We start from the raw sequence: 56,805 nt of genomic DNA on the forward strand, positions 1-56,805 counted from the left end.
CATCAAGCCATACGCTACATCCATTGGCCTGATGCCCTCGGTGGTGGGACAACGGGCAGGTGATCAGACCGTTCGAGGAGACCGACACCGACGCCGTCGTGGCGCTGTGGACCGAGGCCGGGGTGACCCGTCCCTGGAACGACCCGGTGGCCGACATCCGGCGCAAGACGACGACGCAGCCCGAGCTGTTCTCCGTCGCCGTCCACGACGACCGCGTCGTCGGCACCGTGATGGCGGGCTACGACGGTCACCGCGGCTGGATCCACTACCTCGCCGTGGCCGCCGACCTGCGGGGGACCGGGCTGGGCCGGGCGCTCGTCGAACGGGCCGAGGCGGCTCTCGCGGCCTTGGGGTGCCCCAAGGTCCAGCTGCAGGTCCGCCCGGACAACCCCGGCGTGATCTCCCTGTACGAGCACCTCGGCTACACGCGCTACGAGGCGGTGGACCTCGGCAAGCGCCTGGTCGAGGACGGCTGACTACGCGCCGACGACCAGGTCGTCCGCACGGGACCCGCCGCCCATGCCGGTCAGCTGCTGGTCGAGCAGGTCCAGCCCGGCGTCGACGCGGATGACCTGGCCGGTCGTGACGGCGAAGCCCTCGTCGGTCACCGCGGCGATCACGCGGGCGACGTCCTCCGGCCGCAGCGGCCGCCCGGTCACCGACCGCTCGCCCACGTGCCGCAGGATCCCGTCGGTGAACACCCGCGAGGTGGCGTCGGTGGTCACGGGGCCGAGCGCCACGGTGTTGACCGACACGCCCACCAGCCCGGCGTCCGCGGCGACGTGCCTGCTGTAGGTGTTGAGCGCCGCCTTGGCCACCGAGTGCGCCGCGATGCTGCCGACGTGGTCCGCCGCGGTGCTGGAGATGTGCACGACCCGGCCCGCCCGCTGCGCCTTCATCACCTCGACCACCCGCTGCGTCAGGAAGTACGCGCCGGACAGCTCGCCGACGACCTTCGCGATGAACGTCCCCCACGGCAGCGCGGGCAGCGCCTCGAAGGGCGGGTCCACCGTGTTGGCGTTGCACACCAGCACGTCGATCCGCCCGTGCTCGGCGACCACCGCGTCGACGAGCGCGGCGACGGCGGTCTCGTCGCAGACGTCCGCCCTCCCCGTCTCGGCACTGCCGCCCGCGGCCTGGATGTCGGCGACGACGGACGCCGCGGCGGCCGCGTCGCGCACGTAGTTGACGACCACGTGGTGCCCGCGCAGACCCAGCTCCCGCGCGGTGGCGGCACCGATCCCGCGACCGGCCCCGCTGACGAGTGCGATTCCCATGCTGTTCCTCCCGTGCTGTCGACCTGGCGAGGAACAACGCTAACCAGCAGGCTTACCTGAGGTAAGCACCTACCTCGAGGTAAGCTCTGGGCATGGCGGAAGGTTTCCAGATCCCCGGCGGTGCCCAGGGGCCGTTGAGTGACGTGTTCCACAGCGACTGCCCCGGCCGTCCGATCGTGCCGGGGCTGCCGAGCGACTTCTTCAGCACCGACTGCCCGGCACGGGTGGTCGTCGACCACGTCGCCAGCCGGTGGACGCCGCTGATCCTCTCCGCGCTGCAGCCCGCACCACTGCGGTTCTTCGAGGTGCGGGACAAGATCGGCGGCATCAGCGAGAAGGTGCTGTCGCAGAAGCTGCGGACCCTGGTCCGCGACGGGCTCGTCGAGCGCACCGTGGAGCCAGCCACCCCGCCGCAGGTCAGCTACGGCCTGACCGAGCTGGGCCACGGCATCTCGGTCCCGCTGGGTCACCTCTTCGGCTGGATCGCGGACAACGGCGGTGCCGTCCTCGCCGCGCAGGAACGGCACGACCGCGAGTCCGCGACCTGACCGCTCAGAGGTCGCCCGCGCGCTGGTAGAGGTCGCGCACCGCGTCGGTGAACGCCGCGCCGCTGAGGTTCTCGGTCACGCCGTCGCCGTTGACGGTCCCCATGCTCGTCACGGAGAAGACGGTGCCCCGACCGGTGGCCGGGTCGAGGTCGCGCAGCCACGGGCCGCCGCTCGAACCGCCAGCCATGTCGCAGTCCGACCGCCACGACGAGTACACCGAGTTGGTCCTCAGGGTGGCGGGCAGGACGCAGGACACCAGGGCCTCGCCGCGGGCCAGGCGCGACACCGGGTAGCCGAGGAGGGTCGTGCCCACCGGCGACGGCGGTGCCTCGAACGAGATGTCCTGCGTCCCCGCCACTTCGGCGACGTGACCGCCGTCGACCGGGTCCACGGCGATCACCGCGTCGTCGTCCAGTGCGCTGGTGGGGCCGTGGTAGGTGTCGGGCCAGGCGAACGCGCGGACCGGGAACACGCCGTGCGGCCGTTCCCCGTCGTGGTAGCCGGGGACGAACACGACGTTGGTGACCTTGATCGGGTTGTCCCGCCGGTCGAGGCCCCCGTTGACGCAGTGGCCCGCGGTGAGGGCGACGTCCTTGCTGGAGCTGGGCACGACGGTCGCCGTGCAGGACGCGTCGCCGCCGGGCACCAGGGTGAGGAACAACCGCCCCACGCCAGGGGGGACCGGGGCGTCCCAGACCTTCCCGATGGTCTCGGCGGGAGCGAGGTGGCCCTCGGAGCCCAGGGCCGCCATCCGCTCGGGCGTCCAGTAGGACAAGGCGGCGGCCCGGTCGGCCGCGCTCACCCCGGTCACCACGTCGGCACCGGCCGCGTCGACCGGTGCGCTGCTCACCGCCAGTGCGACGGTGAGCAGCGAGAGGGTGGCGGCGGAGCGGGTGATGATCGAGGTCATACCCCGGTGGACGCGCCGGTCGCCACCGGGGTTGTCGCGGGTCAGGGCGTGTTGTCGCCAGGCACCACCACACCGGTCTCGTAGGCGTACACGACGGCCTGCACGCGGTCGCGCAGCCCGAGCTTGCCCAGCACCCGCGACACGTGGGTCTTCACGGTCGCCTCGCCGACGTGCAGCCCGGCCGCGATCTCGGCGTTGCTCGCCCCGCCCGCCACCAGGCGCAGGATCTGCGCCTCCCGTTCGGTCAGGTGGTCGAGCAGGTCGGGCCGCTGCGACGCGGCGGGCCGGGAGGTGAACTGGTCGAACAGGCGCCGGGTCAGCTCCGGCGCGAGCAGCGCGTCGCCGCGCGCGACCACCCGGACGGCGCCGATCAGGTCCTCCGGGGAGGCGTTCTTCAGCAGGAACCCGCTCGCCCCCGCCTGGAGGGCCTGGAACAGGTAGTCGTCGCGGTTGAACGTGGTCAGGACGAGGACCGCGCAGTCGCCCGCGGCCACGACCCGCCGGGTCGCCTCCAGCCCGTCGAGCCCCGGCATCTGCACGTCCATCAGCACCAGGTCGGGGCGCAGCGACCGGGCCAGGTCGACGGCCCGGTCCCCGTCGGCGGCCTCGCCGACGACCTCGAAGTCGGCCTGGCTCTGCAGGATCATCCGGATGCCGCCCCGGATGAGCTCGTGGTCGTCGGCCAGCAGGATCCTGGTCATGGCAGCGGGAACCTCGCTCGGACCGCGTAGCCGCGGCCGTCCGGGCCCGTGGTGAGCGTGCCGTCGTGCAGTGCCACCCGTTCGCGCATCCCCTTGTGGCCCAAGCCCTCGCGTGTCCCGTCCCGGTCGGTGGGGCCGCGCCCGTCGTCGGTGACGACCAGCTCGACCGCCCTGGTGCCGTACTCCACCACCACGTCCGCCCTCGTCGCGTTCGCGTGCTTCACCGTGTTGGTCAACGCCTCCTGCGCGATCCGGTACAGCGAGATCGACAACGACCGGGGCAGCTCGCGCGGCTCGCCGACCACCGCGCAGGTGGTCGCGAGGTCCCCGCGCGGCTGGGCCACCAGCGCGGCGAGCCGCTCCACCCCCGGCGCGGGCGCGGTCACCTCGGGCTGTCCGCTGTCGCGCAGCACGCCCAGCAGGCGGTGCATCTCCTCGATCGCGTCCCGCCCCGCCGCCTCGATCGACGACAGCACCCGCCCCACGCCGTCCGGGTCGCGGGTGAGCGTCAGCCGGGCGGCACCCGCCTGCACACCCATCACGCTCACGTGGTGGGCGACCACGTCGTGCAGCTCGCGGGCGATGCGGAACCGCTCGGCGACCACCGCGTTGCGCGCGTTCTCGTCCCGCTCCACCCGCAGCTCCCGGTTGCGCTCGGCCAGCTCGGCCCGTTGGCGGGTCCGCACCCACGCGGCGTCGCCGAAGACCCAGGCGGCCGACAGGAACAGGGCGTTGGTCGCGACGGTGTAGACCGCGAACGCGGCCAGCGGCGGGAGGACACCCGCGGGGCGGTTCGCGTCCAGCCCGTTGAGCGCCGCCCACGTGTCCGTGGTCAGGACGTACCCGAGGCAGACGGCCAGCGCCGCCACGACCACCGCGCGCACCACTGTCGCCCGGCGCCGGTCGCGTCCCCAGGCACCCGCCGTGTAGACGGCGGCGAACAGGCAGACCGACGTCATCGTGGCGTCACCCACGTACCGGAGCTGCAGGCCGATGAACGCGACCGCGCAGACGACGAGTGAACTGAGGGGGAAGCGGCGGCGCAGGCACAGCGGCAGCGCGACCGCCAGCGCCCACCCGACCTCCTCGACCTGGCCGGGGCGCAGCGATCCGGGGTCGATGCCCGCGTCGCGGGAGAGCGCGGTGCTCAGGACCACGCCGACGGCCAACAGGACACCGGTGGCGACGTCCCAGCGCGCCTCCCGTTCGGTCGGCGAGGGCCGCACCCAGCCCGGTCCGGTGGTCACGACCGGGCACGGTAGCCCAAGCGCACCCAGACGGCGGCGTAGGCGAGGCCGCACACGACGAAGACGGCGAGGGAGAACGGCTGCGACCAGCCCAGGAGGGTGGCCGCCGCGGTGAAGTCCACTTTGGTGAGGTCGTGCTCGGGGAGCGGGGTGAGAGCGGCCTGGGTGAACTGGAGGAGCGGGTCCACGGCGAAGACGGCGGTGAGCGGGGTGAGCCAGCTCTTGCCGGTGCGCTTGCGGAGGAAGTACAGGGACCAGGTGATGACCTGGGTGACTAGGACACCGCCGCAGGTGACGGCGAGCTTCGCGGCGGTGCTCATGCCGGTGGGGGAGAAGTGGTTGCAGCCGAAACCGGCTGGGGCGCAGTGGAGTTCGTAGGAGGCGTGGTGGTCGCCGGCGAGCCAGGCGGCGGCGGTGTGGCCCAGTTCGTGGATGTTGAGGGCTAGGAAGAGGGTGAGGAGGGTGAGGGCGATGGTTCTTGTTGTGTGGAAGGGGGTTTTGGGTGGGTGGGTTGTGGGGGGCATGGCTGCTCCTTGGGGTGGGAGCAGTCACGGTATTGGGGGGAGGGGTGGGGGCGCGTCCGTCGTAGTGGGGATTGGGTGGGTAGTTCTTGAGGGGGAGGGGGTGTGGCGCGGTATGGGATGGCGGTGTTGTCTCGCCCGGTTTCGGTGCCACGGACTACGGGGGTGTCGCTACAGCGGACCTGGGTGCGGTCGGCTTGACTTGGGGCCCCTTTTTTGGGCTTCGTCGGGCGAAAAAGGGCAGGTGGTAGAGCCTGCCCGCCGACCGATTTTAAGCCCAAAATCCCCAAGTCAAGCCGACCGCACGAGCGGACGAGCACCGCTCGCTTCCAGCGTCGTTGGGTAGGGCGGCTTGTTGCTTCCAGCGTTGCCGGGGAGGTTGCTCGCTTTCAGCATCGTTGGGGCGTTGGTTTTCGCTTCCGGCTTGTGGTTGTTGTTAGGGGAGGGTCCAGGTTTGGTTGGGGTTGCCTGTGCAGTCCCAGATTTGGAGTCGGGTGCCGTTGGTGGAGGCTTTGCCGACGGCGTCGAGGCAGCGGCCGGAGCCGGTGTTGATGAGGTGGTTGGAGGTGGTGGTCCACTTCTGGGCGTTGGTGTTGTTGCAGTCGTAGAGCTGGATCGGGGTGCCGTTGGTGGTGCCGGCGTTGGTGACGTCGAGGCATTTACCCAGGGCGCGGAGGGTGTTGTCGGGGCCGATTGTCCAGTGTTGGGCGGTGCCGGCGTTGCAGTCGTAGAGCTGGATGGGGGTGCCGTTGGTGGTGTTGGAGGCGGTGACGTCGAGGCATTTGCCGTCGATGCCGGTGATCTGGCCGGTCCTGGTGGTGGGGGTGCCGGGGAGGTGGACTTCGCCGCGGTTGAGGGTCCTGGGGTCGTAGTAGGTGCGTTTGACGGCGTCGTCGTTGTTCCAGGCGGGGTCGGTGAGCCAGTTGATCCAGACGCTGAAGTAGGTCCACTTCGGTTGTGCGGCCAGGGTTTGCGGGGTGGGGACGGTGCCGACCTCGGCGAGGGCGATGGGTTTGCCCGCGGACACGGTGACCATGGCGTTGTAGTACTCGGTGGTCGGTTGCTGGTTGGACCAGGCGTCGAGGGTGGCGACGTCGACGTAGGAGGAGCCCGGCCAGTAGTCGGACAGGTGGGAGGCGCCGCCCGCGATGTCCTTGACGTTCCACACCCAGACGAGGTTGTCGAGGCCCTTGACGTCGGTGAGGTAGTCGTGGGTGAGCTGGTAGAGCTTGCGGCTGCCGTTGGCGCCGGGACGGCCGCCCCACCAGGACCAGCCCTCGTTCATCTCGTGGATCGGGCGCCAGAGGACGGGGATGCCGTTGTTCTTCAAGTCCTGCAAGAAGGGCACGGCCTCGTCGAGGCGTTGTTTCCAGCGCCGGTTGAGGCCGGAGCCGTCGGTGACGAGGTCGTTCCACTGGGAGTCGGACAGGGTGCTGCGGATGGCGCCGTCGCCCCAGTCCCAGTGGCACGTGGTGGCTACGGTGGGCGGGCAGGAGTGCCACATGAGGGCGGGGAGGGAGCCCGTGGCCCAGACGGACTTGGCCTGGGCGACGACGGTGGCGCGGGCGTTGATGTCGTTCTGCTCGAAGGCGAAGTCGCCGCCCCACAGGCCGGGGTACTCGCCGGTGATGTCGTGGACCTTGTTCTGCCACGTCCACGGGGCCGAGCTGGGGCCGTCCTGCTGGCCGGACAGCGTGTTCCTGCTGCTGATGCCGTTGAGGTAGCCGACGACGTCGGCGACGGTGGCGGAGGTGTGGACGTCGGTCGGGGTCGAGGCGGTGGAGGTGGTGGGCGTGGTGGCGAGGAGCAGGGCGAGGACGGCCGCCCAGCGCTTGCGCGCGTGTCGCATGGTATCCCTTCGGCAGGTCAGGAGGGCAGGCTGAAGCGCTGGAAGAACTGCCACATCAGGGTGTTGGCCGAGATCTCGCGGGTGGTGGTGCCGTTGCCGGAGGACTCGGTCGGCGCACCGGGCCAGGTGTGGCCGCCGTCGGAGACGGAGTACAGGACGACCTCGGCGCCGGTGCCGCACCCGGTGTGGACGGACCTGGTGACGTGCGCGGAGACCTGGCTCGTGGTGGGGGTGGTGCCGCAGCCGTCGATGGCCGCCCACCGCTGCTGGGCGGCGGGCACGGAGTACCGCCACACGTCGCTGCCGCCGCCCGCGTACGGGTTGGTGTTGTCCTGCCGGCCGTGGAACGCGACCACGGGCACGGCCCGACCCGGTTGGCACGACTGGGCGTCGGGCCGGGTGGTGTCCTGCGGGTCGGGGCGACCGGCGCGCAGACCCGCGACCGGGGCGATGGCGGCGATCCGGCCCGGTCGGGCGCACGCGTAGGCGGAGATCATCCGGCCGCCGCCGGAGTAGCCGGTGCCGTAGACGCGGGTGGTGTCCGCGCACAGCGGCGTGGCGAGCGCGCTGACGACCTGGTCGAGGAACGCCACGTCGTCACGGGCGCCCGCGGGCGGCGTGCCGACGCCGGGGACGTTCCACACGTACCCGCTGTCGCTGGCGAGGGCACCGCTCGGCGCCACCACGAGGTACTTGTCCCGGTCGGCCGCCGCCTTCATGTCGCTGTAGGAGAGCTGGCCGGGCCCGGTGCTGCCGCTGCCGTGCAGGTTCAGCACGACGGGCAGCGCGGTCGTGCCCGCGACGCCGGCGGGCACGTAGGTGGTGACCTGGTAGGTGGTGCCCGCGAGCGTGACCGGCAGGGTCCGCTCGCCCGCGCCGAACGCCCGCGTGCACGACGTGCTCGCACCGGGCAGCGTCCAGTTCTGGTTGGTCTGCCCGTTGCACGCCCAGAGCTGGAGCTTGGTGCCGTCCGCGCTGGACTGCCCGGTGGCGTCCAGGCACCGGCCGGTCTCGGGGTTCACCAGGGTCGCCCCGTTCCGCGTCCACTGCTGGTGGGTGTTGCCCGCACCGCAGGTCCAGAGCTGGACCTTCGTGCCGTTGGCGTTGATGCCGCCGTTCACGTCCAGGCACTTGCCCAGCGCGCGGATCGTGCCGTCGGTGCCGACGGTCCACCGCTGGGCGCTGCCGCCGTCGCAGGTGTAGAGCTGCACCTGCGTGCCGTCCGCGGTGTTCGCGGCGGCGACGTCGACGCACTTGCCGCCCAGGCCGGTGATCGGCCCGGTCGTGCCGCCTCCACCACCGCCCCCACCGCCCGCGGGAACGGTGAACTCGCCGCGGTTGAGCACGCGCGGTGCGAAGTACGACGCCTGGACGCTCGCGTTGGTGTTGTACGCGGGGTCGGTCAGCCACTCCGCCCACACCATCCACCACGCCCAGCGCGGCTGCGCGTTCATGACGGCCGGGGTCGGGGTCTTGCCGACCTCGGCCAGCGCGATCGGCTTGCCCCCGGCGACGGTCAGCATGGCCTGGTAGTCCGACGCGCTGGGTTCGAGCTTGTTCCAGACGTCCAGGCTCGCGACGTCCACGTAGGACGAACCGGGCCAGTACTGGGAGATCGAGCCCATGTCGACGTCCTTGACGTTCCACACCCACACCAGGTTGTCGAGGCCCTGGGCGTCGGCGAGGTGGTCGTGGGTGATCTGGTAGAGCTTGCGGCTGCCGTCGGCGCCGGGGCGGCCGCCCCACCACGACCAGCCCTCGTTCATCTCGTGCACCGGCCGGAACAGCACCGGCACCCCGGCGTCCTTGAGCTGCCGCAGGTAGGGGACGGCCTCGTTGAGCCGGTTCTTGTACGCGGTGTTGAGCGCGGTGCCGTCGGTGACGAGCTGGCCCCACTGGGTGTTGTCCAGGTGGGACTTGATGTTGTTGTCCCAGTTGCACGTCGGGCCGCCGGTGGGCGGGCAGAAGTGCCACGTCAGCGCGACCACCGAACCGGCGCGCCACTGCCTGATGGCCTCGTCGACCATCGACTGCCGGTGGCCGACGTCGTCGGGCAGGAACAGGAAGTCACCGCCCCACAGGCCGGGCGTCTGGCCGGTGATCGACTGGGCGACGCGGGTGTACTTGGTGGGGTCGGAGTTCGGCTCGCGGTTGTGCTGGCCGGACAGCGTGTACTGGCCGGAGATGCCGGTCAGGTAGTCGATCAGGGCCGCGCGGGTCGAGGCGGGGAACGCCTGCGCGGACGTCGGGACGAGCAGGGACACGACCAGCAGGACGGCGCCGACGACGGCGGGCGCGCGACGGCGCGGCTGGGTCATCGGTCGGCCCCTGGGCGTGCGGGGGTACGGCACATGGAACGGCTCCTCGGCTTCGCAGGGTGAGAGCGGGGCGGCCACTTCGCGGCGTGCTTAACCGCGTAAGTACCTGGACCATAGGAGTAGGTTTCCGGACTGTCAACGACAGGTGACCCGGCGTTGATCACCGCGAGCGGGCCTGACGAGGAGGATCGGTGAACCGAGGAAGTTCCCCTCCGCCTCCGGCGCGCAGACCCACGATCGCCGACGTGGCGCGGGCGGCGGGCGTGTCCAAGGGCGCGGCGTCCTACGCCCTCAACGGTCGCTCCGGTGTCTCCGAGGCGACCCGCTCACGGGTGGTGGCCGCCGCCGACGCGCTGGGGTTCCGCGCGAGCAGCGCGGCCCGCGCACTGGCGGGCGCGCGGTCCGGGGTGGCCGGGCTGACCCTGCGCCGACCGGCCAGGACCCTCGCGGTGGAGCCGTTCTACATGGAGCTGATCACCGGTCTGGAGGCGGGCCTCGCCGCCCACTCCTACTCGTTGCTGCTCCAGGTGGTGCACGACCACGGCCACGAGATCGAGGTGCACCGCAGGTGGCGTCACGACCACAGCGTCGACGGGGTGCTGATCTGCGACGTGGGCGTGGACGACGGGCGGGTGGCGGCGCTGGAGGAGTCGGGGTTCCCGGCCGTGGTCATCGGTCCGCCGTCGGCCAGCGGTGGCCTGGCCGGCATCTGGTCGGACGACGGCGTGTCGCTCGCGGAGGCCGTGCGGTACCTGGTGGCGCTCGGGCACCGGCGGATCGCCCGTGTCGGTGGCCTGCCCCACCTCGCGCACACCGAGATCCGCACGCGGACGTTCACCGCCCTGGCCGCGGAGCTCGGGCTCGACAGCGCGGTCACGGTCCCGTCCGACTACAGCGGCGAGGACGGCGCCAGGGTGACCCGCGAGCTGCTCGGGGTGCGGGAGAGGCCCACGGCGTTGGTCTACGACAACGACATCATGGCGGTGGCCGGACTGGCGGCGGCCCAGGGGATGGGCCTGTCCGTGCCGCACGACCTGTCCATCGTCGCGTGGGACGACTCCCCGGTCTGCCGGCTGGTCCGACCCCCGCTGACCGCGTTGGTGCGGGACATCTCCGCCTACGGCACGCGCGCCGCGCGGCTGCTGCTGGCCGCCATCGACGGCAGGCCGGTCGGCAGCGTGCACGACGAGCCCGCGCACCTGAGCCCGCGGGGCAGCACGGCACCGCCGCCCTGAGGTCAGCCGGGCGGCCCGGTGCTGCCGCGGACGACCAGTGCCGCGGTGCGGTCCTCGACCGTCCGCGCGGGTGCGCCGTCGAGCACGTCGAGCAGGAGCCGGGTGGCGTGCGCGCCGTAGCCGACGAGGTCGCGGCGGAGCACGGTGAGGGCGGGGGAGACGGCCCGGCACAGCGGGGAGTCCTCGTAGGCCACGATGGACAGTCCACTCGGGACGGTGATGTCCATCTCCTGCGCCACGGCCAGACCGGCCACCGCCATGACGTCGTTGTCGTAGGCGATCGCGGTCGGGCGGTCCGGCGCGCTCAGGATCCGCCGGGTCAGCCGCGTCCCCGCGGAGCCCGAGTAGTCGGCGCGCACCAGGGGCGCCCGCACCCCCAGTGCGGCGCACGTGGTGCGGAACGCGGTGTCGCGCACGACCGTGTGCGCCATCGCGGCCGGGCCGCTGACCCTGGCGACGTGCCGGTGCCCGAGACCGGCCAGGTGGCGCACCGAGTCCGCGACCGCGGTGGCGTCGTCGCACCACACGCTCGTGACCCCGTCGTCGGGCGCGGGCCCGCCCACGACGACCACGGGCAGCCCCAGGTCGCGCAGGACGCCCACCCTGGGGTCGTCGGTCTCCAGGTCGCACAGCAGCACGCCGCCGACCCGGCGTTCCGCGGTCCAGCGGCGGTAGACGTCCAGCTCCTCGGCCGCGTCCTCGACGAACCGCAGCACCAGTCCCATGTCGCGGGTCATCAGCTCGTCCTGCACGCCGCTGATCAGCTCCCGGCGGAACACCTCCACGGCGATCGTCGCCGACGACGGCCCGCGCATGACCAGCCCGACGGCCCTCGACGTGATCCCGCGCAGCGCCAGGGCGGAGCCGTTCGCGGTGAACCCGACCTCGCGCGCCACGGCCAGCACCCGGTCGCGCACCTCCGCCGAGACGCCGGGCCTCCCGTTGAGCGCGGAGGACACGGCCACCCGCGACACGCCGACCCTCTTCGCGATGTCGGACATGGTGACCTGGCGGGGCATCCGACCCTCCTCGCGCTCGAACCGGGTCAGCATACGGTCGGCGGCCCCGTGAGGTAGTGCCGGAAAACGGGGGCGACCCACTCGCTCAGGTCGTCACGGCTCATGGCGACCAGCGGCGGCACCTTGAGCACGTAGCGGGCGAACGCGAGCCCGAGGATCTGGGAGCCCAGCAGGGAGGCGCGTTCGGCGGGGCGGTCGACCGCGGCGGCCGCCAGCGCGGGGTAGACCTGGCCCGCGAACAGCTCCAGCATCTTCGCGCCAGCCGCGTCGCTGCTCGCCGAGGCGCGCAGCAGCGACAGGAAACCCGCGTCGCCCTCCCAGACCGCGAAGAACCTGGGCATGAGCACGGCGGCGAGGTCCTCGGGGTGGACGCCGTCCAGGTCCGGCAGGCCGAGGTCGAAGCGGGCGGCCTCGGTGAACAGGTCCTCCTTGGTCTTGAAGTAGCGCACGACCATCGCCGGGTCCACGCCGACGTCGCCCGCCACCTGGCGCATCGTCACCCGGTCGTAGCCGGTGGTGCCGAAGCGTTCGCGGGCCGCGTCGAGGATCGCGGCACGGGTGGCGGGGGCGGAGCGGCGGCGTGGTGCGGTCATGACCACAGGGTAAGTCACCAGCTGTTGACTAACCACCCCGTCCGGTTCTACCGTCAAGTCACCGACTGTTGACTTGGAGGCACCGTGGAAAGCGTGGACGTGGTGGTCGTGGGAGCCGGCCCCTCGGGCTGCATGCTGGCGGGCGAGCTGGCGCTCGCCGGGCGCTCGGTCGCGGTGCTGGAGAAGCACTCGGCGCCGTCGCCGCTGAGCCGGGCGTTCGGCGTGCACGCCCGGACGCTGGAGGTGCTGGACAGCCGGGGGCTGGCGGACCGGCTCGTTCCCACCGGCGCGGCGTCGCCGGGGCTGTCGCTGTGGCGGGGCGCGGAGCTGCGGCTCGGGAAGCTGCCGTCGCCGTTCCCGTTCCTGCTGGTCACACCGCAGCGCAACGTGGACGACCTGCTGGAGGCGCACGCCCGCGAGCACGGCGCGACCGTCGTCCGCGGCGTCACGGTGACCGGTCTGGAGCAGCACGAGGACGGGGTGGTCGTGCGGGCGGACACCGCCGACGGCGAACGCACCTGGAAGGCGTCCTACGTGGTCGGCGCGGACGGTGTGCACAGCGCGGTGCGGGACCTGGTCGGGCAGCCGTTCCCCGGCCGCGTGCTGCTCAACTCGATCACGCTGGCCGACGCGCGGCTGGAGGAACCGCCCCGCGGCATCGTGACCGTCAACGCGGTGAAGGACTGCTTCGCGTTCCTGGCGCCGTTCGGCGACGGCTGGTTCCGGCTGATCGTGTGGGACCGGAGGTTCGAGGACGTGCCCGACCACGAGATGTCCGAGGACGAGGTCCGGGACGTGCTGGTGCGCGCGATGGGCACCGACTACGGCATGGGCGAGATCCGCTGGAAGTCCCGGTTCCGCAGCGACGAGCGGCAGGTCCCCGAGTACCGGACCGGACGGGTGTTCCTGGTCGGGGACGCCGCCCACGTGCACTCGCCCGCGGGCGGGCAGGGGATGAACACCGGCATCCAGGACTCGCTCAACCTCGGCTGGAAGCTGGCCGCGGTGCTCGGCGGCGCGGACGAGGCCCTGCTGGACACCTACCACGCCGAACGCCACCCGGTGGGCAGGCTGGTGCTGCGCTCCAGCGGCGCCACCATCCGGATGATGACCATCCGGCCGTGGCTCGGGCGCAAGCTGCGCGAGCACGGCATCTCGACGCTGCTGCGCCTGCCGAAGTTCACCGCGAAGGCCGCGGGCATGTTCTCCGGGGTCGGCATCTCCTACCGGCGCGAGGCGGGGGACCACCGGTTGGTCGGCCGTCGCGCGGGTGACCTCCCGCTGCGCGGGGGCAGGCTGTTCGAGGCCATGCGCGAGGGCGGTTTCCAGCTCGTGCTCGAACGCGACGCGGAGGCCGTCGACGCGCCCGTCCGGGTGGCGCGCCGGCTGGACGACGGGCCCGCGCTGCTGGTCCGACCCGACGGGTACATCGCGTGGGCGGGCTCCTCGGCGAGCGGGTCCTGGAGGTCCACTGTGGACCGCCTGACAGCGGGTCCGGCCAAGGTCGATCAGAGGAGGAACTGATGCTGGTCATCACGATCCGGTTCAAGGTGCGTCCCGAGTGGTGCGACCGCTGGATGGGCATGGTGGAGGAGTTCACCCGCGCGACCAGGGCCGAGCAGGGGAACTTGTGGTTCCACTGGGCGCGCGACGTCGACGACCCGACCGTTTTCGTGCTGCTGGAAGGACATGAGGAGAGCTCCGTGGAGGAACACCTGCGCTCGCCGCTGATCCCGAAGATCCAGCGCGAGTGGCCGCAGGCGCTCGTGGAGACGCCCCACCACATCAGGGCCGTGGTGCCGGGGACCGAGTGGGCGCCGATGGACCTGCTGCCCGTCCCGGCGCTGACCGACCACGGCTGACCGGCAGGGGAGTGGCGCCGCGGTGCACCGGCTTGCGGAGCACCGCGGCATCGGCCGTTCGGGCGCACGCGGAGCGCCGGGTGGCGGCGGGGATCGGGGCGGTGTTCGGCGGTGTCCGTTCCGGACAATTGTGACGGCTGTTGACTCTTGTGACGCGAATCACCTAGCGTCTGGGTGTCGTCATAATTGAAACGTTTTAATCCCTGGTCGATCGATGCCTCGAGCCCCCAGCCCTCGACATCCGCGGAGCCCCCTGATGCGACGTGCCTCAACGCCACGTGCCCCATCCCTGCGACGAGGACCCCTGCACGCCCTCGTCGCGGGACTCGTCCTGCTGCTGACCTCGACCACCTTGGTGGCCACCACCGCGACGGCGCGGGCCGCCGTCCCGGTCAGCCTCACCGGTGCCCACTGGGTCTGGTACCCCGAGGGCGCCCCGGCCACCTCGGCCCCGGCGGCCGACCGGTACTTCCGCCGGACGTTCACGGTGCCGAGCGGCGCCGTCTCGGAGGCCCAGTTCGTCGTGACCGGTGACGACACGGTCGACGTCTGGCTCAACGGTACGCCGCTCGCCTCCACCGTCCGCGGCGTCGACTCGTGGAAGCGCGCGATCCACGTCGACCTGCGCTCGGCCCTCGTGGCGGGCACGAACACCCTCGCGGTCGTGGCGCGCAACAGCACCGCCGGACCGGCCGGCCTGCTCGGCAGGCTGCACGTCGTCAGCGCGGGCGGCGCGGTCGACCTGACCACCGACGGCGCCTGGAAGTCCTCGCAGACCGCGCCGGAAGGCTGGGAGCAGTCGGGTTTCGCCGACTCCTCCTGGCCCGCTGCGGCCGACCTCGGCGCGTACGGCGCCGCACCGTGGAACGACCAGGTGGGCGCGCCCGACGTCGCGACGGCCTCGCCGCTGGGCGTCGGCTCCGGCACCACCGAACGCCGGGCCGACCCGATCGGCGTCGACACCGCCCGGCCGCGGCTGGGCTGGAAGCTCACCGGGACCGGCGGCCAGGCGCAGGGCGCCTACCAGGTGATCGTCGCCAGCACGAGCGCGCTGGCCGACGCGGGCACCGGTGACCTGTGGGACAGCGGTGCCGTGGCCAGCGGCCAGTCCGTGGACGTCGTCTACGCGGGGCGCGCGCTGGCCTCGAACACGAAGTACTTCTGGCGCGTCAAGGTCTGGGACACCCAGGGTCGGGCCGGCGGCTGGGGCGCTGTGCGCTCCTTCGAGACCGCCCTGCTGAACCCCGCCTCCGAGTGGCAGGGCGCCTTCATCGGCCAGCCCGGTTCCCAGCAGGGGTTCGGCGGCGCGAACTGGATCTGGTACCCCGAAGGGGATCCGGCCGCGGGTGTGCCCGCCGCGACCCGCTTCTTCCGCGGCAGCGTCACCCTCGGCTCGGCGCCCGCCGTGGCCAGCCTGATCGTCACCGGTGACGACACCGTGGACGTGTGGGTCAACGGCACCCAGGTCAGCACCTCGCCGCGGGTGGCCGACTCGTGGAAGACGGCGGTCGCCGTCGACGTGGCGAGCAGGCTTCGCGCGGGTGCCAACACGATCGCGCTGTCCGGTCAGAACACCAGCCAGTCACCCGCGGGCGTGATCGCGCGGCTCGTCGTGGCCGGTTCCGTGGTGGCGAGCACCGACGCGTCGTGGAAGGCGAGCCAGACCGGACCGTCGGGCTGGGAGCAGCCCGGTTTCAACGACTCGTCCTGGCCCGCCGCGAAGGTGGCGGCGGCCTACGGCGCGGCGCCGTGGAACAGCGACGTCGCCGTCCCGCAGACCACGCCTTCCCCGTTGCTGCGCAAGGGCTTCACGGTCGGCAAGCCGGTCGCCTCGGCCCGCCTGTCCACCACCGCGCTCGGTCTGCAGGAGACGCGGCTCAACGGCGCCAAGGTCGGTGACGACGTCCTCGCCCCCGGCTGGACCGACTACCGCAAGCGCCTGCAGTACAAGGAGTACGACGTGACCAGCCGGATCGTCCAGGGCGCCAACGCCCTCGGCGCGTGGCTGGGCAACGGCTGGAACAACGGCACCATCGCCTGGTACGGCCCGAACAACTACGGCACCAAGCCCTGGTACTCCGCGCAGCTGCGGCTCACCTACACCGACGGCACCTCGCAGGTCATCGGCACGGACAGCAGCTGGAAGTACACCGCGGGCCCGATCACCGAGGACGACATGCAGATGGGCGAGAAGTACGACGCCCGTCGCCTGCCGGGCGGGTGGGACAGCGCCGGTTTCAACGACAGCTCGTGGGGTGCGGTCACCGTGCGCACCGACGCGGCGCCGAAGCTGGTGTCCCAGGTGGACGAGGGCGTCAAGGTCCAGCAGGACCGGACACCGGTCGCGGTCACCCAGCCCAAGCCCGGCGTGTGGATCTTCGATCTCGGCCAGAACGCCACCGGGTGGGACCGGCTGCGGGTCGCGGGCCCGGCGGGCACCGTCGTGACCATGCGGCACGGCGAGATCCTCAACGCCGACGGCACGCTCTACACCGACAACCTGCGCCTGGCCGGGTTGGGCACCGACAGGTACACCCTGTCGGGCAACGGGACGGAGACCTACGAGTCGCGGTTCACCGTGCACGGCTACCGCTACGTCGAGGTGACCGGCTTCCCCGGCACCCCGACCGCGTCCGCCGTCACCGGGCGCACCGCGTGGACGGCCGCGTCCCAGATCGGCACGCTGACCACGTCCAACGCGCTGGTCAACCAGGTGCAGCAGGCGATCCTGTGGGGGCAGCGCTCCAACATGCTGTCCCTGCCGACGGACTGCCCGCAGCGCAACGAGCGGCTGGGCTGGACCGGTGACATCGCGGCGTTCGCGGCCACGTCGACGTTCAACATGGACATGTCGTCGTTCCTCAACAAGTACGCCGACGACCTCACCGACGCCCAGCACTCCGACGGGGCGTTCACCAACACCGCGCCGGACCTCGGCGCGGGACAGGGCATCGCGGGCTGGGGCGACGCGGGCGTGATCGTGCCCTACACCCTGTGGCAGCGCACCGGCGACCTGCGCGTGGTCGACGAGGCCTACCCGGCGATGGCCCGGTGGATCGAGTACCTGCGGTCCACGGCCGACGCCAACCTGATCCGCGACGACGGCGGCTTCGGCGACTGGCTCAACGTCCAGGACGACACGGCCCGCAACATCATCTCCACGGCGTTCCTCGGCTGGTCCTCGCGGCTGGTGTCGCGGATGGCGCAGGCCACCGGGCGCACCGCGGACGCCACCAAGTACGCCACCCTGGCCGACCAGGTCGGCGCCGCGTTCACCTCGCGGTTCGTGGCGGCCGACGGCACGGTGTCGGGCAACACCCAGACCGGGTACGTGCTCGCGCTCGCGTTCGGGCTCGTGCCGCAGAACCGGGTGCAGTCGCTGGTGGACAAGCTGGTCGCGAAGATCGCCGCGTCCGGAGGGCACCTGACCGTCGGGTTCCTCGGCGTGGAGAACCTGCTGCCGGTCCTGTCCGACCACGGCCGGTCCGACATCGCCTACCAGATCCTGCTGCAGCCCGGTTACCCCGGCTGGGGCTACATGCTCAGCAGGGGCGCCACCACGATCTGGGAGCGCTGGGACGGTATCAGGACCGACGGCAGCCTCCAGGACGTCGGCATGAACTCCTTCAACCACTACGGGCTCGGCTCGGTCGGGGACTTCCTCTACCGCCAGGTCGGCGGCCTCGGCCCGGCCTCGCCCGGCTACAAGTCCGTGCTCGTCGCGCCGAAGCCCGGTGGCGGTCTCACGTCGGCGAAGTCGGCCTACGAGACGCCGTACGGCCAGGCGGTCAGCGACTGGTCGATCTCGGGCGGCAGGCTCACCCTGAAGGTCACGGTGCCCGCCGGGGCGTCGGCGACCGTCCGGGTGCCCGCCGGGTCCGCGGCGGCCGTGACGGCACCCGCCGAGGCGGTGGCGTTCGGCTACGGCAACGGGGCGGCGTCCTACCGGCTGCCCTCGGGCAGCTACACGTTCACCGCACCCGCTTAGGCGGGTCCGGACCGGGGAGGGGCGCCACTCGCAGGGGTGGCGCCCCTCGCCGCGTTCACAGGCCGAGCACGTCGGGCAGCGGGGCGGTGTGCACGATCGTCAGCCGCGAGATCGCGCGGGTCAGCGCCACGTAGAGCAGCCGGAGGCCGGTGCCGCCCATGCCGATCACCCGGTGCGGGTCGACCACCACCACGTTGTCGAACTCCAGTCCCTTGACCACGCCCACGGGCACCAGCGCCAGCCGGTGGTCGCGGTCGACCTCGTCGGCGCCCACCGGCTCGACGCCCTCGGCGCGCAGAGCACCGCGCAGCGCCTCGACGTCCGCGTCGGCGACGATCACGCCGACGCTGCCCTTGTCCACGGGGAGGGTGCGCACCAGGTCGGCCAGCAGCCGGGCGACCTCGGTCGGTCCGCCGTCGGGCACCGGGGCCAGGCTCACCGCGTCCGACGCCGACCGCGCGGACGTGGTCGTCGGCAGGTCGGGCGCGATCACCCGGAGCAGCCGGTTGGCGATGTCGAGGATCTGCTGCGGGACGCGGTAGCTCGTGTTGAGGGTCGCGACCTCGCCGGGCAGCTCCAGCAGCGCGAGCACGTCCTCCCACGACGGCCTGCCCCACGGCGTGGTCTGCTGCGCCAGGTCGCCCAGCACGGTCGCCGTGCCCAGGCAGCGGCGGCCGACGGCGCGCAGCTGCATGGCGGACAGGTCCTGCGCCTCGTCCAGCACGACGTGGCCGAACCGCTGCCCGACGTCCAGCAGCGAGGCGACCTCGTCGAGCAGGACGTGGTCGGCCGCGGTCCACTTGGCACGCGCCGCGGTCGCGGGCGGCTTGCTCCACGTCAGCGCCCGCTGCTCGGCGGCGTCGAGCAGACCGTCGGCGCACGCGGCGAGGTGCTCGGGGTCGGAGTACAGCCGGAACAGCACGTCGCGCGGCTTGAGCACCGGCCAGATCGCCTCCACGACGGCACGGGTCTGCTTGGCGCCGCCCAGCTTCCGGGTCGCGCTGTCGCTGAGCGACCGGCCCCGGATCTCCAGCTTGCGGCGCACCCGGCCCGCGATCCGCTCCCTGAGCAGGTCCCTGGCCGGGCCGAACGGCCTGCGCTCGCGGAGCAGGTCGCCCGCCAGGTACTCGATCTCCTCGGGCTGGACGCGGACGTACGGGCTGGTGTCCTTGATGACGAACTCGCCGGTCCACCGCCCCACGGCCGACCGCAGCGCGCGGTCGAGCACCGTCGCCATCCGCGCGTCGCCCTTCACCGAGGCCACGGCCGGGTCGTCCACCGGCGCGTTCTCGGCGCCGACGAGCCCGGCCACCGAGACGTGCCTGCAGTCGATCTCGCCCAGGGCGGGCAGCACGCGGGAGATGTGGTGCACGAACGTGTCGTTCGGCCCGACGACCAGCGCGCCCTGCCGCCGCACCTGGTGGTGTTCGAAGAGCAGGAACGCCACCCGGTGCAGCCCGACGGCGGTCTTGCCGGTGCCGGGACCGCCTTGCACGACCAGCGAGTCGTGCACGCCGAGCCGGACGATGTGGTCCTGGTCGGGCTGGATCGTCGCGACGATGTCCCGCATCGGCCCGTAGTGGGCGAGCTCGATCTCCTTGCGCACGAACGCGCTCAGCCCCGCGTCCGCGCTCAGGTCCGCTAGGTGCTCGTCGTCGAACCCGGTCATCTCGTGGTCGTCGGCGAAGCCGTACCGGCGGCGGTGGGTGACCTCCATCGGCGTGGCGGCCGTCGCCCGGTAGAAGCGGGCGGCCATGTCGGTGCGCCAGTCGATCACGGCGGGCTCGCGGTCGCCGTCGCCCACGTAGCGCCGCCCGATGTACACCGGCTCGGGCAGCGGCCCGTCGACGCGGCCGAAGAACAGCGGCGCGTCGTCGCGGTCCTCCAGCTGGAACGCCCGGCGGTAGAGCCAGGCGATCATGTCCGGGTCGTCGCCGCGGGCGGTCATCGACTCCGCGGTCGCCAGCATCTCCTCGCGGTTGCGCGCCAGGCAGTCGCGCGCGTACTCCAGCCGAGCCCGCTCGGCGGCCAGCTCTTCCTGCTTGCCCTCGGTCACCAACTACCCCCCCAGTTCGGCCGTCGATCTTCGCACAACGTCGAACAAGTGCTCGACATGATTGGTTTACAACGTTGTATCCAACAGCTATAAACAGAACCGCACAGGTGGTCACGCGACGTCGCGCGACTGGTCGCGGACACCGGCGCGCGGAGTCCGACGACTTTGGGAGCCCTCATGCCGCCCGACAGCCGAACCCGGATGCCCGCACTGGGCGTCGCACTGGCCCTGGTGGCCGCCACCGCGGTCGGACTGCCCGGCGCGGCCGCGGCGCCGTCGTCCGCCGCGCCGCCGATGTACCCGGAGGTCGGCCGGGGCACCCACCTGCTCGACCACGGCGCGAAGCTGGCCGGGTTCGTCGAGCCCGCCTGGTACGAGGCGAACATCCCGTTCGTCGACCTGCCGGACCGCACGGTCGAGGACACCTACTACTACCGCTGGCGCACCTACAAGGAGGCGCTCAAGTACACCGGCCCGGACGACGGGTGGATCGTGTCGGAGTTCCTCGGTCCGGTCGGGTACTCCGCACCCAACGGCGGCATCGTGGCCGCGGCCGGGCACCACGTCTACGAGGGCCGGTGGCTGCGCGACCCGCGCTACCTCGACGACTACCTGGACTACTGGCTCAAGGGCAGCGGCGCCGGGCCGAAGCCCGCGACCGACGGCCTGAACGAGAACACCACCGACTGGGCCCACCAGTACTCGTTCTGGGCGGCCGACGCGGTGCTCGCGCGGGCGTCGGTGGACGGCCGGTTCGACTTCGCCGTCGACCGGCTGCCGGAGCTGGAGGAGCAGTGGAAGACCTGGTCGCCGCAGTTCGACCAGGCGACCGGCCTGTACTGGCAGGTGCCGGTGTGGGACGCCATGGAGTTCACCGCCGGCTCCTACCAGAGCGACGACCCCTACCACGGTGGTGCCGGGTACCGGCCGACGCTGAACGCCTACCAGTACGGCGACGCCAAGGCGATCGCCTCCCTGCTGCGGCTCAGTGGTGACCGGCGCACCGCCGACAAGTACGAGCGCGACGCGAAGTCGTTGCAGACCACCGTGGAGCAGAAGCTCTGGGACCAGGGCGGGCAGTTCTACAAGCACGTGATGCGGGACGACAACCCCGGCGGCGTCAAGATCGCCGACCGGGAGGAGATCGGGTTCGTCCCCTGGTACTTCCACATGGCGCCCGCGGCGAACTCGGCGGCGTGGGCGCAGCTGACCGACCCGCAGGGGTTCGCGGCGCCGTTCGGGCCGACCACCGTGGAGCGGCGCAGCCCGTGGTTCATGCACGACGCGCTCCAGGGCTGCTGCCGGTGGGACGGGCCGAGCTGGCCGTACGCGACCAGCCAGACCCTGACGGCGATGGCGAACCTGCTCGACGACTACCCGGCCCAGTCCTACGTGGACAAGCAGGACTACTACGACGTGCTGCGCGGGTACGCCGCGACGCAGCGGAAGAACGGCGCTCCCTACGTGGCCGAGGCGCACCACCCGGACGAGGACCGGTGGATCTACGACGGCGCCGGGCACAGCGAGGACTACAACCACTCCACGTTCAACGACCTGGTGCTCTCCGGTCTGCTCGGGATCCGTCCGCAGCAGGGCGACCGCGTCCGGGTGTCGCCGCTGGTGCCCGACAGCTGGGACCACTTCGCCGTCGAGAACGTGCCCTACCACGGGCACAACCTGTCGGTGGCCTGGGACCGCGACGGCAGGACCTACGGACAGGGCGCCGGGCTGCGGGTGTGGGTCGACGGGGTGCTGGTGCACAAGCAGGCCGACCTGCGCGCGGTCGACGTGCGCGTGGCGTCCGGGAAGCAGACCGCGGTCGAGCCGCTGGTCGACGACCTCGCCAACGTCTCCGGATCCGGGTTCCCGGCGGCCACGGCGTCCTACACCTGGCACGCCGACAGCCCGGCCGACGCGGTCGACGGGCAGGACTTCCACCTCGACGTGCCCGCCACCCGGTGGACCACCTACGGCAGCCCGAACCGGGAGGACTGGCTCGCCGTCGACGTCGGGACGGCCACGCCCGTCTCGGACGTGCGGGTGTCGTTCTACGACGACGGGGGAGGGGTGCGGACGCCGGACGCCTTCGCCCTGGAGTACCGGAAGGCCGACGGGACGTGGGCGGAGCCGCCGGGGCAGGCGCGGACACCGGCGACGCCCGTGCGCGGCCAGGTGAGCCGGGTCGTCGTCTCGCCGCCGGTGGTGACCAGCGCGCTGCGGATCCGGCCGACGCGGGCCGACGGCGGCGCGGTGGGCATCACCGCGCTCCAGTCGTGGCGACCCGAGGACGGCCGGGTCACCGCGGCGCTCAAGGCGGGCGACGACGGGCTGCTGCACGTGCGGTCGGGCGCCACCACCGAGGTCGAGGCCACCGTGCGCACCACGTCCGCGGTGACCGTGCGACCGTCGTTGCAGCTGCCCGCGGGGTGGACCGCGGACCGGGTCGGCCCCCGGCTGGTCACTCCCGGCCACCCGGCCGAGCTCCGCTGGAAGGTGACCGCGCCCGCGAACCTCACCCCCGGTTCGAGGGTCCCGGTCCGGCTGGCGGTGTCGACCGTCCGGGGTGGACGGACGCTGGTGACCTCGGACGTCGTGCAGGCCGAGTCGGCGTTCGACCCGGCGGACTTCAAGGCGGTGGTGTGGGACGACGGGTTCGACCAGCCGGGCGACTACCGGGTCGGCGCCCGCTTCGGCGAGCCCGCGCCCGCGATCACCACCGCGGGCGGGTCGCTGGTGGCGACGGCGGCGGGCCGCCAGTCCTCCGCGGTGCTGGTGGCCCCGGTGGAGGCGCCCGCCGGTGACGTCGCGGTGGTGCTGGCGCCCTCCTCGTTCTCCGGTGCCTCGCCGGAGGACAGCGTCCTGCTGGGCCTCGGCGACGGTCCGGACGACCTGGTCCTGGCCTGGTACAACAACAAGGGCCGGGCGTCCGGTGTGGACGTCCGGGTCGAGGGCCGCGACTACGGCGACAGCGCGACGGGCGGGTGCTGCGCCGACGTCACGTGGGCGCCGGGGGACCGGTTCGCGGTCGTGTTCGGCGCGGACGCGATGACCAGCTGGATCGGGCACGCGGGGACGTGGAGGCGGCTGCGCGTGGCTCCGTACGGCACGGCTGTGTCGCCGGAGCGGAGGGCGGGGTGGTCGCCCGCGATCGGGGTGCGGGTGACCGCGGGGAGCGTGGCGGTGGATCGGATGACGGTGCTGGGGCGGTGACAAGCGGGCGCGGTAGGCCTTGGTACCCATCGGGACCGCGGGCTTGACGGGCCTCCCAGGTCGTCGGCTACCGTCGTGCCCAGCGCGTGGGGACCGCGCCGAGACTCGCCGGAAGGCTTGAAGCCACCCCTGGTCGACCAAGACCACCGACGGATGCCGAGCTCCGGTCCGTCCGTGCGAGTCCGGGCGGTGAGCGAGGTGCTCCGATGAAGACGCTGCCCGACAACCCCGACGCCGACCACCTGCGCCGCCAGGCGAAGGACCTGCTGCCCGGACTGCGCGACTCCGATCCGGGAGCCGCGCTCTCCGACGCGCAGGCGTCGCTCGCCGAGCAGTACGGGTTCCGCACGTGGACCGACCTGAAGGCCGAGGTCGACCGCAGGCGCGGCGGCGGCGACGTCGCCGACCCCGCGCTGGCCCGGCGGATCGCCGCCCGGTTCGGGCTGGGCGAGGTGACCGGCCCGATGCGCTCGCTGTCCCGTCCGGACGAGATGGGCAGGCGCTGGTCGTTGACGACCGACCGCGGCCGCTGGGCCGCGCGCACGGTCGACGGGGTGTACCCGGTGACCGACGGCGAGGAGAACACCCGGTTCCAGGAGGCAGCGCTGCGGGCGGGCGTGACTTTGCCCGTTCCCGTTCGCGGTGCGAAGGGGGCCGCGGTGGAGGTGATCTCGGGGAACCGGTGGCGGGTGTACCGCTGGACGCACTCCGGACCACCGCTGGCGGCACCGGTGAGCGCGGCGGCAACCCGTGAGGTCGGGCGGATCCTGGCCGCGCTGCACGGGTTGCGGGTGCCGGTGGACGAGGTGTGCCCGTGGAACGCGCGGCCGCTGGGGTCGGTGGCGGAGCTGGCGCGCGAGGCGGTCGACCGGGGAGTGGCGTGGGCGGCGGAGCTGGTCGACGCGTTGCCGGTCTTGGCGGAGCTGGAGTCCGTCGGCGAGGGTGGTCACCGCTCGGATCCCGTGTTGTGCCACAACAACTTGAGTCCGGGGAACGTGGTTCTCGGTGGGGGCGGTCGGTTGGTCGTCACGGGGTGGGAGCACGCGGGTGGGTTGCCGCCGGAGTGGGAGTTGGCGGCGGCGTTGGTGAGTTGGGCGGTGAATCCCGGAGGTGGGGTCAACGCCGCTGGTGCGCGTGCGTTGGTGGAGGGGTACGGGGAGCGGGCTGGTGCGGTGCCGGAGTTGGAGGTCGGGGCGTTTCGGGGGGCCGCTGTGGGGCTGGTGAACTACGTGGTGGGGCAGGTTCGGGTGGTGTTGAGGGGTGGAGGGGGTGATGGGGAGAGGGGGTTGCGGCATTTGTTGGGGCATTTGCCGTGCCGGGGGGTTTATGAGGAGGTGCTTGGGGTGTTGGGTGGTTGATCGGGGTTGGGGTGTCGGTGCAGGGGGCTCCGGGGGTGTCGGTGCGGTGGTGCTCTGGGGTGTTGCTGCGCGGTGGTGCTCCGGGGGTGTCGCTACAGCGGACCTAGGTGCGGTCGGCTTGACTTGGGGCCCCTTTTTTGGGCTTCGTCGGGCGAAAAAGGGCAGGTGGTAGAGCCTGCCCGCCGCCGCAAGTCTAAGCCCAAAAACCCCAAGTCAAGCCGACCGCACGGCGGACGAGCGTGCTCGGTTTCGTTGGGGTGGCGGGCTGTTTGCTCGGTTGGGTGCTTGGTTGGTGCTTGGTTGGGTGCTTGGTTTGGTGTCTTGTGTTGTTGGCGTTCTTTTTGCTAGAAGGCGCCGTCCTCGCACCTGGTGGTGTGAGGACGGCGCCTGTTTCTGGCTTCTGTTCCTCAGGCGTTTGTGGTGGTGAGGATGCGTTCCAGGCTGATCGGTAGGGAGCGTTGGCGGGTGCCGGTGGCGTGCCAGACGGCGTTGGCGACGGCGGCGGCGGTGCCGACGATGGCGACCTCGCCGACGCCCTTGACGCCGCTGGGGTTGCTGGGGTCGTAGTCGGGGACCCAGTCGGCTTCGATGGCGGGGATGTCGGCGTGGGCGGAGACGTGGTAGCCGGCGAGGTCGCCGTTGACCTGGCCGCCGAACTGGGCGTCTCGCAGGCCTTCCTCGTGCAGGGCCATGGAGATGCCCATGGTCATGCCGCCGATGAGCTGGCTGCGGGTGGTGAGCGGGTTGATGATGCGGCCCGCGGCGAAGATGCCGAGCATGCGGCGGACGCGGACCTCGCCGCTGGACGGGTCCACGGCGACCTCGGCGAACTGGGCGCCGTGCGCGTGGTTCTCGCGCTGCTCCAGTGCGCCGATCAACGGGGCGGTGTCGGCTCGGCCGGTGATGCCGTCGGCGGGGATGTGGGCGATGTCGGCCAGTTTCTCGCGCAGGTCGGTGGCGGCCGCGGTGATGGCCCAGGTCCACGACGAGGTGCCGCGGGAGCCGCCGGCGAACCAGGCCTGGCCGAGGTCGCTGTCGGCGATGTCGATGCGGATCGCGGAAGTCGGCACCTCCAGGGCGTCGGCGGCCACGAGGACGAGTGCGGTGCGGGCGCCGGTGCCGATGTCGGCGGCACCGATGCCGACGGTGAACGTTCCGTCGGGGTGCGCGGTGATCGCGGCGGTGGACGGCAGCGAGCCCGCGCCGTAGATGCCGGCGGCCATGCCGGTGCCCAGCAGCCACCGGCCCTCGCGGCGGACGCCCGGTCGCGGGTCGCGGTCGGCCCAGCCGAAGCGGCGGGCGCCCTCGGTGAGGCACCCCACCAGGTTGCGGCTGGTGAACGGCAGCCCGGAGATCGGGCCGACCTCGGGCTCGTTGCGCAGCCGCAGCTCCACCGGGTCGACGCCCACCGCCTCCGCCAGCTCGTCCATGGCGGACTCCAGGGCGAACGAGCCCGGCGCGCAGCCGGGTGCGCGCATCCACGTGGGCGTCGGGAGGTTGACCTTCACCAGCGACGTGCGGATGCGGATGGCGTCCGCCGCGTACAGCGCGTTGGTGACCTCGCCGGGGAACTCCACGAACTCGTGGATGGTCGAGGTGTGGGTCGCCGTGTCGTGGTCGATCGCGCGCAGCCTGCCGGTGGAGTCGGCACCGAGCCGGACCCGCTGGTCGGTGGCGGCCCTCATGCCGGTCGTGGCGAACACCTGGCGCCGGGTCAGGGCGACCCGGACCGGGCGCTTGAGCTCCGTGGTGGCCATGACGGCGAGGATCAGCTGCGGGCCGATGCCCTTGGAGCCGAAGCCGCCGCCCACGTGCTCGGCCCGCACGCGGACGACACCGGGGTCGAGGCGGAACAGCACCGACAGCACGTAGGAGACGAGGAACGACCCCTGGTTGGAGTCGACGACCTCCAGCCTGCCGTCCGCCCAGCGCGCCATCGAGGCGTGCGGCTCCATCGCGCTGTGGTGCTCCTGCGGCGTGGTGTACCGCTGGTCCACCACGACCGGGGCGGCCGCGAGCTCGGCGTCCACGTCGCCCTTGTGCTTCTCCGGTGCGGCCGCCGGGGTGTAGGAACCGGGGTGGTCCGCGGAGAAGACCAGGTCGGCTTCCTCCTCCTCGTAGGTGACGACCAGCGCGTCGGCACCCGCCCGCGCCTGCTCGGCGGTCTCCGCGACGACCAGCGCCACGGGCCTGCCGACGTGCGGGACGCGGTCGTCCTGGAGCAGCTGGAGGGTGGCGTCGCCGGTGCCGAGCAGACCCGCCTCGGGGTTGAGTCGAGGTGCGTTGCCGTGGTGGATGACACCCAGCACACCGGGCATCGCCAGCACGTCGTCGACCCCGATGGAGGTGATCCGGCCGCGCGCCACCGTGGCGAGGACCAGCGAACCGTGCGCGAGCCCCTCGAACGGGACGTCGGCGGCGTAGCGCGCGGCGCCGGTGACCTTCTCCCGGCCCTCCAGGCGGACGTGGGACGTGCCCACGACGCCGACGGGTGGTGCGCTGATGCTCTCGGTCAGGTCGGTCATCGGGCCGCCTCCTCGGCTAGTTCGGTCAGCACGGACACGACCAGGTTGCGCAGCAGCGGGATCTTGTACCCGTTGTGCGCCAACGGCTTGGCCGCCGCCAGCTCGGCGTCGGCCGCGGCGGCGAAGGACTCCGCCGTCGCGGGCGCGCCGGTCAGGGACAGCTCGGCGGCGCGGGCCCGCCACGGCCGCGAGGCGACCGCGCCGAACGCGATCCGGACCTCGTGGACGACGCCGTCCCGCACGTCCAGCGCCGCCGCGAGGGAGCCGGTGGCGAAGGCGTAGGACGCGCGCTCGCGGACCTTGCGGTAGCGCGAGCGGGCCGCGACGGGTGCCGCGGGCAGGGTGACCGCGGTGATCAGCGCTCCCGCGGGCAGCGCCGTCTCCACGTGCGGGGTGTCGCCGACGGCCGGGTAGAACTCGGCCAGCGGCAGCTCACCGGGACCGTCCACGGTCTCGTAGGAGACCACCGCGTCGAACGCGGCCAGCGCCACGCCCATGTCGGACGGGTTGGTCGCGACGCAGTGGTCGCTCCAGCCGAGGATCGCGTGGTTGTGGTGCTCGCCCTCGATCGCGGGGCAGCCGCTGCCGGGAACCCGCTTGTTGCACGGCCGCGAGGTGTCGGCGAAGTAGCCGCACCTGGTGCGCTGCAACAGGTTCCCGCCGACGGTCGCCACGTTGCGGAGCTGCCCGGACGCACCCGCCAGCACCGCCTGGGACAGCGCCGGGAAGCGGCGCCGGACCTCGGGGTGCACGGCCAGGTCGCTGTTGGTGGTGGTCGCGCCGATGACCAGGCCGCCGTCGGCGGTGACCTCGACGCCGCCCAGCGGGAGGCCGCGCACGTCGACCAGCAGGTCGGGAGCCTCCACACCGGACTTCATCAGGTCGACCAGGTTGGTGCCGCCGCCCAGGAAACGGGCCTCGGAACCGCCCGCGAGCAGCGAGACGGCCTCCTCGACCCCGGTCGCGCGGCTGTAGGCGAACTCCTTCACGCGGTCACCTTCGTCTCGTCGGAGGCGCGTGCGACGGCGCGCACGATCGCCGTGTAGGCACCGCAGCGGCACAGGTTGCCGCTCATCCGCTCGCGGATCTCCGCCGCGTCCAGCGGCACGGGCTCCGCGTCGGGGCGCACGTCGGCGGTGGCCGCGCTCGGCCAGCCCGCGGCGTGCTCCTTGATGACGGCGACGGCCGAGCAGATCTGGCCGGGCGTGCAGTACCCGCACTGGTAGCCGTCGAGCTCTAGGAACGCCTCCTGCACGGGGTGCAGGTCCTCGCCGTCGGCGATGCCCTCGATCGTCGTGATGTCGGACCCCTCGGCGGCGACGGCGAGCTGCAGGCACGACACGGCGCGCCTGCCGTCGGCGAGCACGGTGCACGCGCCGCACTGGCCGTGGTCGCATCCCTTCTTGGTACCGGTCAAGCCGAGGTTCTCCCTCAGCGCGTCGAGGAGCGTGGTGCGGTTGTCGACGGTGAGCACGTGCGTCTCTCCGTTGACCCGCAAGGAGATGTCACTGCGCGTGGTGGGTGGCACAGCATGTCCTCTCAGGCAGGGAACGGGGCGCGGGCCGCCTGCGGGCCGGAACGGCGCGGACAGGCGCACCCGTAGGCCCTTCACATCGGTGCGTGCTCGGAGGTCTCACACCGACTAAAGTGGAGAACACTCTCACTTCGATGCTAAGTGATAGCTCTCTCCACTTGCAAGGGGAGCCGGAAGGATGGCGAGTCATGGACAGGGTCGAGGGGCGACCGCTGCGCGCCGACGCGCGGCGCAACCGCGACAAGATCCTCTCCACGGCCGTGGTGATGTTCGCCAGGGACGGCCTGGACGCCACGCTGGACGCCATCGCCAAGGAGGCGGGTGTGGGTCCGGCCACCCTGTACCGCAACTTCGCGACCCGCGAGGCGCTGATCGAGGCCGCCTACCGCAACGAGCTGCGCCTGCTCTGCGAGGCCTCGGGTGAGCTGCTCGCGGTGCTGCCCCCGAAGCGCGCGCTGAGGGCGTGGATGGGGCGGTTCATCGACTACGTCTCCGCGAAGATCGGCATGGCCGACGCGCTGCGCGCCCTGGTCGCGACCGGGGTGAACCCCTACGACCAGACGCGGGAGCTGATGCACACCGCGGTCACCGCGCTGCTGGAGGCCGGTGCCGCCGACGGGACCGTGCGATCGGACGTGGCGGCCGCCGACGTGGTGGCGAGCCTGACCGGGATCGCGATCGCGTCTGGCAACCCGCCGCGGCGAGACCTGGCCGAAAGGCTGCTCGACCTGCTGATGGACGGTCTCGTGGCGACCCGGTAGCCCCGTCCCGGTCGTGCGCGCCCGGCAAGTTTCCGAAACTCTGTCACGTTTACCGGCTCGTGACCGATGTACGGGGCAAGGGGAGCCCCGCCACCGGGTGGGGCGGATTTTCACGGGGGGATCGACCACATGCTGCCGTCCTTGAGACGGGGCGCGTTCGCGCGCGCCCGCACCGCCGCGGTCGTCGCGGTGGCCGCGCTGGCCGCGGTGCTGCCCGCGGGCGTGGCCCACGCCGACGCGCTGCCCAACGACGACTTCGACGGTTCCGCGGTGGTGACCGCGCTGCCGTTCACCGCGCACCAGGACACGAGCCGGGCGACCAAGGCGCCCGACGACCCGTCCTGGTGCCAGTACTACGACGCCGAGGGTTCGGTCTGGTTCAGCTACACGCCCACCGAGGACGTCATCCTGCGCGCCACCACCGCGGGCAGCGACCACCCCACGATCCTGTCGGCCTACAGCGGGCTGCGCGGGTCGTTGCGCGGTGCCTCGCGGGCCTGCGACACCGGTCAGCCGTCCACCGGTGCCTCGGTGACCTTCCGCGCCACCGCGGGGACGACCTACCACCTGATGGTCGCGGGCTACGACGTCGCGGGCGGTGACCTGTCCTTCGGGCTGACCACCGTCGCGGCGGCGCCCAACGACCGCTTCGCCGACGCGGAGGCGGTGACCGGCCTGCCCGCCACCAGGACGCCCGACCTGTCGACCGCCTGGTACGAGCAGGACGAGCCCGACTCGGGCTGCACCGACCAGGCCGGCCCTTCGGTGTGGTACTCGTTCACGCCGACCACGACGACGTCCGCCGTGGTGGGCCTCGACCACTCGAACGTCACGGCCACCGTCTACACGGGCGACACCATCGCGGGGTTGACGCAGGTCGCCTGCACGACGAGCCGGTGGGACCCGCTGGTGTTCCTGGCGACCGCGGGCACGACCTACCGGATCCGCGTCGCCGGGTGGCCCGACCTCTCGGACACCGTGGGGGTGAGCTTGACCGAGGCGCCGCGGCTCGACCCGTACGTCGACGTCTGGCCGTCGGACCCGACGATCTACGAGGAGGTCGGCTTCACCGCCGACATGTGGGACCCGTTCCGCGAGCCCGTCGTGAGCGGTGAGTGGGACTTCGGCGACGGCACCACGGCGCCGGTGCGGGAGCAGGGCCCCACCTACCACCACTTCGCCGCGGACGGGGTCTACCAGGTGGGCGTGACCGTCGTGACCCGCGACGGCCGCGTCGGCACCACCACCCGCGCCGTCACCGTCGAGTCGCACGACGTGGCGATCACGAAGTTCACCGTGCCCTCCTCGGCCAAGGCCGGGCAGAGCAAGCCGGTCACCGTGCGGCTGGCCAACACGCGCTACCGCGAGTCCGCGACGGTCGACCTCTACGTGGACAACGGCCAGAGCAGGACCCTCGTGGGGACGACCACCCTCGACGTCCCGGCACGGGAGACCGGCAAGGTCGACGTCCCGTTCTCCTACACGTTCACCGCGGCCGACGCCCTCATGGGCAAGGTCGCCTTCCGGGCCGTGGTCCGGCTGCCGTACCCCGTCCGCGACGCCAGGCCCGCGGACAACGAGGTGATCGCCCTCGCCACGACGGTGAAGCCCGGCACCACGGCCATGAAGTCCGCCTGACCCGCGACCTCCCGGAAAGGAACATGATGACGCTGTCCACCGGACGGCGCGCCTCCGCGCGCCCTCGAACGCCGCTCATCGCCCTCGTCGCCGCCGTCGTGGCCCTGCTGGCCCCCGGTGTCGCGCACGCCGAGGCGCCGTCCAACGACGACCTCGGCTCGGCGACGCCGGTCACCGCGCTGCCGTTCGCCACGACCCTCGACACCGCCGAGTCCACAGTGGACGACGACGACCCGACGTCCTGCTACGGCTACACCAGGAACACCGTGTGGTTCGACTACACCGCCGAGCGGGACGGGATGGTCAGGTTCGTCGCGTCGGGCACCGGGTTCTCCCCGCTGATCTCCGCCTACACCGGCGTCCGGGGCGACCTCGACCTGGTGGCGGGCTCCTGCTCCTACGACAGCGGCACCCCGCGGACCTTCCAGGTCACCGCGGGCACGTCCTACCACCTGCTGGTGGGGGCCTTCTACTACGGCGGACCGGTGTCCGTGCGGGTGGAGGCCGCGAGGCCCGCGCCCAACGACGACTTCGCCTCCGCGCAGGCGCTCACCGGTCCGCCCGCCGTGGTGGAGGGCGAGCTGGGGCCGACCTCCGTCGAGCCGGGTGAGCCGGTCGCGAGCTGCGACCGGTCCGCGGACCGGTCCGCCTGGTATACCTACACCTCGCCGACCACCCGGTCGGTGGCGCTCGTCGCCACCGCCTTCCGGCAGCCGTCCGTCGCGGTGTACCGGGGTAGTGCTCTCGGTGGACTGTCCGAAGTGGACTGCGTGCCGTCGCGGTACACCACGGCGGTGTTCACGGCGGTCGCGGGGGAGACCTACCGCATCCGGGTGGCCGAGGAGGCCGCGAGCGCCGGCTGGTTCGAGCTGCGGATGACCACCGCGTCCCCGCTCCGGCCCGATCCCTGGTTCTCCCCGGCGCGGCCGTCGGTGTACGACGACGTCGAGGTCTTCCCGTCCTCCGGCGACCCGCTCGGCCGGGACCTCGTCGGCGGCGAGGTGCGGTTCGGCGACGGCACGTCGGCCGCCATCACCGGCGAGCGCGTCCGGCACCGGTACGCCGCCGACGGCACCTACACCGTCGAGGTGACCGGCACGACGTCCGACGGGCGCACCGGGACGGGCTCGGCGGAGCTGGTGGTCGAGACGCACGACGTGGCCGTGTCCGCGTTCACCGTGCCCGCCTCGGCGAAGGTCGACCAGACCGGGCGGCTCACGGTGTCGGTGGTGAACACCCGCTACGCCGAGACCGTGCGGGTCGACCTGTTCAAGGTCGTGGACGGGCAGCCGCGGCAGATCGGGCAGCTCACCCAGGCGGTGCCCGCGCGGGCGGGCGGCAAGGTGGACTTCCCGTTCGCCTACACCTACGGGCCCGCCGACGTGGGCGCGGTGGTGTTCAGGGCCGTGGCGGTGATCCCCGACCGCTACCAGGACGCCAGGCCCGCGGACAACCAGGCGACCGGCACGACGACCGTGCGGGCGAAGCTCGCGGGCGTGCGCTGACCGGTCCTGATCGGACGGACGTGCCCGGTGCGACGCTGTGCCGCACCGGGCACGCTCCCGCTACGGGGCGGTGATGGGGCTGTCCAGCCCGTCGGTGGACGAGCGCGGGGTCAGCCTGCTCGCCGCCGGGGCGGGGGAGGGGAAGCCGAGCACGGCCAGCTCGCCGTTCACGCCGTTCTCCGCCTGGCAGTCGGTGGTGCAGGCGGTCGGCGGGTTCGCGACCTCGGTCGCGTCCTCACCGGTCACCATGCCCATCCGGCCGCCGCTGGCCACGTCCCAGACGCTCACGCCGCCGCAGTGGTCGCGGGTCTCGGACAGGCCGAGGGCGTTGGTGAAGTCCGGTCCGCAGGACGCCTGCCGGATCCGGGTGGCGACCTGGGCGCTGTCGCGCAGCACGAGCTTGGGCGCGCCGTCGTCGGCGATGTTGACCCGCGGCGCGACCTGCACGCAGAACTGGTCGGGCGGGCCGGTCGCGACGTCCGTGCACTGCGAGCCGAGGAACTTGCCCAGCTGCGCGCGGAACGCCGGGTTGTCGTAGTAGAAGGTGTTGTCCGCCAACGTGTGCACGATCCGGGTCCGCGCGCCGTCGCCGCGTTCGGGCTCCATCTGGAAGATCCCGCCCTGCGCGCAGTCCTTCGCGGTGATCTTCACGCTCAGCCCGCCGGTGCCCTTGCGGCTGATCTCCACGGTCTCCTTGCGCACCCGCAGCTCGATGCCGCCGGTCATGGTCAGGCCGCGGTGGTCGGGCACCTTGCTCGCGTACACGGGGGTGGCCCGCCCGCCGGTCATGTCGCCGACGTTCGCGGCCCCGGTGAACCCGTAGTCGTAGACGCCCAGCGTGGCCGGGTCGACGTCGAACCGGGTGTACTTGCCCTGCACGGTGAACCGCCCCGCGGGCGCGGGCACGGTGCCGCGGAACTCGTTGCTGCCGCTCTTGCCCAGCACGGTGAACCCGCCGCCGTCGCAGAACTTCGAGCTCGCCGCCGAGGCGGCGGGGGCGGTCACGAGGGGCGCCACGGGGACGAGCACCACCACCGCGAGCGCGGCGAGGGTCTTGGTCCGGTGTGAGGTCACGGTCGCTGCTCCTCGTCTGCGGCGCCCGAGCGGCGCCGACGGACCACTATGCCCAAAGTGGTTCAACGTTCAACCAAGTGAGACGTGGGGAGACAGCGACTCGATAGAACGGACGAACGGGAGCTACCTCCCGTCGCGGTCAGCGCAGCAGCACCCGCAGCACGACCTCGGCGCGCCGCGCGTCGGGCTGTTCGTCGATGAGCACGCGGGTGTGGATGTAGGACTCGGTGATGCGCGCGGCGGTGTAGGCGAGGTCCTCCAACGGGATCTCCGTCGAGACCAGACCCGCCGCGCGGTCCTCGGAGATCAGCTCGCGGATCAGGCCGAGGTACCGCTGCTGGTACTCGCCCGACGTGCTGGTCAGCAGACCCAGCGCGAACGCGGGCTCGTCGCGCAGCAGCTGCCGCATGCCGGGGTGGTTGTTCACGTCGCGGACGAACGCGGTCAGCGCCGCGGCGGCGCGCGGACCCTCCGCGGTCTCGGTGCGGTAGCCGTCGAACGTCTTGCGGGTGGCCGCCCACAGCACCTCGGTGATCAGCTGCTCGCGCGACCCCACCCAGCGGTACAGGGTGACCCGGTTGACGCCCAGCTCGTCGGCCAGCCCCTGCATGTCGATCCGCTCGCCGGTCGCGAACCGGCGGCGCGCGGCCGCGAACGCGTCCATCACGGTCGGCCGCGACGACGTGCCGCGCAACGCCCTGTCCAACGCGGTGACCTGCTCCTGCTCGTCCACGGTGCCCCCGTCGATCCCTTGCCCACCCGTGTTCGGCGAGCCTAGAGTGTAACGACTTCCGTGGTGTGTTGCAGAAATGCACCATGATCGCTCAGCGTTGCGCGAGAAGGGCTTGGAGCCATGGTCGATGTGTCAGGGAGCTGGGACGCCCGGTTCGAACCCGTGAAGGACGCCCTCGCCCGTCAGCTGGAGTCGGGCAACGAGCTGGGCGCGAGCGTCGTCGTGGACGTGGGCGGCACGACCGTCGTCGACATCTGGGGCGGCTGGCGCGACACCGCGCACACCTCGCCGTGGACCGAGGACACCATCACCAACGTCTGGTCGACCACCAAGACCGTCACCAACCTCTCCGCCCTCGTGCTCGTCGACCGCGGCCTGCTCGACCCGTACGCGCCCGTCGCGAAGTACTGGCCGGAGTTCGCCGAGAACGGCAAGGAGCGCATCGAGGTCCGGCACCTGCTCAGCCACACCTCGGGGGTGTCCGGCTGGGAGGCCCCGTTCACCGTCGAGGACATGTACGACTGGGGCACTGCCACTCGGCGACTCGCCGCGCAGAAACCCTGGTGGGAACCGGGAACCGCCTCGGGCTACCACGCCAGCAACCAGGGCCACCTCATCGGCGAGCTGGTCCGCAGGGTGACCGGCACACCCCTCAAGGCCTTCGTCACCGACGAGCTCGCGGGCCCGCTCGGCGCCGACTTCCAGATCGGCGCCCTCGAGTCCGACTGGCACCGCATCGCCCCGGTCGTCCCCCCACCCCCGCTCCCGTTCGACCTCGCCGCCATGGACCCCGAGGCCCCCATGGTCAAGACCTTCACCGCTCCCGCCACCGACGCCTCCACCGCCAACACCCCCGGCTGGCGCCACGCCGACATGGGCGCCGTCAACGGCCACGGCAACGCCCGCTCCGTCGCCCGCATCCTCAAGTCCCTCGCGCTCGGCGGCACCGTCGACGGCGTCCGCCTGCTCTCGCCGGACACCATCGACATCATCTTCGACGAACAGTCCCACGCCCCCGACCTCGTCCTGGGCGTCCCCCTCCGCTTCGGCATCGGCTTCGCCCTCCCCGAAACCCAAACCGTCCCCTACGCCCCCCAGGGCCGCGCCTGCTACTGGGGCGGCTGGGGCGGCTCCGTCATCATCATGGACCTCGACCGCCACGTCACCATCAGCTACATGATGAACAAAATGGCCCCCGGCATCATCGGCTCCGACCGCTCCCAGGACTACGTAGAAACCACCTACGCCTGCCTCGACTGAAAGTCCACAGTGGAGCCAAGCCAAAGAAGCAGGGCAAAGCAAGAAAAACTCACCGACCACAACGAACCGAAACCGAAACCGATCACGCTCGACCACAACGAAATCGAGCCCGCCCGTCCGCCAGCGGCCGACTTGACTTGGGGTTTTTGGGCTTAGACTTGCGTCGGCGGGCAGGCTCTACCACCTGCCCTTTTTCGCCCGACGAAGCCCAAAAAAGGGGCCCCAAGTCAAGTCGGCCGCACCCCCCACGGCCGCAGCGACACCCCGCTTGAACCCTCTGCGGCTATACCCGTTTGACCCTCTGCGGCGATACCCGCTGTCGAGCAACCGCCCAACCAGACCCGTTGTCCCCTCAAGAAACCCACCTCCACACCAACGGCGGCCGTCCTCCCTTCGGCAACGACGCCGCATGCTGCTCCGTCCTCTCCAACCCCGGTATCCGATCCATCGTCCTCCCCAGGTTCGCCGGGTACGGTCGATCCCCCGTCAGCACCTCCGTCACGTCCAACGCCTGCGCGGTCGTGAACTCCCTCCCCAGCAGCCCGGACGTGAACGCCGTGTCCCGCCACAGCCGGTCGGCCAGCAGCGGCCTGCAGTCGGCCACGATCCGGTCGTGGTCGAACGCCAACGGCGGCACGGCTGTCAGCGGTACCCACGTCGGCCCCGCACCGCCGAGGTGGGCGGGGTCCACCGTGGCCCACAGGGCGATGGAGAGCGTCGGCCCGCGCGGGTCGCGCGACGGTTCGTCGAACGTGGCCAGCTGTCCCGTCGCCGTCATCGCCTCCTCGGCCACGCCGAGCTTCCCGGTCACCGCCCGCCGCGTCGCGTCGCGCAGCCGTTCACCCCGACCGAGCAGCACGCCGGGTAGCGCGAGCTCTCCGGCGAACGGGTCGAGCGCGCGCGGTGCGACCCCCAGCAGCACCGCGCGCGTCGCCGGGTCGAACCTCAGCGCGAGCACGTCCACCGACACCAACGTCGACTCGATTCGGGGCGCGTCCATGCCCGGATTCTCCCGCACCTCAGCGCGGCACCGGGGTCCGGACGGAGTAGTTGTCGCGGTCGGCACCCGAAGCGGTGACCGCCACCGGCACGCCGAGCGCCCCCTCCAGCCACGCCACGGGATCCGGCATGGCCTCCAGTTCCGGGACGCACCTGGTCAGGAACCCCGTCGGGTCGGAGCGGTCGGGCAGTGCGGTGTACCGCGTCGAGTCCGCCCAGTACGCGGTCGCGACCCACGAGGTGGGTGCGTCCAGGTGGGTGACGGCCAGCCCGTCGACCCCGCCGCACGCGGCCACGGCGTACCGCAGCAGCACCGCGTCCAGGTGTCCGGCCCGCCACGCGCCCTGGTACTCGCCGGTGCCGTTGTGGCGTTCGGGGAACCGGGGGAGCAGCGCGGCGTCCTCGGTCGGCAGCGGCCCGGCGCCGTGCCGGGTCTGGTAGGTCCGCGTCACGCCGAGGACGCGGGCGGACCGGCCGCCGAGCAGGGCGCGGGCGTTGTCCGGCGTGACGGTGGACCACGTGGTGTGCGGGTGGAACCCTCGGTGCTCGTCGAGCAGGACCCCTTGCGCCCCTTCGAAGACGAGCCGCCCGGTGTCGGCGAGGCGGCCCACCTCGTCGCCCGAGGTCGTCCGCACGGCGTCCGCGAACGCCCGGTAGAGCGACACGAGCTCGTCGACCGAGTGCCCGTCGCCGACCAGCGGCGCGTAGCACCGCGCCAGCGCGTCGAGCTTGCGGCGCAACGCCTTCGGGTCCGCGCAGTCGCCCACGGTCGGGGCGGACCCCGGCGTGCCGGGCACCTCCTGGCCCTCCACGACGTCACCCGCCGCGGCGCCCCGTCGTTCCAGCAGCGCGTACCAGGCCGTCTCGCCGATGCCCTTGCCGCACGAGCCGTGCCTGCCCTCGCCCCTGGCGTCCTCCCGCGCCCGGTTCGCGGCCACGTGGAACGGCGTCGTGAGCAGCGCGTCGGCGTCGACCGACACCATCCCCAACGGGTCCTCGACGCCCAGTGCCGCCAGCTCGCGCGACTCGGTGGCCAGCGCGATCGGCTCGACCAGCACGTGCCGGGACAGGAAGGTCGGCACGCCCGCGAGCGTGCCGGACCCGAACTGGCTGAACGTGTGGTGCCGGTCGCCGACGACCACGTTGTGCGCGGCTTGGGCGCCGCCGTTGAACCGCACCACCGCCGTCACCGGGCCGTCGGCGCACAGCGCGTCGACCACCGCTCCCTTGCCCTCGTCGCCGAAGCCCAGCCCGACCACGACGACGTGCTCCCCGGTCCCCACGTCAGGCCAGCGTGACGTCGTCGGGGCCGTCCAGCATCGGGGGAGTGCCCGACCTGGTGAGCGCCTTGGCGCCCGCGCCGACCTGGACCAGCGCCTTGCCGACCGCGCGGCTCTCGGCCGCCGACCCCACCTCGGCGAGGTCCACCATCGCCTGGTCGAGGTCGACCACGCGCTCCTCCAGCCCGATGGTCGCGGCGATCAGCTCGCACACCGCGCCGGGGTCGTCCAGCTTGAGGAAGTTCTGGCCGAGCACGTCGCGCCAGTGGTCGGCGATGGCGGGGTCGTCGTAGTAGGAGGACTTGTTCGGCAGCACGAAGTACACGTGCCACTTGCGGGCCAGCTCGCGGTACACCGACACGGGGTCGACGTCCTGGCCGAGGTCGTCGCCGATGACCCGCTTGACGTGCCGGGCCTCCAGCCGCGGCTTGTTGAGCTCGTCGCCGATGATGAACAGGTACCCCTTGCGACCGCGCTTCCGCCACGCGTCGGTGACGACGTGCCGCGCCATGAAGTACGCGGCCAGCTCGTAGGACTCGCTCTTCTGGCCGCCGCCGTTGCCCTCCAGGAAGATGTCGCGCAGCTGCTCGTCCATCCGGTTGTCCGACTCGAACTGGCCGACCTGGAGCGGCACCCGGTCGCTGTCGGCGTCGCCGATCCCGCCGAACAGCAGCTGCGGGTCGGCCAGGTAGCCCTTGCGCCGCAACAGCCCGTGCAGCTTGCCGAGCTTGCCCTGCATGATCTTCGGGACGCTGCCCATCGAGCCGGTCACGTCGAACAGCACCGCGATCGGTGTCGAGTCCGCGTGGTCGGGCGAGTCCCGGCACTCGCGGGCCGTCACGCCGAACGGGTCCATCGACGGTGCCGCCTTCCACGTCGCCGACGGCGTCCCGCGCATCGCCGAGGTGTAGCCGAAGTCGTCGATCCCCTTCGCCGCGCGGAAGGTCTTGGCCGCCGCGTAGGCGTTGTCGTCCCAGCTGCCGTGTCCCATGGTCAGGCTCCTGTCTCGAGGTTCGGGAGGGCGAACGGGCGGAAGACCCGCGCGCCGTAGAGCTCGTCGAGCAGCTCGTCGTACTCGTCCAGCAGGTCGACGGCGTCCGGCCGTCGTGCCGGGCGGTCCTGCATGCACCCGGTCGCGAACGCGCGCTGCCGGGTCTCGCCGCGCCCCAACAGCTCCAGCATCAGCGCGTGCGCCATGTGGACGTCGGTGGCGGTGGTGACCGGCGACCCGTCGAGGACCTCCGGCGGGTAGGCGATCGCCTTGCTGGTCGCCAGCGGCCGTTGCCCCGTCTCGACGGCGAACGACCAGCCGACCAGGACGACGCCGTGCTCCTCGGGGTGGACCAGCACGTTGTCGGCGGAGATGGCGCCGTGCACCAGACCCAGCCGGTGCGCGCCCGCCACGGCCCGCAGCAGCCTGCGGTGCATCCACGCGTAGTCGCGGCCGTCGAGTCCGGCGGGGAACGCCCGCCGCACCCGCGCCAGCGTGACGAACCCGTCGACCAGCGGCTCCAGGACGGTGAACGCCCGGTCGCCGCGGACCACGTCGCCCGAGCTGTCGGTGATCCGGGGGTAGTAGGGCCGCAGCCACCGCTCGCGGTCGGTGAACCGGCGCAGCGCCCGCAGTGCCCGCCCTTCGGCGTGCAGCAACGGGTTCAGCGCCGGGTTGCGCACCACCTTGACCACCTGGGGACCGTCGGTCCGGTACACGTTCGCGACGCTGCCCACCGCGTGCAGCCCGCCGACCCGGTAGGTCCCGGTCGCCGTCCGCAGCTCCACCGCCGTCGCCCCGCACCACTCGCGGTGCAGCCGGGTCAGCTCCGCCGACGCCGCGTGGGCCCGCCGGTCGGCCGGTCCGACCACGTCGGGGTGCAGCACCGCGGCCAGTCCCCGGTAGTGACGCCGAGCCCCCTTCCGGAGGTCCGCATCCGTGGTCGGAGGTCCGAAGAGGTCGGTGGGCGAGGTGGCCCGCTCGACCTGGTCCAGTGCCTCTTGCCTGGTGAACATAGTTTGAGTCTATGTAACTCAAACCTGGAGCGCAACTGTGTTCCGGACGACAGTGGACGGACGGGGTCAGGCGCCGCCGGGGCCGAAGCGCTCGGTCCTGATCCGGGCGGGGTCGTGGCCGAGGTCCACGAGCAGGTCGGCGGCGGTCTCGACGAAACCGGTGGGGCCGCAGACGAAGCAGTCCGGCGCGAAGTCGGCGGGCCAGCCCGCGGTGACGAGGTCGGCGGCGCCCAGGCGCTCGGGAGGGCGGGGCCAGTCCTCGGGGGCGTTGCGGGTGTAGAGGTAGGTGACGTCGAGTCCCGGAACGGGACGGCGCAGCTCGTCGACGTAGAGGCGGTCGGCCGGGCGGCGCACGGAGTACAGCAGCCGGAACGGCACGGGGGAGCGGCGGGCGCGGATCATCGCCATCAGCGGCACGATGCCGGACCCGCCCGCGAGCAGCAGCACCGGCGCCGTGCTCTCCGGGCGCCACACGAACCAGCCGCCGATCGGGCCGCGCAGCTCGAACACGTCACCGGGCTCGGGGACGCTCGTCAGGTACGGCGACACCTCGCCGTCCTCGACGCGCTGCACGGTCAGCTCGACCCGGTCGCCGTCGGCGGGCGCGGCAAGCGAGTAGCTGCGCTGGGTGCTGTAGCCGTCCTCGGCCGTGAGCCGCACGTCCACGTGCTGCCCAGGCAGGTGGCCGGGCCACCGCGGCACGTCCAGCACGAGCGTGCGCGCGACGGGCGTCTCGTCCCGCACGCCGACCACCTCCGCGACGTGCCAGGGGAGCCTGCGCACCACGTCAGTCGCCCTGGTAGCGCTGCTCGCGCCACGGGTCGCCGTAGTCGTGGTAGCCGACGGCCTCCCAGAACCCCGGCGAGTCCTCCCGCATGAGCCGGATGCCGCGCACCCACTTCGCCGACTTCCACAGGTACAGGTGCGGCACCAGCAGCCGGGCCGGGCCGCCGTGTTCGGGGGCGAGGTCCGCGCCGTCGTAGCGGTGCACGATCCAGGCCTGCCCGTCGAGCAGGTCGAGCAGCGGCAGGTTCGTGGTGTACCCGCCGTAGGAGCGCACCATCGCGTAGTCGGCCGAGGTCTCCACGTCCTCCAGCAGCACGTCGAGCGACACGCCCTGCCACCGGGTGCCGAGCTTGGACCACTTGGTCACGCAGTGCAGGTCCACCTCGGGCTTCTCGTGCGGCAGCGTGAGCAGGTCCCGCCACGTCCAGGTGTGCTCGACGCCGACCTCGGTCGTGATCGTGAGCTCCCACCGGTCCGTCGACACCCGCGGTGTCGGACCCGTGGACAGCACCGGGAAGTCCTCGGTCAGGTACTGGCCGGGCGGCAACGCCGCGTCCCCGCCACGAGGTCTGCCCCGGAACCCGCGCGAGACGATCGCCACGGCCCTCTCCTCTCCTCCGTGGCGGCCAGTCTTCCCGCTCCGGCGCGGATCGGCCCGGTGACGTGGCGCACCCCGGCGTGGCGCCGCGGGGTCCGCGGCGCCACGAGGGGTCAGCCCGCGGCGTTCATCAGGTCCACGGCGCTGTGCTGGCGCGCGCCGTCGCTGACCTGGAACGGTCCCGCCCACGGCTGGTCGTAGGAGTCGGCGCCGGAGCGGTCGCGGCTGTACGCGCTGTCGGCCTGGCGTTGCAGGTACGCGGTGTAGGGGTGGTCGGACAGCGTCCGGTTCAGCGCCGCCAGGCCGCGGGCGTAGACGCCCTTGAACGACGGCACGTCGCCGCCGCCCCCGTTGTCGAACAGGATGCCGCCGGGGTTGAGCGAGGTGCTGCCCGTCGAGGCGTTGGCCATGGTGCGGGCCTTGGTGAGGAACGCGGCGTCACCGGTGGCGCGGTTGAGCTCGGTCAGCGCGGCCAGCGGCACGCCCTGGTTGTAGCTCCACGTGGTCTGGTTGTTGTTGGCGCAGCCCGAGGTGAGGCCGTCGTTGACGAGGTTGGAGCCGTTGATCATCCCGCTGTTCTGGAACCAGGTCCAGCCGGTGCGGGCGCGTTGCAGGTAGACGGTGTCGCCCGCGATCCTGTTGTGCAGCGCGGCGTTGATCTGCACGTAGAGCGCGTTGGTGATCGCGTTCTTGTACGTCCGGCTGGAGCTCCACCACACCCCGCCGCCGCAGGTCGAGTCCCAGTAGAGCTGCATGTGGTCGGCGTCGGTGCGGGCGGTGGAGAGGTACCTGCTGTCGCCGGTCAGGTCGTAGGCGTCGATCCACGCGAGACCCCACCAGGCGACGTCGTCGTTGTAGGCGTTGATGAAGTTGCCGTCCCAGGCGGTCCGGTTGAGGTCGTAGGTCCTCGCGATGGCGTAGCGGTAGCTGCCCATCCCGGTCAGCCTGGCGTTGTCGACGACCGCGGTCAGGGCGTTGGCGGAGTTCCACCAGCCGGTCGTGTCGAACAGCCCGTTGCCGAGGTTGTAGCGCTCCATCAGCGCGGTGGCGGCGGCGGTGCGGCGGTTCCCGGCGTTCCACGTCGTGCGGTACCAGGCGGTGCAGCCGATGGCGGTCGACCCGGCGGGCTGGCCGCAGGCGCGCAGCAGGCCGACGCCGAGGTTGGCCCAGTCGTCCACGTTGTACATGAGCGTGCGCCAGTCGCCGAAGCCCGCCGGAGTCCTCGTGTCACCCAGCTTCGAGCCCGAACCCCAGCTCACGCCCGCGTCGAACGAGCGGTCCAGCCACACCTCGTCGCCCTGGGCGGCGGGGGTGATCCTGGCCCACCCCATGGCGTCGGTGTCGTCGAAGTGCATCGAGACCTGCTTGCCGCCGACGGTCGTGGTCTGGGTGACCCGGTCGGCGGGCGCGAGTCCGGGATCGCGGGCGTCGCAGTACTTGTTGCAGATGGCGGCCTCCGTCGACGGCGGGGCCTGCCCGGTCGACGAGGGGCCGCCGGTCGGGCGCGCGGAGGTGGTGTCGGGACGGGTGGCGGACCGCTGGGCACTCGGCGGCAGCGCGGGATCGCGGGTGTCGCAGTAGTTGTCGCAGGCGGCCGTCGGTGGTGGTGGCGCGACCGCGGCGGGCTCGGGCGGGACGACCACGACGAGGGACAGGACCAAGGACGTGAGAACGGCAGCGTTCAGCACGAGACCTCCCGGAGCAGGGGTGGGTGGCCTGAAATGTGAGAGCGCTCTCAATTCGAGATTAAAGTTCGGTGACCAATGGAGTCAACAATCCGGACAGGCCAGGTTTCCGGACATCCGGAGGGAACGCGGGGCAACCTTTCCCGTTCCTCCGGCGTACTCGCCCCGGAAGTGTCGTAACGGAGATCCTGGGGGATGTCGTGGTGAGAGGTTTTCGTGCCAGAGCCGTGGTGGCCGCGTTCGCGGCGGTCGCGGTGGTGGTGGCCGGTTCGTCCGCGGGGGTCGGTGCCGCACCGGCCCCCGCGGGGGCGCTGGACCCGGCGGCGGTGCTGCCGTCGGTGCGGTACCTGGTGAAGACGTTCGGCGTGTCCGAACGGGAGGCGCTGCGGCGGTTGGAGCTGCAGCGCGAGGCGGTGCGGCTCGACGAGCGGCTGCGGCGCGAGGCGGGCGCGGAGTACGGCGGCATGCGGCTCGACCAGGAGGCGGGCGGTGTGCTGGTGGTGTCGATGACCAAGGCGGCCGCCGCCGAGCCGTTCCTGGCCGGGCTGGACCGCGCGCACGTGCGGACCGCCGAGGTCCGCTACTCGTTGGCGGACCTGGTGAAGACTCGTGACCGGATCGCCGCGCAGGTCGGCACGGGCTCGGACGCGGTCTACCTGCCCGCGGTCAGCGAGGCGGAGAACCGGGTCGTGGTCTGGGAACGCGACTGGGTCGCGAAGGAGAAGGCGGTACCGGGCGTCTCGGCCACCTCGGACGCGGTGCGGCGCGCCGTCTCCGGTGAGCCCGCGGTCGTCCGGACGCTGGTGAAGCCGACCCCGTTGGCCTCCACCCCGGACGTGGACTGGGGCTTCTGCCACCCGCTGTACTGCACGGACTACGGCCCGATGCGGGGAGGTCTGCGGCTGGACATGAAGCGCGACAACGGGACCTGGGGCGGGTGCACCAGCGGGTTCAACCTCCGCTCGACCGGTGGCGGGTTCCCCGGCAAGGCGTGGGTGCTGACCGCGGGCCACTGCATGGCGACGAAGACGAACAACACGCCGACCCAGCACAACGGCAACGACGTGCTGGCGCAGCACGGGATCGAGAAGAACTCCTACCCCTACGACTACGCGGCGCTGCCCTACGTCGACGCCGCCACCGCGACCACCTGGCTCGACGGCCAGCCCGGTCACAACCGGGTGCTGACCTACTGCCGCAACGGTGGCCTGGACAGCGACGCCGACACCCCGTGCGGTCAGCAGGCGACGTCGGTGGACGAGTACATCACCGGTACGCACGCGCTGGCGGAGGTCAGGGCGGGCTGGGTGGTGTGCGCCACCGGGTCGGGGTCCAGCGCGGTGAACTACCCGGACTCGGTCGACAGCGGCGCGGGTGTGGACTACCTCGTCGGCACCCGGTGCGGCCGGGTGCTCTCGACCGACGTCGGCATCAACACCGACCTCTGCGCCCGCGCGGGCGACAGCGGCGGACCGCTGTTCAGCCAGGTCGACCACACCGCGCTGGGGATCCTGGAAGGCAGCCAGCAGAGCCGTTCCGGTGCCTGCCAGTCCGGTGAGCTGAACAACTACGTGCCGATCGACACCATCACCACGGACCTCAGCGCCAGGGTGGCGGCGCAGGGGTCGGTGTTCTCGGTGATCACCACGCCCACCGGCTGAGCGCGCGACGGGCTTGCGGCGGCCGCGGCCGCCGCAAGCCCGCACCGGTCAGTCCAGGTGGAACCGGGGGTCGGTCGCCAACGCCGTGAGCTGGTCGGTGCTCAGCGGCAGGGCGTCCAGCGCGGGCAGCTTGCTGCCGCCGAACGCCTTGGCCTGGGCGACGAGCACCACGGTGCCGTCGGCGTACCGGTAGGCGACGAGCTGGTCGAACCCCTTCTGGTCGCCGGTGCCGTCGGAGGTGAGCACCCCGACCTGCACGCCGTTCACGTCGACGACCGCGCAGCTGCCCTTGGCGCCCCAGCTCAGCGTGGTGGCGCACGGGTCGGCCGGGAGGTCGTTGCCCGCCGTGGTGATCTGCAGGTGCACCGCGCCGGTCTTCTCCCCACCGGTCGCCACGACCGGCGTGGACGCCAGGTACTCCCACACCTGGCCGCCGGTGTCGGTGTACTTGTCGAACTGGGACTGCGTGCGGCTCGTCGCGTCCTGGAGGCTGTCGACGCCCTGCAGCCCCTGCGGGAGCGCCGCCCGGAGACCGGCCATCAGTCCCGCGCTCTTGTCCGCGCGGGGGCCGTTCGTGGCCGTGCGGTCGGTCTGCCCGTCCGGCCAGCTGGTCTCGGTGCTCCCGGACCCGGCCGCGGGCTGCCCCACCGCGGTGCCGGGCGCGTTGGCGGCCTTGTCCCCGGTGAGCGGCACCTGCACGTCCGTCCCCTTGCCGGGCCCCGCGACCTGGAGCTGACCACCGGTCAACGACGGCAGGTACGTGGCACCCACCGCGATCCCCACGACCGCCAGACCCGCCACCGCGCCGCCCCAGGTGGCGCGGCGCTGCCGCTGCGCCTTCCGGCCCGCGGCCACGGCGGCACCGGTGTCCATGGGAGGCGGGGGGCTGCTCGCCACCATCACGTCGCGCAGTGCGCTGGTGAGTTCTTGCTCGTTCATCGGACCCTCTCCTGGTATTCGTCGGCGAGCCTGCCGCGCAGCGTCTGCAGCCCCCGCGCGGCCTGGCTCTTCACCGTTCCCGTCGTGCAGTTCAACGCCCTGGCGGTCTCCTCGACCGACAGGTCCTCCCAGTACCGCAGGACGAGCACCGCCCGTTGCCGGGGCGCCACGTGCGTGAGCGCCTCGATCAGCAGGAGCCGGTCCTCCGCGGACCCGCCTCCCGGTGCCTCGGAGTCCGGGGTGAAGTCGGCCTGGCGCTCCTTGCGGAACCAGCCCCGCCGGGTGTCCGAGACGAACGTGCGCACGAGGATCTGCCGGGTGTAGGCGTCGAGCACCTCGTGCCGCGAGATCCGCCGCCAGGCCAGGTACAGCTTGGTGAACGTGGCCTGCACGAGGTCTTCCGCCCGGTGCCAGTCACCGCACAGCAAGTACGCCGTACCGCGCATGGCGCTCGACCTCCCCGCGAAGTACTCGGCGAACTCGGCGTCCCGATCACTCATTCGACTCCTCCATCGTGCGGTACCGCGGTAGTCACGCTCGCGGAGCCGGATTCGGTTGCACCGGGGGAGGGGAAGTCCCGACCTGGTTCGCACGACGGTGGGCGCACGGTCTCAGGTGAACACCTTGGTGAGCTCGATGCGGGAGCGGATGCCCAGCTTGGTGAAGATGTTGCGCAGGTGGTGCTCCACGGTCCGCTGGCTCAGGAACAGGCGCGCGGCGGCCTCGCGGTTGGTGGCGCCCTCGGCGACGAGCCTGGCGATCTGCGACTGCTGCGGGGTCAGCTCGGCGACCAGACCCGCCTGCGGCGAGGACGTGGTGTCGCCCGCCCCGCGCAGCTCGGCGCGGGCGCGGTCGGCCCAGTAGTCGGCCTCGTGGTGCTCGAAGTGCCGCACGGCGTCGCGCAGGAGTTCCCTGGCCTGCTTGGGTTTGCGGTTGCGGCGCAGCCGGGTCCCGTGGAACAGCTCGGTCTTGGCCAGCTCCATGGTGGCGCCGCCGACCTCGTGCAGCCGGATCGCCTCGGTGAAGTGGTCGTCGGCCTCCGCGCCGTCGGACACCAGCGCGTGGCAGCGGTGCGCGAGCGCCATCCGCGCCGGGCTCTGGCTGCTGCGCGCCCACCGGTCGTAGCGGCGCAACGCGCCCTCCGCCGTGGACGTCCGCCCGCAGGCGACGGCCGCTTCCACGAGGTGCGGCGCGGCCATCGCCTTGATGCCCGCGTGCACACCGCCGGACGCGATCGGCGGGATGCGGCGCAGCGCGTCGGCGGGCCGGTCGCGGGTCAGGTCCACGCACACGAACGCCCACGCGCCGATCGTGCCGCACCGGCCGAGGCCGCGGTGCTCGATCTGCTCGGCCGCGGCGCCGATCCGGTGCACGGCGGTGTCGGCGTCCCCGCGCAGCGCCGAGAGCAGGGCGAGCACCACCAGGTGGTCGACCACGGCGTTGTGCTGGCCCGCGGCGGTGGCGGCGTGCACGCCCTCGAACGCCGCGGTGAGCGCGACCGAGTGCTGGTCCACCATCATCGCCGACAGCGCGCGGCAGGTCAGCGCCCACGGCACGAGCGTGGTCAGCCCGCTCTCGCGGGCCGCCGCCACGCCGCGGCCCGCGAGCTCGTGCGCCTTGTCGGCGTCGCCGAGGATGTAGGCCGCGTGCCCGCCCCACACCTTCCCGTGCGGGGTCGGGTCGAGGTCGGCCAGCTCGACCACCGACCGCAGCGCGGGCAGCGCCTCGTCGTGGCGGCCCGCGTAGCTCGCCGCCGTGCCGACCAGGTGGTCCAGGACCAGCCGGGTCGTGGCGGGTTCGCCGTGGGTGCGCAGCCCGGCGGCGAAGTCGGCGATCCGGCCGTGGATGTGGTGGGAGCCCGCGATGGCGGCGGCCTCGCCCGCGAAGCCCAGTGCGAGGATCGCCAGCCCCCGGTTCGTGCCCAGCAGGTCGCCCGCCGCGCGCATGAGCCTGCGCGCTGCCGTGTCCGGCTGCCCGTTGCCCAGGTCGAGCCCGCCGCGCACCACGTCGGCGAGCGCGCGCAGCTCGGAGGCGTCCGACAGCGGCGCCGCCTCGCGCAGCAGCGCCCGCGCCCGGTGCGGGACGCCCCGCTTCCAGTGGTCGGCGGCCGAGGCGACCAGCCGCCGCGCCCGGTGGTCGTAGGCGGTCGTGAGGGAGGCCGCGCGGCCGTGGTCGCGGGCGGCGGCCGCGAAGTCGCCGCGACGACGGGCCAGCGCCGCGGCCTCGGCGAGGTCGTCGGCCTGGGCGTCGCGCGCGCCGGGCAGCAGGACGGCCTCGTGCCACGTGCGCCGCGGCCCCGGCGGGAGGAGCTCGGCGAGCGCGGCGTGCGCGGCGTAGCGGGCCGAGAGCGGCAGCTCGGCGCGCAGCGTCTCGCGCACCAGCGGTCGCGGGTCCATCAGCGCGGACGCCTCCTCGACCGCCGCCACCCCCAGACCGGGCAGGCGCACCAGGGTCTCGACGTCCACGTCGCCGTCGACCACCACGAGCGCGAGCGCGTGCCTCGCCGGGGCGGACAGCACGTCCAACCGGTCGCGCAGCCGTCGGCGCAGCGAGCTGCCCTCGGGCAGGCAGCGCGGCGCGGGCACGGCCCCGCCGAGCTGTTCGCTGGTCAACGAGCACGACAGCTCGACGAGGGCGAGCGGGTTGCCGCAGGCGGTGTGGGCGAGGTCGTCGGCCAGGTCCGCGGACAGGCCGGGCCGCAGGTCGCGCAGCACGCGGACGCTGGTGCCGTGGTCGAGCGGCTCCAGCTCCACGCACGGCAGGCCGAGCGCGCCGCCCTCGGTGGCGACCAGCACGGCCACCGGCTCGTCGTCGACCTCGCGCACCAGGTCGAGCAGCGCGTCCAGGTCGAGCCGGTGCGCGTCGTCCACACACAGCAGCACCCGGCGGCTGTCGGCGGTGAAGTCGGCGGCGGCCTGCCGGGCGGCCCGCAGCAGGGAGGTCTTGCCCGATCCGGGTTCGCCGCGCAGCACGAGCACGCCGCCCCGCCCCGCGCGGGCGCGGTCGAGCACCGCGTCCACGGCGACGCGCTGCCGATCCCGTCCGAGCAGCATGTCCCAGTTGTCCCACATGACGGGACCGGTGTGAAGCGCCGAAGGTTCACCCTTCACCGAGGGCATCGGGTCGGGGGAGCGGTGGTTGCACCGATGGACCGACAGGTGGTCGCGGTGGTCGGGGTTGCGGTGGACCGGCACATCCGCCGATGCGGGTGGCGGTCGCGGTCTTGCAGGGTCAGCCGTGCTGATCCCCCTGCACAAGCGAGGTGCGATTCACCGTGCGACTCCGCAACCTGATCCCCGCGTTGGCCGTGCTGCTGGCCGGCGTCTCGGTGGTACCCGCCATCGCCGCGGCCAACCCCTACGAGCGCGGTCCGGCCCCCACGACCTCCAGCATCGAGGCGACCCGCGGCACGTTCGCCACCGCCACGACGACCGTGGCCCGCTCGTCGGTGTCCGGCTTCGGCGGCGGCACGATCTACTACCCGACCGACACCAGCGCCGGCACGTTCGGCGGCATCGCGATCTCGCCCGGTTTCACCGCCTCGCAGTCGAGCGTGAGCTGGCTCGGCCCGCGCCTCGCCTCGCAGGGCTTCGTCGTGTTCACCATCGACACCACCAGCACGCTGGACCAGCCCGACAGCCGCGGCACCCAGCTGCTGGCGGCGCTGGACTACCTCACCGGCAGCAGCGCGGTCCGCACCCGCGTCGACGCCACCCGGCTCGCCGTCATGGGCCACTCGATGGGCGGCGGCGGTTCGCTGGCCGCCGCGCGCACCCGGCCCGCCCTGCAGGCCGCGATCCCGATGACCCCGTGGCACACCACCAAGAGCTGGTCCACCGTGCGCGTCCCGACGATGATCATCGGCGCCGAGAGCGACACCACCGCGCCGGTCGCGCAGCACGCGGAGCCGTTCTACACCAGCATGACCTCGGCGACCGACAAGTCCTACCTCGAGCTGAACAACGCGAGCCACTCGGCGCCCACCAGCTCCAACACCACCGTCGCGAAGTACAGCCTCTCCTGGCTCAAGCGCTTCGTCGACAACGACACCCGCTACGACCAGTTCCTCTGCCCCGGACCGTCCGCGGGCACGCTGGTCGAGGAGTACCGCAACACCTGCCCGCTGTCCTGATCGTTCGGGACACCCCCGCCCGGACGTCGCGGCAACCCTGCAGCCGCGACGTCCGGGCCGGGCCGTTCTTCCGGAACCCTCCGAGGGCGTGGCCTCGCCGGAAGGGGGAGGAGGTGGAGGCCGGTGGGCCTCCACCCCTTCACCCGATCGTGCAGCCCGCCCCGTTCAGCGTGAACGCGGTCGGCGCCGCGGTGTCGCCGGTGTGCGTGGCCTGCAACCCGATCCCGGTGGACGCGCCCGCGGCCAGCGCCCCGTTGTAGGAGACGTTCTTCGCGGTCACCGCCCCGCTGGTGGGGGAGTAGGTCGCGCTCCAGCCCGAGGTGATCGTCTGCCCGGACGGCAGGGTGAACCCGAGCGTCCAGCCGTTCAGCGCGGTGGTGCCGGTGTTGGTGATCGTGATGGTGGCCGTCAGGCCGGTGTTCCACGCGTTGACGGTGTAGCCGACCTTGCACGCGCCACCCGGCTGGTTGGGCGTCGTGGTGGTGGTCGTTGTCGTCGTCGTGGTGGTCGGGCCGCCCTGGTCGAGGCCGAAGAACTGGATGACCCGCAACGCCATGCCGGACGCGAGCACGTTGTGCCCGGTGCCCTGCAACGAGATCCCCTCGACCTTGGTCCCGTACCTGGTGCGGGTCCAGCCCGACTGCGGGCTGTCGGTGGACGTCGGCGTCGTCGACAGGCCGTGGACGTTGGTCCACTGGTCGATCTCCTCGCCGAAGTTCGGGTACCGCAGCGTGTCGTCCGCGGTCCCGTGCCACAGCTGCACCCTGGGCCGCGCGCCCGAGTAGCCGGGGTAGGCCGACCGGGCGATGTCACCCCACTCCTGCGGGGTCTTGAGCACGGTGCCGTTGGCGCACGCGCTGTTCCACCCGGAGCCGTCCGTCGTGGCGAAGCACCCGTCCGGCACACCGGCGAACGCCGCGCCCGCCTGGAAGACGTCCGGGTAGTCGGCCAGCATCACGTTGGTCATCATCGCGCCGGAGGACACACCGGTGACGAACACCCGGCTCGCGTCGCCGTTGTAGCGCTGCAAGGTGTAGCGCACCATCGACATCAGCCCGACGGGGTCGCTGCCGCCGTCGCGCTTGAGGGCCTGCGGCGAGGACACGTCGAAGCACTGCCCGCTGCGCGTCGCGGACGGGTAGATGACGATGAACCCGTACTGGTCGGCGAGGCGGGCGAACTCCGAGCCGGAGTAGAACGCCGGTCCGGTGCCCGTGCAGTAGTGCACCGCGAGCAGCACGGCTGGTTGGGCCGCCACGCGGTCGGGCACGTAGATGTGCATGCGCAGGTTGCTGGGGTTCGTGCCGAACCCCGTCACCTCGGTCAGCGTCGCGGCCGAGGCCTGCGGCGCGGTCAGCACGGCGATCACCGTGGCGAGCGCGGTCACGAGGGCTCCGAGTGCTTTGACCACGACGCCGCCGCGGCGGGCGGGGCCCGTCGACGCGGGGCGCCGGACGGGGGGAGAGGTACTGAGGTGCATCCTTCCTCCTTGAAGGATGGCGGCCAGGGGCGCGTTCACGGTACTGCCGGGTCGTCGTTGCCGGACGCGTAGTTTCGGGTGGTTTCGAGTCTCATATGGTCATCTGAACAGCAAGAACAGGGAATTTGCCACAGCACGGTGATCGAAACTTTCACATATGTGGCGAAACTTTTGTCCGTCAGGTGTCGGTCGCGGCAGGGGACGGCTCAAGCGCGTCGAGCACGGCCCGGACCGCGGGGCTGGTGTCGGCGCTGCGGCGCCAGGCCGCGTGCACCGCGCGGGTCGGTCGACGGCGCAGCGGGTGGGAGACGAGCCCGTCACCCAGCGGGGGGCGGGCCAGCCGGGGGACCAGCGCGAGGACACCGCCCGCGGCGACCAAGGAGAGCTGGGTGGCGAAGTCGTCGACCAGGTGGCGGACGTCGGGCTCCTCGGGGGCGTCCGCGAACAGCCGCCGGAACCACTGGTGGCACACGGTTCCCGGCGGGCTGGTGACCCAGGCGTGGCCCGCCAGGTCGGGGCCCGTCAGCGGGCGGTCGAGCAGCGCGAGCGGGTGCGTGCGGTCCATGACGACGTCGCCGACGTCGGTGTGCACGTGGTGGCGGGTCAGCGACGGCGGCAGCGGGACCGGCAGGCCGTCGGCGTCGTGGACCAGCGCCAGGTCGGACGTGCCCGCGTCGACGCTGTGCAGGGCCTGCTCGGGGTCCTGTTCGGTGATCCGGACGGACAGCTCCGGGTGGTGCGCCGCGAGCCGCGTGACGGCGGGGGCGAGCAGGCCGCGGATGGCGGTGGAGAAGGCGGCGACGCGCACGACGCCGCGGGGCGCGCCCCCCGCCACCGACCGGGCCGCCTCCGCGCAGCGCTCCAGCGCCTGGAACACGGCGGGTGCGGAGTCGACGATGGCCTGGCCGGCGGGCGTGAGGACGACGCCGCGGCCCGCCTGCGCGAGCACGGGCACGCCCAGCCGTCGTTCCAGGCGCTTGATCTGCTGCGACACCGCCGAGGCGGTGAAGCCGAGCTCGTCGGCGGCCCGTGCGAGCGTCCCGAGGGCGGCCACCGACCGCAGCGCCCGCAGGGTCCCCACGTCGATCATGAAGCCAGGCTACGCAGTACCCGCAAGAAACCTTCGCTGGACCGCACCTGTCGTGGTCGGTCACGGTGGACCCATGACCGACTCGCCGCACCTGTCCTTCGGCTCCAACCTCGTCGCCATGGTGACCCCGATGCGCCCCGACGGCGCCGTCGACGACGCGGCCGCGGTCGCCCTCGTCGACCACCTGCTGGCCACCGGCTGCGACGGGGTCGTCGTCGCCGGGACGACCGGCGAGTCGCCGACGCTCACCGAGGCGGAGGTGACCCGGCTGGTCCGCGTCGTGGCGGAGCGGTCGGCAGGCCGCGCCAGGGTGACCGTCGGCGTCGGCACCTACGACACGGCGGGCAGCGTGCGCCGGGCGCGTGCGGCCGAGGAGGCGGGAGCGGACGCGGTGCTGCTGGTAGCGCCCTACTACTCCCGGCCGACCCAGGCCGGGGTGGTGGCGCACTGCACGGCGGTCGCCGACGCCACCGGGCTGCCCGTGATGCTCTACGACGTCCCCGCGCGCACCGGCATCGCCTTCGCCGAGGCCACGCTGGTCGAGCTGGCGGACCACCCGCGGATCCGGGCGGTCAAGGACGCCAAGGGCGACCTGTTCGAGGCGATGTCGGTCATGTCCCGCACGGCGCTGGCCTACTACTGCGGCATCGACGAGCTGAACCTGCCCTACCTCGCCTGCGGTGCCGCCGGCGTGCTCAGCGTCGTGGGCAACGTCGCCGCGGACCGCAACGCCGAGCTGCTCGCCGCCGTCCGCCGCGGTGACCTGGAGGCGGCGCGGGCGGTGCAGACCGCGCTGATCCCGTTGGTGGACGCGGTCATGCGCACCTCGTCGGGAGCCGTGATGGCCAAGGCCGCGCTGGTCGAGCTCGGGATCATCCCGCACGCGACCGTGCGCCTCCCGCTGCTCGAGTCGCCGCCGTCCGACCTCCGGCGGCTGACCGACGCCCTGGCCGCCGGTGCCGTCCTGGTCTGACCCTCAGCCCATCGCCAGCGACACGCCGATCGCGGTCATCACGGCCGCGATCGAGCCGTCCACGAACCGCCACGCGACCGGGCGCGACAGGACCGGGGCGAGCTTGCGGGCCCCCAGCCCGAGACCGGTGAACCACACGGCGCTGGCCGCCGTCGCCCCCGCGCCGAACAGCCAGGGGCTCGGGTCGTCGTGGGCCACGGTCCCCAGCAGCAGCACCGTGTCCAGGTACACGTGCGGGTTGAGGAACGTCATCGCCAGGCACGCCAGCAGGGTCGCCCGCAGCGTGGCGGGCGGGAGGTCCAGCGGCGTGAGCGAGCTCGGGCGCACCGCGCGGCGGGCGGCCAGCACGGCGTAGCCGAGCAGGAACGCGGCACCGCCCCAGCGCACGACCGTCAGCGCGCCGGGCGCGGACGTCAGGACGGCGCCGAGCCCGGCGATGCCCGCGGCCACCAGCGCCGCGTCCGCGACCACGCAGGTGAGCACCACCAGCAGCACGTGTTCGCGGCGCAGGCCTTGGCGCAGCACGAAGGCGTTCTGCGCCCCGATGGCGACGATGAGAGCGGAGCAGAAGCCGAAACCGGCGAGAGCGGAACCCATGGCGGTGACGCTAGGAGCAGGGGCTCCTGCACTCCAGCTGAAGTTGCTTCAGCACCGTTAGAATGCCTTATGCCGCTCGACCCGGTGCAGCTCGCGACCTTCCAGGCGGTCGTCGACCACGGCAGCTTCGACGCCGCGGCGCGCGTCCTGCACGTGACGCCGTCGGCTGTGAGCCAGCGCGTCAAGGCGTTGGAGCAGGTCGTCGGCCAGGTGCTGGTGCGCCGGACGCGGCCGTGCGAGCCCACGGAGGCAGGCAGGCCGCTGGTGCGGCTGGGCGGCCAGGTCGACCTGCTCGAACGCGAGGCGCTCGCCGCCGCCCGCGGCGCGCTGGGCGGGCAGGCCCGCACCCGCGTGGCCGTCGTCGTGAACGCCGACTCGCTGGCGGGCTGGTTCCTGCCGGTCCTGACCGACCTGCCCGACGTGCTGTTCGAGCTGCGCACCGACGACGAGGGCCACACCGCCGAGCTGCTGCGGGCGGGCACCGTGATGGCCGCGGTCACCTCCGAGCGCACCGCCGTGCAGGGCTGCCGGGTCACCCGGCTCGGCGCGATGCGCTACCTCGCCGTCGCCTCGCCGGACTGCCGGGACCGGTGGTTCGCCGACCGCGACCCCGCCGAGGCGTTCGCCACCGCGCCCGTCGTCTGCTTCGACCGCAAAGACGTCATCCAGCGCCGCTTCGCCCGCTCGGTCACCCACCGCGACACCGACCCGCCCACCCACTACGTCCCCGCCGCGGGCAGCTTCACCGAGGCCATCCGCCTCGGCCTCGGCTGGGGCCTCGTCCCCGAGGGCATCGCCCTCCCGGACCTCGCCGACGGCCGCCTGGTCGACCTGGCCCCCGGCCGCCACCTCGACGTCCCGCTGTACTGGCAGTGCTGGCGCCTGGAGTCGACGGTGCTGTCGTCGCTGACCGCGGCGGTCCGCAAGGCCGCCGCCGGGGCGTTGCGGCAGGGGACGCGCGGGCCGTGACCGGCGGGGCCTACCGGACCGGGGCGAGCTGCCGCAGCATCGCGCCGAACCGCACGCCGAGGAAACCGCCGAGCGCGCCGGACGCCATGCCTACCAGACCGGTGGCCACGACCGTCCCGGCGGCGGGCCACCCGGTGCCGAACAGCACCGCGGTCTGCACGGTGCCCAGCCCCGCCACGGCGAGGCCGAGCGCGCCACCCCGGCCGAGCAGGATCGCGCACAGCAGCACCACCACGGCCATGAGCGCCCCGCCCGCCGCGACGAGGTCGACCGGATCGGCTTCAACCTCGTCCAGCCCGGTGACCGTGACCATGGTGAACCCGACCGTCGTGATCATGATCGACAGCAGCAGCCCGATGTGCGGCGGCGACGCGACCATCGCGTCGAACCCGTACAGCCCGTGCCACCACTGGTCCCACAGGCCGTAGACGAGGAACACCGCCGCGCCGGTGCCCGCGACCAGGTAGCCGACGGGCGCGGCGAACGTGCGACCCAACACGGCGACCGCGCGCCCGCCGACGATCGGGTCCACTACGCGCCCGGCGACGATCGGGTCCACTACGCGCCCGGCGCGGTCGGCCGCCGTGGTGGACAGCACGACCACCAGGCTCGTCAGCCCCGCGACCGCCGTCCCCGAGTACAGCAGCAGGTGCGGCAGCGTGAAGAACGTGTCCGGGCCGACGTTCGTGTGCCACTCCATGTCCCACGCGATCCCGCCGAGCCGCGGCGGGTGCCGGAGTCGCTGGACGTCGCGCTGTACCGGATCGTGCAGGAGATGCTCACGAACGCGCTGCGCCACGGCGACCTGTCCGGTGTGGACGTCGAGCTCTCCTTCACCGGCGACACCCTGGCGCTGACGACGAGCAACCCCGTGCCCGCCGCGACCCCGGACCGCCCCGCGGGCTGGAGGGCATCCGCAGCCGTACCAGGTTGTTCGACGGCGTGACCACCAGCGGCCTCGACCCGGACGGCGGGACCTGGCGCACCGCGGTGGCGTTCCCGCTGGACGCGCGGTCCTGACCGCTCCGGTCGGTGCGGTCCCGGGCCGAGGCGGACGACCCGACGCCGACACGCCGCACCGCCGTCACGGAGAAGGCGAGTTCCTGCCAGGAGATCGGGCGACCGGGACGTCCGCCCGTGCGTTCTTGGGGTTAGTCCACCGACTCCGAGGAAAGGCCATCATGGCAAAGATCATCGTCGCCGCCCCGCCCATCGAGGGGGAGCTGGCACCGCTGCTGCAACTGGCCAGGGGACTGGCCGAGCGCGGTCATCTGATCACGGTGGTCACCGGCAGCCGTTTCCGCGCGCAGGTGGAACAGGCGGGGCTCGGGTTCGTCCCGCACACCGGTACCGCGGACTTCGACATCCGCGTCGTCGCCGAGGACCCGGAGCGGATGAAGCTCGCGCCGGGCCCGGAGATGCTCAACTACGACTGGGCCCACTGCTTCGTGGACCCGATGCCCGACCAGCACGCCGTGCTGCAGTCCTTGCTGGAGGAGGACCCGGACCAGTACCTGATCTGCAACGTCCTGTGGCTCGGCGCGTTCCCCACCGCGATGGGCGCGCCCGGTCTGCGCCCGCGCCGCTGGGTCGCGGTCTGCGCCACGCCACTGGCGATCAGCAGCGAGGACACGTCGTTCTTCGGCCCGGTGCCGGTCGCTCCCGGCGAGGACCAGAAGGCCGCCAACCGCGCGGCGAACGCCGAGTTCGTCGAGCTCATGAGGCCGACCCAGGTCCGGCTCACCGAGGTCCTGCTGTCCCTCGGCGCGACGGAGACCGTCCCCGGCTTCATCGACGGCATCTCGACCGTCCCGGACGTGACCGCGGCGCTGACCGTGCCGGGGTTCGAGTTCGACCGCGGCGACGCCCCGGACTCGCTGCACCTGG

General features: G+C 72.6%; 48 protein-coding genes (2 of these 48 cut by a window edge). 18 read left to right on the forward strand and 30 right to left on the reverse strand.

Translation table 11 applies throughout. The features are described from left to right. Positions 1-3 carry the 5' portion of an ArsR/SmtB family transcription factor gene (locus tag CLV43_RS35875; protein WP_106193141.1) on the reverse strand. It extends 951 nt beyond the left edge of the window, so the window shows 3 of its 954 coding nt (coding positions 1-3); the start codon lies at positions 1-3; its stop codon lies beyond the left edge, outside the window. A 56-nt stretch (positions 4-59) separates the two neighbouring features. On the opposite strand from CLV43_RS35875, the gene CLV43_RS35880 reads away from it, so the two are divergent. After that, positions 60-476, forward strand: a complete 417-nt coding sequence (locus tag CLV43_RS35880; RefSeq protein WP_106193142.1) for a GNAT family acetyltransferase — start codon at positions 60-62, stop codon at positions 474-476. Here CLV43_RS35880 and CLV43_RS35885 read toward each other — a convergent pair whose 3' ends face one another. After that, positions 477-1,277 (reverse strand): SDR family oxidoreductase, encoded by an 801-nt coding sequence (locus CLV43_RS35885; protein WP_106193144.1) that lies wholly within the window; start codon positions 1,275-1,277, stop codon positions 477-479. It abuts the gene before it with no gap. Positions 1,278-1,369: 92 nt separating this feature from the next. Between CLV43_RS35885 and CLV43_RS35890 the strand changes: the two genes are divergently transcribed. Then, complete coding sequence (locus tag CLV43_RS35890) at positions 1,370-1,825, forward strand: winged helix-turn-helix transcriptional regulator (protein ID WP_106193146.1); 456 nt, start codon at positions 1,370-1,372, stop codon at positions 1,823-1,825. A gap of 4 nt (positions 1,826-1,829) precedes the next feature. Here CLV43_RS35890 and CLV43_RS35895 read toward each other — a convergent pair whose 3' ends face one another. From CLV43_RS35895 to CLV43_RS35920, 6 genes are all read right to left on the reverse strand, one after another. Next, the gene (locus tag CLV43_RS35895; protein ID WP_245887216.1) at positions 1,830-2,735 is read right to left on the reverse strand and encodes a trypsin-like serine peptidase; all 906 of its coding nucleotides are present in this window, start codon (positions 2,733-2,735) and stop codon (positions 1,830-1,832) included. A 41-nt stretch (positions 2,736-2,776) separates the two neighbouring features. Further along, a complete protein-coding gene (locus tag CLV43_RS35900) occupies positions 2,777-3,436 on the reverse strand; it encodes a response regulator (RefSeq protein WP_106193147.1) in 660 nt (219 codons plus the stop codon). Then, a complete protein-coding gene (locus CLV43_RS35905) occupies positions 3,433-4,683 on the reverse strand; it encodes a sensor histidine kinase (protein WP_106193149.1) in 1,251 nt (416 codons plus the stop codon). Before CLV43_RS35905 ends, CLV43_RS35900 begins: the two co-directional genes overlap by 4 nt. Beyond that, positions 4,680-5,207, reverse strand: coding sequence for a hypothetical protein (locus tag CLV43_RS50205; protein ID WP_106193150.1), 528 nt, complete (start codon positions 5,205-5,207; stop codon positions 4,680-4,682). Before CLV43_RS50205 ends, CLV43_RS35905 begins: the two co-directional genes overlap by 4 nt. A 433-nt stretch (positions 5,208-5,640) precedes the next feature. Further along, entirely contained in the window at positions 5,641-7,053 is a 1,413-nt protein-coding gene (locus CLV43_RS49710; RefSeq protein ID WP_106193152.1) for a glycosyl hydrolase, read from the reverse strand. 17 nt (positions 7,054-7,070) lie between these two features. Further along, entirely contained in the window at positions 7,071-9,371 is a 2,301-nt protein-coding gene (locus CLV43_RS35920) for an extracellular catalytic domain type 1 short-chain-length polyhydroxyalkanoate depolymerase (RefSeq protein ID WP_106193154.1), read from the reverse strand. A 191-nt stretch (positions 9,372-9,562) separates the two neighbouring features. Between CLV43_RS35920 and CLV43_RS35925 the strand changes: the two genes are divergently transcribed. Further along, a complete protein-coding gene (locus tag CLV43_RS35925) occupies positions 9,563-10,606 on the forward strand; it encodes a LacI family DNA-binding transcriptional regulator (protein ID WP_106193155.1) in 1,044 nt (347 codons plus the stop codon). Between the two features lie 2 nt (positions 10,607-10,608). On the opposite strand, the gene CLV43_RS35930 is transcribed toward CLV43_RS35925, so the two are convergent. Next, positions 10,609-11,625, reverse strand: a complete 1,017-nt coding sequence (locus tag CLV43_RS35930) for a LacI family DNA-binding transcriptional regulator (protein WP_106193465.1) — start codon at positions 11,623-11,625, stop codon at positions 10,609-10,611. A gap of 26 nt (positions 11,626-11,651) precedes the next feature. Further along, on the reverse strand, positions 11,652-12,218 hold the full coding sequence (locus tag CLV43_RS35935; protein ID WP_106193467.1) for a TetR/AcrR family transcriptional regulator: 567 nt from the start codon (positions 12,216-12,218) through the stop codon (positions 11,652-11,654). 93 nt (positions 12,219-12,311) lie between these two features. Between CLV43_RS35935 and CLV43_RS35940 the strand changes: the two genes are divergently transcribed. From CLV43_RS35940 to CLV43_RS35950, 3 genes are all read left to right on the forward strand, one after another. Beyond that, positions 12,312-13,742 carry an FAD-dependent monooxygenase gene (locus CLV43_RS35940; RefSeq protein WP_245887217.1) on the forward strand — a complete coding sequence of 477 codons (1,431 nt, stop codon included), beginning with the start codon at positions 12,312-12,314 and terminating at the stop codon, positions 13,740-13,742. Beyond that, complete coding sequence (locus tag CLV43_RS35945) at positions 13,742-14,080, forward strand: putative quinol monooxygenase (RefSeq protein WP_106193159.1); 339 nt, start codon at positions 13,742-13,744, stop codon at positions 14,078-14,080. The genes CLV43_RS35940 and CLV43_RS35945 overlap by 1 nt, the downstream gene beginning before the upstream one ends. 256 nt (positions 14,081-14,336) lie before the next feature. Further along, positions 14,337-18,068 (forward strand): family 78 glycoside hydrolase catalytic domain, encoded by a 3,732-nt coding sequence (locus tag CLV43_RS35950; RefSeq protein ID WP_106193161.1) that lies wholly within the window; start codon positions 14,337-14,339, stop codon positions 18,066-18,068. A 55-nt stretch (positions 18,069-18,123) separates the two neighbouring features. On the opposite strand, the gene CLV43_RS35955 is transcribed toward CLV43_RS35950, so the two are convergent. Further along, positions 18,124-20,124: a HelD family protein gene (locus CLV43_RS35955; protein WP_106193163.1), complete on the reverse strand. Its 2,001-nt coding sequence runs from the start codon at positions 20,122-20,124 to the stop codon at positions 18,124-18,126. Between the two features lie 177 nt (positions 20,125-20,301). Between CLV43_RS35955 and CLV43_RS35960 the strand changes: the two genes are divergently transcribed. Then, on the forward strand, positions 20,302-23,334 hold the full coding sequence (locus CLV43_RS35960) for an MGH1-like glycoside hydrolase domain-containing protein (protein WP_245887218.1): 3,033 nt from the start codon (positions 20,302-20,304) through the stop codon (positions 23,332-23,334). A 206-nt stretch (positions 23,335-23,540) separates the two neighbouring features. Then, positions 23,541-24,692, forward strand: a complete 1,152-nt coding sequence (locus tag CLV43_RS35965) for a phosphotransferase enzyme family protein (protein WP_106193166.1) — start codon at positions 23,541-23,543, stop codon at positions 24,690-24,692. Positions 24,693-25,099: 407 nt separating this feature from the next. On the opposite strand, the gene CLV43_RS35970 is transcribed toward CLV43_RS35965, so the two are convergent. From CLV43_RS35970 to CLV43_RS35980, 3 genes are read right to left on the reverse strand one after another with little or no spacing between them, the layout of a single operon-like run. Next, the gene (locus tag CLV43_RS35970; protein ID WP_106193167.1) at positions 25,100-27,217 is read right to left on the reverse strand and encodes a xanthine dehydrogenase family protein molybdopterin-binding subunit; all 2,118 of its coding nucleotides are present in this window, start codon (positions 27,215-27,217) and stop codon (positions 25,100-25,102) included. After that, positions 27,214-28,206: an FAD binding domain-containing protein gene (locus CLV43_RS35975; RefSeq protein WP_106193169.1), complete on the reverse strand. Its 993-nt coding sequence runs from the start codon at positions 28,204-28,206 to the stop codon at positions 27,214-27,216. The genes CLV43_RS35970 and CLV43_RS35975 overlap by 4 nt, the downstream gene beginning before the upstream one ends. Beyond that, entirely contained in the window at positions 28,203-28,745 is a 543-nt protein-coding gene (locus tag CLV43_RS35980; RefSeq protein WP_106193171.1) for a (2Fe-2S)-binding protein, read from the reverse strand. The genes CLV43_RS35975 and CLV43_RS35980 overlap by 4 nt, the downstream gene beginning before the upstream one ends. 194 nt (positions 28,746-28,939) lie before the next feature. Between CLV43_RS35980 and CLV43_RS35985 the strand changes: the two genes are divergently transcribed. The 3 genes from CLV43_RS35985 to CLV43_RS35995 all read left to right on the forward strand — a co-directional run bounded on the left by CLV43_RS35985 (position 28,940) and on the right by CLV43_RS35995 (position 32,655). After that, the gene (locus tag CLV43_RS35985; RefSeq protein WP_106193173.1) at positions 28,940-29,512 is read left to right on the forward strand and encodes a TetR/AcrR family transcriptional regulator; all 573 of its coding nucleotides are present in this window, start codon (positions 28,940-28,942) and stop codon (positions 29,510-29,512) included. Positions 29,513-29,641: 129 nt separating this feature from the next. Further along, positions 29,642-31,150 carry a PKD domain-containing protein gene (locus CLV43_RS35990; protein WP_106193174.1) on the forward strand — a complete coding sequence of 503 codons (1,509 nt, stop codon included), beginning with the start codon at positions 29,642-29,644 and terminating at the stop codon, positions 31,148-31,150. Positions 31,151-31,176: 26 nt separating this feature from the next. Then, positions 31,177-32,655: a PKD domain-containing protein gene (locus CLV43_RS35995; protein ID WP_106193176.1), complete on the forward strand. Its 1,479-nt coding sequence runs from the start codon at positions 31,177-31,179 to the stop codon at positions 32,653-32,655. Between the two features lie 60 nt (positions 32,656-32,715). Here the strand turns inward: CLV43_RS35995 and CLV43_RS36000 are convergent, their stop codons facing one another. After that, a complete protein-coding gene (locus CLV43_RS36000) occupies positions 32,716-33,729 on the reverse strand; it encodes a hypothetical protein (RefSeq protein WP_106193178.1) in 1,014 nt (337 codons plus the stop codon). A 139-nt stretch (positions 33,730-33,868) separates the two neighbouring features. Next, a complete protein-coding gene (locus tag CLV43_RS36005) occupies positions 33,869-34,462 on the reverse strand; it encodes a QsdR family transcriptional regulator (protein WP_106193179.1) in 594 nt (197 codons plus the stop codon). Positions 34,463-34,582: 120 nt separating this feature from the next. Between CLV43_RS36005 and CLV43_RS36010 the strand changes: the two genes are divergently transcribed. Then, positions 34,583-35,722, forward strand: a complete 1,140-nt coding sequence (locus CLV43_RS36010; RefSeq protein WP_106193181.1) for a serine hydrolase domain-containing protein — start codon at positions 34,583-34,585, stop codon at positions 35,720-35,722. Positions 35,723-36,074: 352 nt separating this feature from the next. Here the strand turns inward: CLV43_RS36010 and CLV43_RS36015 are convergent, their stop codons facing one another. The 7 genes from CLV43_RS36015 to CLV43_RS36045 form a co-directional block, all read right to left on the reverse strand. Continuing rightward, entirely contained in the window at positions 36,075-36,722 is a 648-nt protein-coding gene (locus CLV43_RS36015) for an NUDIX hydrolase (protein ID WP_106193183.1), read from the reverse strand. A gap of 19 nt (positions 36,723-36,741) precedes the next feature. Further along, positions 36,742-38,004 (reverse strand): adenylosuccinate synthetase, encoded by a 1,263-nt coding sequence (locus tag CLV43_RS36020; RefSeq protein ID WP_106193184.1) that lies wholly within the window; start codon positions 38,002-38,004, stop codon positions 36,742-36,744. Position 38,005: 1 nt separating this feature from the next. Continuing rightward, positions 38,006-38,992, reverse strand: a complete 987-nt coding sequence (locus CLV43_RS36025; protein WP_106193185.1) for a hypothetical protein — start codon at positions 38,990-38,992, stop codon at positions 38,006-38,008. A gap of 2 nt (positions 38,993-38,994) precedes the next feature. Then, a complete protein-coding gene (locus CLV43_RS36030; RefSeq protein ID WP_106193187.1) occupies positions 38,995-40,008 on the reverse strand; it encodes a protein kinase family protein in 1,014 nt (337 codons plus the stop codon). A 66-nt stretch (positions 40,009-40,074) separates the two neighbouring features. Next, entirely contained in the window at positions 40,075-40,794 is a 720-nt protein-coding gene (locus CLV43_RS36035; RefSeq protein ID WP_106193188.1) for a ferredoxin reductase, read from the reverse strand. Position 40,795: 1 nt separating this feature from the next. Further along, the gene (locus CLV43_RS36040) at positions 40,796-41,395 is read right to left on the reverse strand and encodes a sulfite oxidase-like oxidoreductase (RefSeq protein WP_106193190.1); all 600 of its coding nucleotides are present in this window, start codon (positions 41,393-41,395) and stop codon (positions 40,796-40,798) included. Between the two features lie 110 nt (positions 41,396-41,505). Next, a complete protein-coding gene (locus CLV43_RS36045) occupies positions 41,506-43,080 on the reverse strand; it encodes a glycoside hydrolase family 76 protein (RefSeq protein WP_245887219.1) in 1,575 nt (524 codons plus the stop codon). A 200-nt stretch (positions 43,081-43,280) separates the two neighbouring features. Here CLV43_RS36045 and CLV43_RS36050 point away from each other — a divergent pair, with 200 nt between their 5' ends. After that, the gene (locus CLV43_RS36050) at positions 43,281-44,738 is read left to right on the forward strand and encodes a chymotrypsin family serine protease (RefSeq protein ID WP_106193470.1); all 1,458 of its coding nucleotides are present in this window, start codon (positions 43,281-43,283) and stop codon (positions 44,736-44,738) included. Positions 44,739-44,786: 48 nt separating this feature from the next. On the opposite strand, the gene CLV43_RS36055 is transcribed toward CLV43_RS36050, so the two are convergent. From CLV43_RS36055 to CLV43_RS36065, 3 genes are all read right to left on the reverse strand, one after another. Continuing rightward, positions 44,787-45,677 (reverse strand): hypothetical protein, encoded by an 891-nt coding sequence (locus CLV43_RS36055; protein WP_106193191.1) that lies wholly within the window; start codon positions 45,675-45,677, stop codon positions 44,787-44,789. Continuing rightward, entirely contained in the window at positions 45,674-46,177 is a 504-nt protein-coding gene (locus CLV43_RS36060) for a SigE family RNA polymerase sigma factor (protein ID WP_106193193.1), read from the reverse strand. Before CLV43_RS36060 ends, CLV43_RS36055 begins: the two co-directional genes overlap by 4 nt. 111 nt (positions 46,178-46,288) lie before the next feature. Continuing rightward, entirely contained in the window at positions 46,289-48,730 is a 2,442-nt protein-coding gene (locus CLV43_RS36065; protein ID WP_211304714.1) for a helix-turn-helix transcriptional regulator, read from the reverse strand. A 221-nt stretch (positions 48,731-48,951) separates the two neighbouring features. Here CLV43_RS36065 and CLV43_RS36070 point away from each other — a divergent pair, with 221 nt between their 5' ends. Continuing rightward, a complete protein-coding gene (locus tag CLV43_RS36070; protein WP_106193196.1) occupies positions 48,952-49,809 on the forward strand; it encodes a poly(ethylene terephthalate) hydrolase family protein in 858 nt (285 codons plus the stop codon). Positions 49,810-49,948: 139 nt separating this feature from the next. On the opposite strand, the gene CLV43_RS36075 is transcribed toward CLV43_RS36070, so the two are convergent. Both CLV43_RS36075 and CLV43_RS36080 read right to left on the reverse strand, forming a co-directional pair. Further along, complete coding sequence (locus CLV43_RS36075) at positions 49,949-51,289, reverse strand: extracellular catalytic domain type 1 short-chain-length polyhydroxyalkanoate depolymerase (protein ID WP_106193198.1); 1,341 nt, start codon at positions 51,287-51,289, stop codon at positions 49,949-49,951. A gap of 178 nt (positions 51,290-51,467) precedes the next feature. Beyond that, positions 51,468-52,379, reverse strand: a complete 912-nt coding sequence (locus tag CLV43_RS36080; protein WP_106193199.1) for a LysR family transcriptional regulator — start codon at positions 52,377-52,379, stop codon at positions 51,468-51,470. Between the two features lie 73 nt (positions 52,380-52,452). Between CLV43_RS36080 and dapA the strand changes: the two genes are divergently transcribed. Beyond that, complete coding sequence (gene dapA, locus CLV43_RS36085; protein WP_106193201.1) at positions 52,453-53,352, forward strand: 4-hydroxy-tetrahydrodipicolinate synthase; 900 nt, start codon at positions 52,453-52,455, stop codon at positions 53,350-53,352. 3 nt (positions 53,353-53,355) lie between these two features. Here the strand turns inward: dapA and CLV43_RS36090 are convergent, their stop codons facing one another. Beyond that, the gene (locus tag CLV43_RS36090; protein WP_106193202.1) at positions 53,356-53,949 is read right to left on the reverse strand and encodes a LysE/ArgO family amino acid transporter; all 594 of its coding nucleotides are present in this window, start codon (positions 53,947-53,949) and stop codon (positions 53,356-53,358) included. A 69-nt stretch (positions 53,950-54,018) separates the two neighbouring features. On the opposite strand from CLV43_RS36090, the gene CLV43_RS36095 reads away from it, so the two are divergent. Further along, positions 54,019-54,918 carry a LysR family transcriptional regulator ArgP gene (locus tag CLV43_RS36095; protein ID WP_106193203.1) on the forward strand — a complete coding sequence of 300 codons (900 nt, stop codon included), beginning with the start codon at positions 54,019-54,021 and terminating at the stop codon, positions 54,916-54,918. A gap of 10 nt (positions 54,919-54,928) precedes the next feature. Here the strand turns inward: CLV43_RS36095 and CLV43_RS36100 are convergent, their stop codons facing one another. After that, on the reverse strand, positions 54,929-55,618 hold the full coding sequence (locus CLV43_RS36100) for a hypothetical protein (RefSeq protein WP_245887220.1): 690 nt from the start codon (positions 55,616-55,618) through the stop codon (positions 54,929-54,931). Between the two features lie 30 nt (positions 55,619-55,648). On the opposite strand from CLV43_RS36100, the gene CLV43_RS48130 reads away from it, so the two are divergent. Beyond that, on the forward strand, positions 55,649-55,864 hold the full coding sequence (locus tag CLV43_RS48130) for an ATP-binding protein (RefSeq protein ID WP_170156163.1): 216 nt from the start codon (positions 55,649-55,651) through the stop codon (positions 55,862-55,864). Between the two features lie 235 nt (positions 55,865-56,099). After that, positions 56,100-56,805: the 5' portion of a nucleotide disphospho-sugar-binding domain-containing protein gene (locus CLV43_RS36105; protein ID WP_106193205.1), read on the forward strand. 566 nt of this gene lie beyond the right edge of the window; 706 of the gene's 1,272 nt are visible here — the first part of the coding sequence; it begins with the start codon at positions 56,100-56,102; its stop codon lies off the right edge, out of view.

Source organism: Umezawaea tangerina, assembly GCF_003002815.1.
Lineage (GTDB): Bacteria > Actinomycetota > Actinomycetes > Mycobacteriales > Pseudonocardiaceae > Umezawaea > Umezawaea tangerina.

What these genes read in the sequence shown, in the direction of transcription:
- CLV43_RS36015 (WP_106193183.1), bottom strand. Translation starts at nt 36,722, where the DNA reads ATGGACGCGCCCCGAATCGAGTCGACGTTGGTGTCGGTGGACGTGCTC.
- CLV43_RS35895 (WP_245887216.1), bottom strand. Translation starts at nt 2,735, where the DNA reads ATGACCTCGATCATCACCCGCTCCGCCGCCACCCTCTCGCTGCTCACC.
- CLV43_RS35990 (WP_106193174.1), top strand. Translation starts at nt 29,642, where the DNA reads ATGCTGCCGTCCTTGAGACGGGGCGCGTTCGCGCGCGCCCGCACCGCC.
- CLV43_RS36095 (WP_106193203.1), top strand. Translation starts at nt 54,019, where the DNA reads ATGCCGCTCGACCCGGTGCAGCTCGCGACCTTCCAGGCGGTCGTCGAC.
- CLV43_RS35885 (WP_106193144.1), bottom strand. Translation starts at nt 1,277, where the DNA reads ATGGGAATCGCACTCGTCAGCGGGGCCGGTCGCGGGATCGGTGCCGCC.
- CLV43_RS36060 (WP_106193193.1), bottom strand. Translation starts at nt 46,177, where the DNA reads ATGAGTGATCGGGACGCCGAGTTCGCCGAGTACTTCGCGGGGAGGTCG.
- CLV43_RS35970 (WP_106193167.1), bottom strand. Translation starts at nt 27,217, where the DNA reads ATGACCGACCTGACCGAGAGCATCAGCGCACCACCCGTCGGCGTCGTG.
- CLV43_RS49710 (WP_106193152.1), bottom strand. Translation starts at nt 7,053, where the DNA reads ATGCGACACGCGCGCAAGCGCTGGGCGGCCGTCCTCGCCCTGCTCCTC.
- CLV43_RS35950 (WP_106193161.1), top strand. Translation starts at nt 14,337, where the DNA reads ATGCGACGTGCCTCAACGCCACGTGCCCCATCCCTGCGACGAGGACCC.
- CLV43_RS35920 (WP_106193154.1), bottom strand. Translation starts at nt 9,371, where the DNA reads ATGACCCAGCCGCGCCGTCGCGCGCCCGCCGTCGTCGGCGCCGTCCTG.
- CLV43_RS36075 (WP_106193198.1), bottom strand. Translation starts at nt 51,289, where the DNA reads ATGCACCTCAGTACCTCTCCCCCCGTCCGGCGCCCCGCGTCGACGGGC.
- CLV43_RS36065 (WP_211304714.1), bottom strand. Translation starts at nt 48,730, where the DNA reads ATGCTGCTCGGACGGGATCGGCAGCGCGTCGCCGTGGACGCGGTGCTC.
- CLV43_RS35965 (WP_106193166.1), top strand. Translation starts at nt 23,541, where the DNA reads ATGAAGACGCTGCCCGACAACCCCGACGCCGACCACCTGCGCCGCCAG.
- CLV43_RS36090 (WP_106193202.1), bottom strand. Translation starts at nt 53,949, where the DNA reads ATGGGTTCCGCTCTCGCCGGTTTCGGCTTCTGCTCCGCTCTCATCGTC.
- CLV43_RS35930 (WP_106193465.1), bottom strand. Translation starts at nt 11,625, where the DNA reads ATGCCCCGCCAGGTCACCATGTCCGACATCGCGAAGAGGGTCGGCGTG.
- CLV43_RS35890 (WP_106193146.1), top strand. Translation starts at nt 1,370, where the DNA reads ATGGCGGAAGGTTTCCAGATCCCCGGCGGTGCCCAGGGGCCGTTGAGT.
- CLV43_RS35900 (WP_106193147.1), bottom strand. Translation starts at nt 3,436, where the DNA reads ATGACCAGGATCCTGCTGGCCGACGACCACGAGCTCATCCGGGGCGGC.
- CLV43_RS50205 (WP_106193150.1), bottom strand. Translation starts at nt 5,207, where the DNA reads ATGCCCCCCACAACCCACCCACCCAAAACCCCCTTCCACACAACAAGA.
- CLV43_RS35935 (WP_106193467.1), bottom strand. Translation starts at nt 12,218, where the DNA reads ATGACCGCACCACGCCGCCGCTCCGCCCCCGCCACCCGTGCCGCGATC.
- dapA (WP_106193201.1), top strand. Translation starts at nt 52,453, where the DNA reads ATGACCGACTCGCCGCACCTGTCCTTCGGCTCCAACCTCGTCGCCATG.
- CLV43_RS36025 (WP_106193185.1), bottom strand. Translation starts at nt 38,992, where the DNA reads ATGGGACACGGCAGCTGGGACGACAACGCCTACGCGGCGGCCAAGACC.
- CLV43_RS35985 (WP_106193173.1), top strand. Translation starts at nt 28,940, where the DNA reads ATGGACAGGGTCGAGGGGCGACCGCTGCGCGCCGACGCGCGGCGCAAC.
- CLV43_RS36080 (WP_106193199.1), bottom strand. Translation starts at nt 52,379, where the DNA reads ATGATCGACGTGGGGACCCTGCGGGCGCTGCGGTCGGTGGCCGCCCTC.
- CLV43_RS36030 (WP_106193187.1), bottom strand. Translation starts at nt 40,008, where the DNA reads ATGTTCACCAGGCAAGAGGCACTGGACCAGGTCGAGCGGGCCACCTCG.
- CLV43_RS36055 (WP_106193191.1), bottom strand. Translation starts at nt 45,677, where the DNA reads ATGAACGAGCAAGAACTCACCAGCGCACTGCGCGACGTGATGGTGGCG.
- CLV43_RS36010 (WP_106193181.1), top strand. Translation starts at nt 34,583, where the DNA reads ATGGTCGATGTGTCAGGGAGCTGGGACGCCCGGTTCGAACCCGTGAAG.
- CLV43_RS35960 (WP_245887218.1), top strand. Translation starts at nt 20,302, where the DNA reads ATGCCGCCCGACAGCCGAACCCGGATGCCCGCACTGGGCGTCGCACTG.
- CLV43_RS36100 (WP_245887220.1), bottom strand. Translation starts at nt 55,618, where the DNA reads ATGGAGTGGCACACGAACGTCGGCCCGGACACGTTCTTCACGCTGCCG.
- CLV43_RS35995 (WP_106193176.1), top strand. Translation starts at nt 31,177, where the DNA reads ATGACGCTGTCCACCGGACGGCGCGCCTCCGCGCGCCCTCGAACGCCG.
- CLV43_RS35945 (WP_106193159.1), top strand. Translation starts at nt 13,742, where the DNA reads ATGCTGGTCATCACGATCCGGTTCAAGGTGCGTCCCGAGTGGTGCGAC.